50 protein-coding genes and 1 pseudogene (1 of these 51 running past the window's edge) are annotated in these 57,671 nt (G+C 56.9%); 26 read left to right on the forward strand and 25 right to left on the reverse strand.

Annotation, left to right across the window (positions count from 1 at the left end):
- The first annotated feature begins 791 nt into the window (after window positions 1–791).
- Window positions 792–2,768, forward strand: a complete 1,977-nt coding sequence (locus tag LA5095_RS09450; RefSeq protein WP_055114377.1) for a M23 family metallopeptidase — start codon at window positions 792–794, stop codon at window positions 2,766–2,768.
- 94 nt (window positions 2,769–2,862) lie between these two features.
- Here LA5095_RS09450 and clpB read toward each other — a convergent pair whose 3' ends face one another.
- The 6 genes from clpB to LA5095_RS09480 form a co-directional block, all read right to left on the reverse strand.
- On the reverse strand, window positions 2,863–5,460 hold the full coding sequence (gene clpB, locus LA5095_RS09455) for an ATP-dependent chaperone ClpB (protein WP_055114379.1): 2,598 nt from the start codon (window positions 5,458–5,460) through the stop codon (window positions 2,863–2,865).
- 214 nt (window positions 5,461–5,674) lie between these two features.
- A complete protein-coding gene (locus LA5095_RS09460) occupies window positions 5,675–6,451 on the reverse strand; it encodes a DUF4167 domain-containing protein (protein WP_408008792.1) in 777 nt (258 codons plus the stop codon).
- Between the two features lie 312 nt (window positions 6,452–6,763).
- The gene (gene prmC, locus LA5095_RS09465) at window positions 6,764–7,618 is read right to left on the reverse strand and encodes a peptide chain release factor N(5)-glutamine methyltransferase (RefSeq protein WP_055114380.1); all 855 of its coding nucleotides are present in this window, start codon (window positions 7,616–7,618) and stop codon (window positions 6,764–6,766) included.
- A gap of 2 nt (window positions 7,619–7,620) precedes the next feature.
- Window positions 7,621–8,694 (reverse strand): peptide chain release factor 1, encoded by a 1,074-nt coding sequence (prfA, locus tag LA5095_RS09470; protein WP_055114382.1) that lies wholly within the window; start codon window positions 8,692–8,694, stop codon window positions 7,621–7,623.
- A gap of 253 nt (window positions 8,695–8,947) precedes the next feature.
- Window positions 8,948–11,215, reverse strand: a complete 2,268-nt coding sequence (ptsP, locus tag LA5095_RS09475; RefSeq protein ID WP_055114384.1) for a phosphoenolpyruvate--protein phosphotransferase — start codon at window positions 11,213–11,215, stop codon at window positions 8,948–8,950.
- A 70-nt stretch (window positions 11,216–11,285) separates the two neighbouring features.
- On the reverse strand, window positions 11,286–12,536 hold the full coding sequence (locus LA5095_RS09480; RefSeq protein ID WP_029062445.1) for an aspartate kinase: 1,251 nt from the start codon (window positions 12,534–12,536) through the stop codon (window positions 11,286–11,288).
- A gap of 202 nt (window positions 12,537–12,738) precedes the next feature.
- On the opposite strand from LA5095_RS09480, the gene ubiG reads away from it, so the two are divergent.
- The 3 genes from ubiG to LA5095_RS09495 all read left to right on the forward strand — a co-directional run bounded on the left by ubiG (window position 12,739) and on the right by LA5095_RS09495 (window position 14,919).
- Window positions 12,739–13,500, forward strand: coding sequence for a bifunctional 2-polyprenyl-6-hydroxyphenol methylase/3-demethylubiquinol 3-O-methyltransferase UbiG (ubiG, locus tag LA5095_RS09485; protein WP_055114386.1), 762 nt, complete (start codon window positions 12,739–12,741; stop codon window positions 13,498–13,500).
- A complete protein-coding gene (locus tag LA5095_RS09490; protein WP_055114388.1) occupies window positions 13,500–14,195 on the forward strand; it encodes an alpha/beta fold hydrolase in 696 nt (231 codons plus the stop codon). Before ubiG ends, LA5095_RS09490 begins: the two co-directional genes overlap by 1 nt.
- 214 nt (window positions 14,196–14,409) lie before the next feature.
- On the forward strand, window positions 14,410–14,919 hold the full coding sequence (locus LA5095_RS09495; RefSeq protein ID WP_055114390.1) for a hypothetical protein: 510 nt from the start codon (window positions 14,410–14,412) through the stop codon (window positions 14,917–14,919).
- 72 nt (window positions 14,920–14,991) lie between these two features.
- Here LA5095_RS09495 and LA5095_RS09500 read toward each other — a convergent pair whose 3' ends face one another.
- The 4 genes from LA5095_RS09500 to LA5095_RS09515 all read right to left on the reverse strand — a co-directional run bounded on the left by LA5095_RS09500 (window position 14,992) and on the right by LA5095_RS09515 (window position 17,554).
- Complete coding sequence (locus LA5095_RS09500) at window positions 14,992–15,522, reverse strand: DUF1178 family protein (RefSeq protein ID WP_055114392.1); 531 nt, start codon at window positions 15,520–15,522, stop codon at window positions 14,992–14,994.
- Window positions 15,519–16,373 carry a carbon-nitrogen hydrolase family protein gene (locus LA5095_RS09505; protein ID WP_055114394.1) on the reverse strand — a complete coding sequence of 285 codons (855 nt, stop codon included), beginning with the start codon at window positions 16,371–16,373 and terminating at the stop codon, window positions 15,519–15,521. Before LA5095_RS09505 ends, LA5095_RS09500 begins: the two co-directional genes overlap by 4 nt.
- A 49-nt stretch (window positions 16,374–16,422) precedes the next feature.
- On the reverse strand, window positions 16,423–16,680 hold the full coding sequence (gene grxC / locus LA5095_RS09510) for a glutaredoxin 3 (RefSeq protein ID WP_029062451.1): 258 nt from the start codon (window positions 16,678–16,680) through the stop codon (window positions 16,423–16,425).
- A gap of 109 nt (window positions 16,681–16,789) precedes the next feature.
- On the reverse strand, window positions 16,790–17,554 hold the full coding sequence (locus LA5095_RS09515) for a ComF family protein (RefSeq protein WP_408008797.1): 765 nt from the start codon (window positions 17,552–17,554) through the stop codon (window positions 16,790–16,792).
- A 173-nt stretch (window positions 17,555–17,727) separates the two neighbouring features.
- Between LA5095_RS09515 and LA5095_RS09520 the strand changes: the two genes are divergently transcribed.
- A complete protein-coding gene (locus LA5095_RS09520; RefSeq protein ID WP_055114398.1) occupies window positions 17,728–18,615 on the forward strand; it encodes a class I SAM-dependent methyltransferase in 888 nt (295 codons plus the stop codon).
- Between the two features lie 51 nt (window positions 18,616–18,666).
- On the opposite strand, the gene LA5095_RS09525 is transcribed toward LA5095_RS09520, so the two are convergent.
- The 4 genes from LA5095_RS09525 to LA5095_RS09540 form a co-directional block, all read right to left on the reverse strand.
- The gene (locus tag LA5095_RS09525) at window positions 18,667–18,870 is read right to left on the reverse strand and encodes a Flp family type IVb pilin (RefSeq protein WP_055114400.1); all 204 of its coding nucleotides are present in this window, start codon (window positions 18,868–18,870) and stop codon (window positions 18,667–18,669) included.
- A gap of 55 nt (window positions 18,871–18,925) precedes the next feature.
- On the reverse strand, window positions 18,926–19,327 hold the full coding sequence (locus LA5095_RS09530) for a (deoxy)nucleoside triphosphate pyrophosphohydrolase (RefSeq protein ID WP_055114402.1): 402 nt from the start codon (window positions 19,325–19,327) through the stop codon (window positions 18,926–18,928).
- Between the two features lie 83 nt (window positions 19,328–19,410).
- Window positions 19,411–20,652, reverse strand: a complete 1,242-nt coding sequence (argJ, locus tag LA5095_RS09535; protein WP_055114404.1) for a bifunctional glutamate N-acetyltransferase/amino-acid acetyltransferase ArgJ — start codon at window positions 20,650–20,652, stop codon at window positions 19,411–19,413.
- A gap of 150 nt (window positions 20,653–20,802) precedes the next feature.
- Window positions 20,803–21,666 (reverse strand): peptidylprolyl isomerase, encoded by an 864-nt coding sequence (locus tag LA5095_RS09540; protein WP_055114406.1) that lies wholly within the window; start codon window positions 21,664–21,666, stop codon window positions 20,803–20,805.
- Between the two features lie 267 nt (window positions 21,667–21,933).
- On the opposite strand from LA5095_RS09540, the gene secA reads away from it, so the two are divergent.
- The 6 genes from secA (at window position 21,934) to LA5095_RS09575 (ending at window position 30,234) form a co-directional block, all read left to right on the forward strand.
- Window positions 21,934–24,708 carry a preprotein translocase subunit SecA gene (secA, locus tag LA5095_RS09545; RefSeq protein ID WP_055114408.1) on the forward strand — a complete coding sequence of 925 codons (2,775 nt, stop codon included), beginning with the start codon at window positions 21,934–21,936 and terminating at the stop codon, window positions 24,706–24,708.
- Between the two features lie 406 nt (window positions 24,709–25,114).
- A complete protein-coding gene (locus tag LA5095_RS09555; protein ID WP_055114412.1) occupies window positions 25,115–26,158 on the forward strand; it encodes a glycosyltransferase family 2 protein in 1,044 nt (347 codons plus the stop codon).
- A complete protein-coding gene (locus tag LA5095_RS09560; RefSeq protein ID WP_055115494.1) occupies window positions 26,136–26,567 on the forward strand; it encodes a GtrA family protein in 432 nt (143 codons plus the stop codon). Before LA5095_RS09555 ends, LA5095_RS09560 begins: the two co-directional genes overlap by 23 nt.
- A 40-nt stretch (window positions 26,568–26,607) precedes the next feature.
- Window positions 26,608–28,113: a glycosyltransferase family 39 protein gene (locus LA5095_RS09565; protein ID WP_055114414.1), complete on the forward strand. Its 1,506-nt coding sequence runs from the start codon at window positions 26,608–26,610 to the stop codon at window positions 28,111–28,113.
- 66 nt (window positions 28,114–28,179) lie between these two features.
- Window positions 28,180–29,361 carry an adenylate/guanylate cyclase domain-containing protein gene (locus tag LA5095_RS09570; protein ID WP_208992633.1) on the forward strand — a complete coding sequence of 394 codons (1,182 nt, stop codon included), beginning with the start codon at window positions 28,180–28,182 and terminating at the stop codon, window positions 29,359–29,361.
- A 75-nt stretch (window positions 29,362–29,436) separates the two neighbouring features.
- Window positions 29,437–30,234, forward strand: coding sequence for an alpha/beta fold hydrolase (locus tag LA5095_RS09575; protein WP_055114417.1), 798 nt, complete (start codon window positions 29,437–29,439; stop codon window positions 30,232–30,234).
- Between the two features lie 102 nt (window positions 30,235–30,336).
- Here LA5095_RS09575 and LA5095_RS09580 read toward each other — a convergent pair whose 3' ends face one another.
- Together LA5095_RS09580 and LA5095_RS09585 are read right to left on the reverse strand one after the other, a co-directional pair.
- Window positions 30,337–31,521, reverse strand: a complete 1,185-nt coding sequence (locus LA5095_RS09580; protein WP_055114419.1) for an NAD(P)/FAD-dependent oxidoreductase — start codon at window positions 31,519–31,521, stop codon at window positions 30,337–30,339.
- A 114-nt stretch (window positions 31,522–31,635) separates the two neighbouring features.
- The gene (locus LA5095_RS09585) at window positions 31,636–33,600 is read right to left on the reverse strand and encodes a methyl-accepting chemotaxis protein (protein WP_208992634.1); all 1,965 of its coding nucleotides are present in this window, start codon (window positions 33,598–33,600) and stop codon (window positions 31,636–31,638) included.
- A gap of 178 nt (window positions 33,601–33,778) precedes the next feature.
- Between LA5095_RS09585 and LA5095_RS09590 the strand changes: the two genes are divergently transcribed.
- Complete coding sequence (locus LA5095_RS09590; RefSeq protein ID WP_186009624.1) at window positions 33,779–34,654, forward strand: DMT family transporter; 876 nt, start codon at window positions 33,779–33,781, stop codon at window positions 34,652–34,654.
- Between the two features lie 16 nt (window positions 34,655–34,670).
- Here the strand turns inward: LA5095_RS09590 and LA5095_RS09595 are convergent, their stop codons facing one another.
- Entirely contained in the window at window positions 34,671–35,573 is a 903-nt protein-coding gene (locus LA5095_RS09595; RefSeq protein ID WP_055114422.1) for a YihY/virulence factor BrkB family protein, read from the reverse strand.
- A gap of 163 nt (window positions 35,574–35,736) precedes the next feature.
- Here LA5095_RS09595 and LA5095_RS09600 point away from each other — a divergent pair, with 163 nt between their 5' ends.
- Complete coding sequence (locus LA5095_RS09600) at window positions 35,737–37,425, forward strand: acyl-CoA dehydrogenase family protein (protein WP_055114423.1); 1,689 nt, start codon at window positions 35,737–35,739, stop codon at window positions 37,423–37,425.
- Between the two features lie 158 nt (window positions 37,426–37,583).
- Window positions 37,584–37,964: a YkvA family protein gene (locus LA5095_RS09605; RefSeq protein WP_055114425.1), complete on the forward strand. Its 381-nt coding sequence runs from the start codon at window positions 37,584–37,586 to the stop codon at window positions 37,962–37,964.
- 3 nt (window positions 37,965–37,967) lie between these two features.
- Here the strand turns inward: LA5095_RS09605 and LA5095_RS09610 are convergent, their stop codons facing one another.
- Window positions 37,968–38,426 carry a translation initiation factor IF-3 gene (locus tag LA5095_RS09610; RefSeq protein WP_235808766.1) on the reverse strand — a complete coding sequence of 153 codons (459 nt, stop codon included), beginning with the start codon at window positions 38,424–38,426 and terminating at the stop codon, window positions 37,968–37,970.
- A gap of 293 nt (window positions 38,427–38,719) precedes the next feature.
- Here LA5095_RS09610 and infC point away from each other — a divergent pair, with 293 nt between their 5' ends.
- On the forward strand, window positions 38,720–39,259 hold the full coding sequence (gene infC / locus LA5095_RS09615; RefSeq protein ID WP_082442468.1) for a translation initiation factor IF-3: 540 nt from the start codon (window positions 38,720–38,722) through the stop codon (window positions 39,257–39,259).
- A 120-nt stretch (window positions 39,260–39,379) separates the two neighbouring features.
- On the opposite strand, the gene LA5095_RS32660 is transcribed toward infC, so the two are convergent.
- Window positions 39,380–39,733, reverse strand: a complete 354-nt coding sequence (locus LA5095_RS32660; RefSeq protein WP_158510360.1) for a VPLPA-CTERM sorting domain-containing protein — start codon at window positions 39,731–39,733, stop codon at window positions 39,380–39,382.
- On the opposite strand from LA5095_RS32660, the gene LA5095_RS32665 reads away from it, so the two are divergent.
- Both LA5095_RS32665 and LA5095_RS09625 read left to right on the forward strand, forming a co-directional pair.
- Window positions 39,720–40,109: a hypothetical protein gene (locus LA5095_RS32665; RefSeq protein ID WP_158510361.1), complete on the forward strand. Its 390-nt coding sequence runs from the start codon at window positions 39,720–39,722 to the stop codon at window positions 40,107–40,109. The genes LA5095_RS32660 and LA5095_RS32665 overlap by 14 nt on opposite strands.
- 276 nt (window positions 40,110–40,385) lie before the next feature.
- Window positions 40,386–40,928 carry an AAA family ATPase gene (locus LA5095_RS09625; RefSeq protein WP_055114428.1) on the forward strand — a complete coding sequence of 181 codons (543 nt, stop codon included), beginning with the start codon at window positions 40,386–40,388 and terminating at the stop codon, window positions 40,926–40,928.
- Between the two features lie 65 nt (window positions 40,929–40,993).
- Here LA5095_RS09625 and LA5095_RS09630 read toward each other — a convergent pair whose 3' ends face one another.
- The 4 genes from LA5095_RS09630 to LA5095_RS09645 all read right to left on the reverse strand — a co-directional run bounded on the left by LA5095_RS09630 (window position 40,994) and on the right by LA5095_RS09645 (window position 45,975).
- Window positions 40,994–41,359, reverse strand: coding sequence for a DUF1304 family protein (locus LA5095_RS09630; RefSeq protein WP_055114430.1), 366 nt, complete (start codon window positions 41,357–41,359; stop codon window positions 40,994–40,996).
- A gap of 47 nt (window positions 41,360–41,406) precedes the next feature.
- Window positions 41,407–42,558, reverse strand: a complete 1,152-nt coding sequence (locus LA5095_RS09635; protein ID WP_055114432.1) for a helix-turn-helix transcriptional regulator — start codon at window positions 42,556–42,558, stop codon at window positions 41,407–41,409.
- A 113-nt stretch (window positions 42,559–42,671) separates the two neighbouring features.
- Window positions 42,672–44,303, reverse strand: coding sequence for an amidohydrolase (locus LA5095_RS09640; RefSeq protein ID WP_055114434.1), 1,632 nt, complete (start codon window positions 44,301–44,303; stop codon window positions 42,672–42,674).
- Window positions 44,304–44,382: 79 nt separating this feature from the next.
- Window positions 44,383–45,975, reverse strand: coding sequence for an ABC transporter substrate-binding protein (locus tag LA5095_RS09645; protein ID WP_173937300.1), 1,593 nt, complete (start codon window positions 45,973–45,975; stop codon window positions 44,383–44,385).
- A 147-nt stretch (window positions 45,976–46,122) separates the two neighbouring features.
- Here LA5095_RS09645 and LA5095_RS09650 point away from each other — a divergent pair, with 147 nt between their 5' ends.
- Entirely contained in the window at window positions 46,123–46,926 is an 804-nt protein-coding gene (locus tag LA5095_RS09650; RefSeq protein WP_055114436.1) for a helix-turn-helix transcriptional regulator, read from the forward strand.
- 67 nt (window positions 46,927–46,993) lie between these two features.
- Here LA5095_RS09650 and LA5095_RS09655 read toward each other — a convergent pair whose 3' ends face one another.
- Together LA5095_RS09655 and ppk2 are read right to left on the reverse strand one after the other, a co-directional pair.
- Window positions 46,994–48,001: a Gfo/Idh/MocA family protein gene (locus LA5095_RS09655; protein ID WP_055114437.1), complete on the reverse strand. Its 1,008-nt coding sequence runs from the start codon at window positions 47,999–48,001 to the stop codon at window positions 46,994–46,996.
- A gap of 105 nt (window positions 48,002–48,106) precedes the next feature.
- The gene (ppk2, locus tag LA5095_RS09660) at window positions 48,107–49,015 is read right to left on the reverse strand and encodes a polyphosphate kinase 2 (RefSeq protein ID WP_055114439.1); all 909 of its coding nucleotides are present in this window, start codon (window positions 49,013–49,015) and stop codon (window positions 48,107–48,109) included.
- A 191-nt stretch (window positions 49,016–49,206) separates the two neighbouring features.
- Here ppk2 and LA5095_RS09665 point away from each other — a divergent pair, with 191 nt between their 5' ends.
- From LA5095_RS09665 to LA5095_RS09700, 8 genes and pseudogenes are all read left to right on the forward strand, one after another.
- Window positions 49,207–49,836 (forward strand): TetR/AcrR family transcriptional regulator, encoded by a 630-nt coding sequence (locus LA5095_RS09665; RefSeq protein ID WP_055115509.1) that lies wholly within the window; start codon window positions 49,207–49,209, stop codon window positions 49,834–49,836.
- A gap of 1 nt (window position 49,837) precedes the next feature.
- Window positions 49,838–51,445 (forward strand): carboxyl transferase domain-containing protein, encoded by a 1,608-nt coding sequence (locus LA5095_RS09670; protein WP_055114441.1) that lies wholly within the window; start codon window positions 49,838–49,840, stop codon window positions 51,443–51,445.
- Between the two features lie 5 nt (window positions 51,446–51,450).
- A pseudogene (locus LA5095_RS09675) lies at window positions 51,451–51,837 on the forward strand (ASCH domain-containing protein); the annotation flags it as partial.
- 45 nt (window positions 51,838–51,882) lie between these two features.
- Complete coding sequence (locus LA5095_RS09680) at window positions 51,883–52,398, forward strand: O-acetyl-ADP-ribose deacetylase (RefSeq protein WP_055115511.1); 516 nt, start codon at window positions 51,883–51,885, stop codon at window positions 52,396–52,398.
- The gene (locus LA5095_RS09685; RefSeq protein WP_055114444.1) at window positions 52,398–54,389 is read left to right on the forward strand and encodes an acetyl-CoA carboxylase biotin carboxylase subunit; all 1,992 of its coding nucleotides are present in this window, start codon (window positions 52,398–52,400) and stop codon (window positions 54,387–54,389) included. The genes LA5095_RS09680 and LA5095_RS09685 overlap by 1 nt, the downstream gene beginning before the upstream one ends.
- Complete coding sequence (locus tag LA5095_RS09690; protein ID WP_055114446.1) at window positions 54,379–56,007, forward strand: acyl-CoA synthetase; 1,629 nt, start codon at window positions 54,379–54,381, stop codon at window positions 56,005–56,007. Before LA5095_RS09685 ends, LA5095_RS09690 begins: the two co-directional genes overlap by 11 nt.
- Window positions 56,008–56,197: 190 nt before the next feature.
- A complete protein-coding gene (locus tag LA5095_RS09695) occupies window positions 56,198–57,058 on the forward strand; it encodes a hydroxymethylglutaryl-CoA lyase (RefSeq protein ID WP_055114448.1) in 861 nt (286 codons plus the stop codon).
- Window positions 57,055–57,671, forward strand: partial view of a crotonase/enoyl-CoA hydratase family protein gene (locus LA5095_RS09700; RefSeq protein ID WP_055114450.1) — the 5' portion only. 172 nt of this gene lie beyond the right edge of the window; 617 of the gene's 789 nt are visible here — the first part of the coding sequence; its start codon is at window positions 57,055–57,057; the stop codon falls past the right edge of the window. Before LA5095_RS09695 ends, LA5095_RS09700 begins: the two co-directional genes overlap by 4 nt.

Raw genomic sequence — 57,671 nt, forward strand, 5'->3', positions numbered from 1 at the left:
CAAGGCCAACGCCGCCTACGCTTCCCTTCCTTCATTACCAAATTGTCAAAGAACCATTCGTCAAACACGAATGTTGCCACTTGGGCCTAACCTAAAGACGCCTAGTCTAGAACCTGTCTCCAGGTTTCTTCGACTGTGATGTCCGGTAAGATCAACAGCGAGAGGCGCCATGCGGCGGCGCTGCCGTCGATGGAGGCGGTTATACGCATGGCCCGAACATGAGTCAACAGGCTTTGTCAAAAAAGATTCACAGAACGAAAACTCTCGTATTTATCGTATGAATTTCAGATACTTATTTCACAACACGCCCTCCCGCGAAAGGTACTCGGGCACCGCTGCCGGCCAACAAGATTTCGGCGACCGGAAGCGGCCGACCCAACGGGTTCAACACGCTCAGCCTGCACCTGAAACAATGCGTTGCAGCATTCCATATTGGGAAATCGAGACAAGGTCGCACCCGGCACCCTGCGGCAATGAAAGCGTGTACATGCATTGCGGTGCCTGTTTGGCCTGAAAGATGTTCGCCACTCTCCCGTGCCGGCGGGCTCGCAATCATGACACAAAACCCTAAACAGGCCGAACGATCACAGAACCGTCAAAATCTCGAATTAGGCAATGTCTTTCGGGCATTCGGTGTCGTAAATCCCAATGCATAAACATTTGACGTTTTAGATCAAACACTGCATGAAGCAGGATCTGGCAAGCTGCGACGTCCGGACAGGCTACTGACGGCTTGTATCAGACGGGTTTGATCTTGAAACAGAGCTTTACGAAGGACCGGACAGGTATCTATGCATTTTGGCCCTTTCCATAGTGCACAGCCCGCCCGCATCGAATTGGGTGACGAGCCACCATTGCGCGGCTATGAAGGCCGCAGCGGTATGTCTGACAAACGCCAGGTATCCCTGCGCTGGCTTGCTGGATCGGTCCTGACCGGCGTGACCTCGCTGGTCCTGATGGGTGGCGCCTTGATGGCGGCCCTCGATGGCCAGTACAGTGTTGAGGCGGCGGCCTCCACCGATGCCTATCTTGCGGGACTTTCAGCTTCGCCAGGCGGCAGCAGCAAGGGCGACCGTGTTCTCAAGACCGCAGCGGAATATTCCAGCAAGAACACGATCGACGTCAATGTCGTCGCCCGGGTCGGCGACAAGGATCATGTCCGGGTGCAACCGCACGTCTTTGTCAGCGCCTCCCTGGCAACGCGCAAGGACCCGGAGCTTGCCGATCTGATACCGGCGTTCAACCCGCTGAGCATGTTTTCCGATAATCAGGACGACGCATCTGGTGGCACCCTGATCGACACAGCGACCTCGCAGATTGCCGATTCCATATACGGGGCAAAACTGGAAAGCGAAGTCAGCATCAGTCTTGCGCCGTTTCCCGCGTCGAGCCCCAGCATAGACATGGACGAGACACCCTCGGAAAGCGAGGTTGAGCTGATCGTACGCGAATCTGCGCGAGCGCTTGCGATCAATTCCGTGGAGACCGCGGCCAAAACTCTTGTTGACCCCGGCCGGTTCGATTTCAATCTGGCGCTTCAGCCCGATCTGGAACGATATGCCGTCCGCATCACACCGGAGAACGTTTCCTTCGTGTCGAAACGGGATGAGGAAATCCGGTTTACGGGAATGGAAGAAAACATCGTGCCGATCACCGAGGGTCAGAACCTTGTTGATCTGCTCCTCGACTATGACGCCAACGACGTGGAAGCTGGCAACATCGCCTCCTCTTTCGCAAGCCTCTTTGGGATATCCGAACTTGAAGACGGTCAACGGCTGCGCATCGCTTATGCACGATCGCCCGAGGACCTGGAACGGATGCGTCCGGAACGGGTGTCGCTCTACACCGACACCGAACATCAGGCGACGGTTGCTCGTTCGGACAGCGGCAGATATGTCCGGGCAGAAGAACCGAGCACGTTTCTTGCCGATGCCTTCGCCGAAGCCGACCGCGTTTCCTATGGCGGTCCGACACCTGCCATCTACGACAGCCTCTACCAGACGGCTCTTGAACAGGAGATGCCGGAGGAAATCATTGATGACCTCGTGCGCATGTTCTCGTTTGATGTCGACTTCAATTCACGGGTCCAGCCGGGTGATGCCCTGGAGCTGTTTTTCACACCCGGCGACGAAGACGCCGCACCCAAGATCCTCTATGCCGCCCTCAATACCGGGAACACCAAACGCGAGTTTTATCGCTACAGGACATCTGATGACGGGGTCACTGATTTCTACGACGCGTCCGGACAGAGTGCAAAGAAGTTTCTCGTCCGTAAACCGGTCAACGGCGGCAAATTCCGGTCCGGTTTCGGCATGCGACGCCACCCCATTCTCAAATACACCAGGATGCACCGCGGCGTCGACTGGTCGGCTTCGCGCGGCACACCGATCATAGCCGCCGGAAACGGCAGCGTGATAAAAGCAGGTTGGGCCTCCGGCTACGGCCGCCGTGTCGAACTGCGTCACACCAACGGCTATGTAACCACCTACAGTCACATGACGAGCTTCGGCAAGGGCATCCGGGAAGGAACGCGTGTCACCCAGGGCCAGATCATCGGCTATGTCGGGTCTACGGGCCTGTCAACAGGACCGCATCTTCACTACGAGGTCCTGGTCAATGGCAGATATGTTGACCCCATGCGGATCAAGCTGCCAAAGGGACGGACGCTTGACGGCGAAATGCGGACCAGCTTCGAAACAGAGCGCTACCGCGTAGACACTCTCCTGGAACGGGCACGCAAGCCGTCCCGTGTAGCAGCGGTCAACTGAGACGCAGTCGACAAACTCTCAATACGGCGACAGAAAACCCGCGGGACAAGAAGTCCCGCGGGTTCTGATTTCCGAGCACGACGAAATGCGTCTCTTAGGCTGCTGCGCTTTCCGAGCCGGCAACCTGAAATACGAGCCGGTCGGCTCCGGCGGAGACATCGACTGTCTGCCCGTCCAGAATGTCGCCGGCCAGCAGTTTCTCCGCAAGCGGATCCTGGACATCCTTCTGGATGACCCGCTTCAGGGGCCGAGCGCCATAGGCAGGATCATAACCTTTCTGGGCTAACCAGCCGAGCGCGCCGTCATCCAGGTTCAGCGTGATTTTCCGGTCCACCAGAAGCTTTCGCAACCGCGCAAGCTGGATCTTGACGATCGCCCCCATCTGCGAACGCTGCAGACGGTGGAACAGGACAATTTCGTCCAGACGGTTCAGGAACTCAGGTCGGAAATGTCCACGGACTGCCGACATGACATCATCCCTGACAGCATCACTGTCCTGACCTTCGGGCTGGCTGACCAGAAATTCGGAACCAAGATTGGACGTCATGATGATCAGCGTGTTGCGAAAATCCACGGTGCGACCCTGACCATCGGTCAGTCGGCCATCGTCGAGGACCTGCAACAGCACGTTGAAGACATCTCCATGCGCCTTTTCGATCTCGTCGAAAAGAACCACCTGATAGGGCCGCCGGCGGACGGCTTCCGTCAGGGCGCCCCCTTCCTCGTAGCCGACATATCCGGGAGGAGCACCGATCAGCCGGGCAACGGAATGCTTTTCCATGTATTCCGACATATCGATCCGTACCATGGCGCTGTCGTCATCAAACAGGAAGCTCGCCAGTGCCTTCGTCAGCTCTGTCTTGCCCACACCGGTCGGGCCGAGGAACATGAAGGAACCGATCGGCCGGTTTGGATCCTGAAGACCCGCACGCGCCCGGCGCACCGCCGTTGAAACCGCGTGAATGGCTTCCGACTGACCGACCACGCGATCCGCAAGGACATCCTCCATGCGCAGCAGCTTTTCACGCTCGCCTTCCAGCATCTTGTCGACCGGAATGCCGGTCCACTTCGATACGACATGGGCAATATGCGCGGGTGAAACGGCCTCGTCCACCATCGAATCCTTGTCCTCGGAGGCTTCCGCGTCTGACAGCTTGCGCTCCAGGTCCGGTACAACGCCATAGGCCAGTTCACCCGCCTTTGCCAGATCCCCCTGGCGCTGAGCGATTTCCAGATCGGTCCGAGCCTGCTCGAGTTGCTCCTTGATCTTCTGTTCAAGATTGAGCTTTTCCTTTTCGCCGAGCCAGCGGTTCGTCAGGGCCTGCGACTGCTCTTCCAGATTGGTGAGTTCCTGCTCGAGCCTTTCAAGCCGGTCGCGCGATGCCTCGTCACTTTCCACCTTCAACGCTTCACGCTCTATCTTCAGCTGAATGATCCTGCGATCCAGTTCGTCCAGCTCTTCCGGTTTGGAATCGACCTGCATACGCAAGCGGCTTGCCGCCTCGTCGACAAGATCGATCGCCTTGTCAGGAAGAAACCGGTCGGTGATGTAGCGGTTGGAAAGGTTCGCCGCCGAGACTATCGCAGAGTCGGTAATGCGCACACCGTGGTGGAGCTCGTATTTTTCCTTGATACCACGCAGGATCGACACCGTGTCCTCAACGGTCGGCTCCGAAACGAAAACCGGCTGGAAACGACGCGCCAGCGCGGCATCCTTTTCCACGTGCTTGCGGTATTCATCCAGCGTCGTTGCACCGACGCAATGAAGTTCTCCGCGCGCAAGGGCGGGTTTCAGAAGGTTGGACGCATCCATCGCACCGTCCGCCTTGCCTGCGCCGACCAGCGTATGCATTTCATCGATGAACAGGATGATGCCGCCTGCAGCCGCTTCGACTTCCGAAAGAACTGCCTTCAGGCGTTCCTCGAATTCGCCGCGATATTTGGCACCGGCAATCAACGAACCCATGTCCAGCGCAAGCAACTGCTTGTCCTGCAAGGATTCGGGAACATCACCATTGACGATCCTCAGCGCCAGGCCTTCGGCAATCGCGGTCTTGCCGACCCCTGGCTCGCCGATCAGAACCGGATTGTTCTTGGTTCTGCGGGACAGCACCTGGATGGTTCGCCGGATTTCCTCGTCACGGCCGATAACCGGGTCGAGTTTGCCGTCACGGGCGACCTCTGTCAGGTCCCGGGCATATTTTTTCAAGGCTTCATACTGGTTTTCTGCAGTCGCGCTGTCGGCTGTCCGGCCCTGGCGCAACTGGCTGATCGCATCGTTTAACCCGTTCGGCGTAATGCCGTGCCGCTTCAGAAGCTTGCCGGCTTCACTGCCACTATCCATGGCAAGGGCCAGCAACAGGCGCTCGACGGTCACAAAACTGTCTCCGGCCTTTTCAGCGATCTTCTCGGCCTGTTCAAACAGGCGTGCCGTTCCCTGGGCCATATAGAGCTGGCCGGAACCACCCGAAACCTTGGGCATTTTGTCGAGAACGCCTTCCAGATCCCCCTTCAGGGCCTTGGCCTGGCCGCCAGCTCGTTCGATCAGTCCGGTAGCCATGCCTTCCTGATCGTCCAGAAGAACCTTCAGAACATGTTCAGGCGCAAATTGCTGATGGCCCCGCCCAAGAGCAAATGTCTGGGCGGATTGAATGAATCCCCGGGCACGTTCAGTGTATTTTTCAAAGTTCATTATCTACCTCCTACCCGTTCGCACCACCCGAAGCGTGGGGAACGTTGTTGGATACGGACCCCTTGGAGGGCATCCGTACAGCCTCATCGAGCACTGCCCCCTTTATATAGTGTTGCATTTTCATCACAAAACCCCCTTTGGGTCGAAATTCGCACAACAAAAAACGGCGCCCGTTGGGACGCCGTTTTTCACCGAAAAACCATATTCGAAGCGGTTATTCGGATGTCGCTGTCGCTTCTGCGGGAGCTTCTTCAGCGGTTTTGGCCCGCCGTGTCCGCGTCGTGCGCCGGCGTGGTTTCGTCTGCTCGTCCTCTGCAGTCGCTGCAGGCGTTTCTGCAGTTTCCGCAGTTGCTTCGGGAGCCGCTTCCGCACTTGCTTCGGTCGCCGCACGCCGCGGTGTCCGCGCTCTGGGCGTCCGTGTCCGACGGCGCGGCTTGTCTTCACCACCGGTGTCGTCGGCCTCTGCGTTCTGTCCGGCGCCGTTGACCTGGCCTTCCTGGTCGATCACCGGCATGTCCTCAATGAAAGGCTGCGGGCTGTTTGCGTCAACCACATCCCCATCGGGGGTCGCGCGCTGTTCCTGCGCTGGCCGCTCTGAGCCATTGACGGGAGGTGACGCAGCACCGTTCGCGGCAGCCGGTTCGCCTCCCTCTTCAGCCTCATTGCGTGCATGTTGCTGAGTAGCAGGCTGTTGTTGCGGCTGTGCGGCAGCGACTATGCGGAGATAGTGTTCCGCATGCTGGTTGTAGCTCTCGAACATCACCCGGTCGCCTGAGGCTTGCGCGTCTCTGGCTAGCTGCTGATACTTTTCCGCAACATGCATCGCCGTGCCGCGGATTTTCACATCAGGACCGTTTGATTCGTAAGTCCGGGTTAGCGGGTTAGGTCCTTTGCGGCCCCGACCTCGCATACGCTTATTGCTTTGATTTCCTGGTCTCATCCTGCCGTTTTCTCTTGCGGAACGGCGGCCAGACAACTGCTGACCCAACATCGGAATTTTCTCAAACCGATACGAAATACCTACCGAAACCAACAATGCTGGTTAGCGGCTGTCTTTGAAAACACACGCAAAGCATAAAAGGCCGACGGCCCGCGCTTTCGTCTTTCTCTTCGACAGTCCGAAACACCGGAAAGCCCGATTTGCAGCTGGCTCCATCGCGCTGAAAGTGCGCCTGTCACCATTCTGCCGGATGCGTATGCCCCGCTGAACGCTGATAACATCTCCGGTCTCGGCGAGTCGCAACCTAACCGTTTCCGTCGGGATTTCCAAGTGCTTTTTCGTGAATGGATCAAAACGGACAAATTATGCCCTGCGGGCCAGCACAACACGATCGTTTCCGGAAAGATCCTTAATGATTTCAATTGCTCCAAAGCCATGATGACGCAGCTGTTTTTCCACATCAGCAGCTTGATCAAACCCTATTTCAAAGGCGATTCCGGTGCCTTGTTTCATGAGCTTCGCCGCATCCGTAATAATACAGACATAGGCCTCAAGTCCGCTATTGCCGCCGTCGAGAGCAAGAAGCGGATCGAAGTGAATCACTTCCGGGTCAAGAGTCGAAAGAACGTCCGTTTGGATATAGGGCGGGTTGCTGATGATCCAATCCGGTCCGTCAGAACAACATGTGTCAATGGAAGACAGAAAATCGGCGCAGACCGCCTGGAACCGTGTGTCGACGTCATGCAATCGTGCATTCCCCGCGGCACATGCCAGCGCGTCTTCAGACAAGTCGAATGCAATTGCCTGGCACAATGGCAGTTCTGCCAGAAGAGTGACAGCAATCGCACCGGACCCGGTGCCGATGTCCCAGATCACGATGGGCCTGTCCGACATCGTCCGGTGTAGAACCGCATCGATCAGAACCTCTGTGTCCGGTCTCGGTTCAAGCGCAGCCGAATTTAAAAGAAAACGCCTGCCATAGAATTCCCGTTCACCGAGAATGCGGCCAACCGGCATGCCCGCAAGGCGCAGTTTCGCCTTTTGACCGATTTCAGCAACGGTTGAGGCCGCGATTTCCCTACGTTCATCGAGAATCAGGTCAGAAATACTCAAGTCCAGCAATGTACTGACAAGTATCCTGGCATCCAGGTCGGCGGCCGGCAAACCCGCCGCACGAAACCGGTCCCGCACCTGTCTGTAGAGCTGGCCCAACTGCATGATCAGGCATCTTCGGATGCGAGCAGATTGGCCTGATGATCCACGATCAGGGCTTCAATGACCTCTCCGAGCCCTTCGCCGGCAATGATCTGCTCGAGTTTATAGAGTGTCAGCCCGATCCGGTGATCTGTTACGCGGCCTTGAGGAAAATTATAGGTGCGAATTCGTTCGGACCGGTCGCCTGACCCGACCTGCAGACGGCGCGCTTCCGTTCGCTCGCTCGCAGCCCGTTCGCGTTCTTCGTCATAAATGCGTGCGCGCAAGAGCTGCAGCGCCCTTGCCTTGTTCTTGTGCTGAGATCTCTCGTCCTGCACCGCAACCACAATCCCTGTCGGCAGGTGGGTGATCCGGACGGCGGAATCGGTCGTGTTAACGTGCTGGCCACCAGCTCCCGACGCACGGAAAGTATCAATACGCAGATCGCTTTCCTGAACATCGACATCGACGTCCTCAGCCTGCGGCAGAACCGCAACCGTCGCAGCAGACGTATGAATCCGGCCACCTGATTCGGTCGCCGGCACCCTTTGAACCCTGTGCACCCCGGATTCGAACTTCAATCGAGCAAAAACGTTTTCACCTGAAACCGATGCGATCACCTCTTTGTATCCGCCGACTTCTCCCTCGCTTGCCGAAAGCACTTCCACTTTCCAGCCCTGCAGTTCGGCAAAACGCTGATACATGCGAAACAGGTCACCGGCGAAAAGAGCTGCTTCGTCGCCGCCTGTTCCCGCACGGACTTCTAGGATCGCATCGTTGGCATCGGCTTCATCCTTCGGCAGGAGACCGATACGTACTTCCTGCGAAAGATGCTCCACACTGCCGTTCAATTCGTCGCGTTCCATCTCCGCGAGTTCGCGCATTTCTGCATCGATGTCGGGATCGGACAGCAGGGCTTCTGCGCCGGCCAGATCCTCCTCCGCCTTGATGAGAGCCCGGATTCTTGTGACCAGCGGTTCCAGCCCAGCATATTCACGGGAAAGTTTCACATAGGCGGCAGCATCGGGTCCGGTCGACATCAGATGTTCGATTTCGGCGAACCGATCCAGCAGATTATCAAGTTTGTGACGCGCCAGCATGAGCGCATTTACTCCTTGGTTCGGTCCGGGCAACTAATATTACCCGAACCAAGTGCAGATTTCGAAAATGAGCGACGCTCGAGAAAGCAATTCCCATTTTGTGTATTCACCACACCAGTTCAGCCGCCTCCGGACCGGCCGGTTTCGGTCCGACTTTCCAGTTCCTTGAAGTGCGGGCCAGACGGCGTCTTGCCCCAAATCGTGGCGTTCTTGTTAAGGGCGCGGTTTCATCGATGTGACGCATCCGCCGGTGCTAAAGGGCAACGTCGGTTTCGGAAGCAAATCTCCTCAAGACATCGCGAATATTGCTATCATCGTGTCCAGGTTCAAGTCTTGGAAGAAGCCTTGCCGAAAGACGCCCGACATCAAGCGTTCGAAGCATGGCCTTTACGGGGCCAAGCGAGGCAGGCGACATCGACAGGTCCCTGTATCCAAGCCCCACAAGAGCCATTGCCTCCAGTGGCCGCCCCGCCAGTTCGCCACACAGCGTTACGGGAACATGAGACTTGTTTGCCGCGTCAACAATTGATTTCAAGGCTCTGAGGAAGGCGACATTCAACGTATCGAAGCGCTCGGCCACCCTTGTGTTGCCGCGATCAACAGCGCAAAGAAACTGAAACAGGTCGTTCGAGCCGACAGATACAAAATCTACGTAAGTCATCAATTCGTCGAGCTGAAACAACAAGGACGGCACTTCAATCATCACGCCCAGCTTGATATGTTCAGGGGTCGCGTGCCCGTGCCTGCGAAGATGCTTGACCTCCTTGTCGACCAGCGCCTTTGCTTTCAGAAATTCATCGACCTCCACGACCATCGGAAACATGAACTTCAATTCGCGGCCGGCAGCGGCATGCAGGAGTGCACGGATTTGCGTTCTTAGCAGGCCCGGCCTGTCGAGCCCGAGTCGCAGTGCTCTCCAGCCCATGGCCGGATTTTCTTCCTGGATCGAACGCAGATAAGGCAGGACCTTGTCACCGCCGATGTCAAGCGACCGGAAGGTCACCGGCTTTCCATCGGCAACATCCAGCACCTGAGTGTACTGAGCCTGCTGTTCGCGCATCCGTGGGAAGGAGGAAGCGACCATGAATTGCAGTTCAGTGCGGAACAGGCCTACTCCGGCTGCACCAGATTCGGCAAGGTGAGGCAGATCGATCAAAAGACCGGCATTCATCTGCAGGGAAAATTCCACACCGTCCTTCGTCACCGATGGTTTGCCACGCAACCGCCTGTATTGGGCCTGACGTCTCGCCCTGAACCTGACTTTCTCGGCATAGGCATTTTCAAGGTCAGCGGCGGGACGAAGATGAACTTCCCCCGTGTCCCCGTCGACAATGATCGCGTCGCCGCCATCTGCCATGCTCACGATGTCTTCAACCAGACCCACAGTCGGAATGCCGAGGGCGCGGGCAACGATGGTCACGTGGCTTGTCGGCCCTCCTTCTTCCAGGACCAGGCCGCGAATCCTGTCGCGGCCGTAGTCAAGGAGCTCCGCAGCGCCCATGTTTCGTCCGACAATGATCGCGTCTTGCGGTAACTCGCCCAGGCCCGGTCCGTGCTCACGGCCCATCAACTCTCTGATCAGCCGGTGCGCAAGATCGTCGAGATCATGCAGACGCTCTCGCAGGTATGGATCCGTCTGGCGGAGCATGCGGGCCCGTGTGTCGCTTTGAACCTTTTCGACAGCGGCTTCCGCGGTAAGGCCGTTTTTGATCGCGTCTTCGATCTTGCGGATCCAGCCACGGTCATAGGCAAACATGCGATAGGCTTCCAGAACCTCTCGATGTTCCCCGGATGCCGCGATCTCGCCACTTGCCAGAAGGTCGTCGATCGACAGCCGAAGCCTGTTGATGGCGCCTTCAAGGCGGCCTGTCTCCTGATCGGTATCTTCTGCGATCAGGTTTGTGACGACGACACGCGGTTCATGCAGCACGACATGGCCCAGGCCGACACCTTCCGACAGACCGGCGCCGGTCGCGGTGATCGGCCTCGACAGGTCAAGCCCGGTCGCCTCCTGCGCGATTGCTTCCAGTTCTCCGGCGGCAACCATTTCGGCAATCACCATTGCCGTTGTCTGCAGCGCCTCGACTTCGTCTTCCAGATAAGTCCGGTGGGACTGGTTTTGTACAACGAGCACGCCCAGAGTCCGGCCGGCGCGCAGAATGGGTACCCCGAGAAATGAATTATAGGCTTCTTCACCTGTTTCCGGCAGATAGGCGAAACCGGGATGGGCGCTGGCATTGGGAAGATTCAGCGGTCGCGCCTCAGCCGCAATCAGGCCCACGAGGCCCTGGCCGACACGCAACGATGCATTATGAACCGCTTCCCGGTTCAAGCCTTCGGTCGCATAGAGTTCGAGAACGCCATCCGCGCGCAGAATATAGACCGAACACACCTCGGCAACGACATTCGATGCAATCAGCACGACGATCTTGTCGAGTCGCTCCTGCGCCGTAATCGGTTCCGCCATGACTTCGCGGAGCCTGCGGAGCAATAGGCGCGGTCCGGCTAGGTTGCTGCGCATCGCGCCCCCGTCTTGTTCCGCTTCAGGCAAACTTCGGTTCCGTTGAGGTCGGAGTCGCCCGCCGGTTAAACTATCCGTCTAACCCGTATAGCGAATGGAGAGTCCGCACTGCAAGTTCTGCGTAAGCAGAATCAATCAGGACAGAGATTTTGATTTCAGATGTCGTGATCGCGCGGATGTTGATTCCCTTGGAAGCGAGCCCCCTGAAACACTGCGCAGCAACACCGGCATGGGAACGCATTCCGATGCCGATTACGGAAACCTTTACAACGTCGGTGGCACCTTCGACATTCTGGAAACCGATATCCTCGCGGTTGTCATGCAGTACCTTCTTCGCCCGCTCGAAATCACCTTCAGGTACCGTGAACGTGATGTCCGTGGTTTTGCCGTCCGGGGAGATGTTCTGAACAATCATGTCCACGTTGATGTGCGAATCGGCGAGCGGACCGAACACGGATTCGGCAACGCCCGGTTTGTCCGCAACGTCACGGAGAGAAATCTGGGCTTCGTCCTTGGCATAGGCGATGCCCGTGACTACCTGCTGTTCCACGAGTTCTTCCTCGTCGCAAATTAAAGTACCAATCGGAAGGCCGTCTTCGCCGGCCTGCGGAGCATCGGGATCGTCGAAACTGGATCTCACGAATGTCCTGACATTGTGCACCATCGCCATTTCGACGGAACGAACCTGAAGAACTTTCGCTCCAAGCGACGCCATTTCCAGCATTTCCTCGAAAGAAACGCGCTCAAGTCGCTGCGCTCGCGGCACGATGCGCGGATCTGTCGTATAGACCCCGTCCACGTCTGTATAGATATCACAGCGGTCCGCCTTGACTGCAGCGGCAATGGCAACCGCGCTCGTATCGGAACCGCCCCGGCCCAACGTGGCAATCCGGTTGTCCGGGGATATGCCCTGGAAACCGGCCAGCACCGCGACCTGCCCCTGCTCGAGCCTTTCGGTCAGGAAACTTCCATCGATTTCGCGAATGCGCGCTGCACCATGGTTTTCATCCGTCTTGATCGGGACCTGCCAACCTTGCCAGGACCGGGCGTTTACGCCCATTTCCTGCAGCACGATTGCCAGAAGACCGGACGTGACCTGCTCACCCGACGCAACGACTGCATCATATTCGCGCGCATCATGGAGCGGCGCGGCTTCGCGGCAGAATTCCACCAGCTTGTTGGTCTGTCCGGCCATGGCTGAAACCACCACCGCGACCTGGTGTCCGGCTTCCACTTCCCTTTTGACATGGCGGGCGACATTCCGGATGCGATCCAGATCAGCAACCGAAGTTCCCCCAAATTTTAAAACCAGTCGGGCCATACCACTCGTATTCTGTCTATCGTGTCGTGAAGCGCCGGGCGCTCCGGGTGGATCGGCGCACATGCATACAGGCGTTGATGCGTTGCTGCAACACCGCTTGTGCTGCGCTCACTTGACATATGGTCAAAGACACTGAACGACAGCTAAACAGTGACACACCGCAGGAGAAGCAGCAGGCTTCACCCGAAAAGAGGATCCTCCGATGACAGGCAAGGCGCATCAGACGGCAGGTACGATCGACGAAGACGAGGTCGCCCGGTTTTCCGCAATGGCCAGCGAATGGTGGGATCCGACTGGAAAATTCAAGCCACTCCACAAGTTTAACCCGGTTCGCCTCGCCTATATCAAGCAGGAAGTCTGCAAGAAGTTCGGACGGGATCCGAAGGCGTCTGACGCCTTCAAGGGATTGCGATTTCTTGACATAGGCTGCGGCGGCGGTCTTTTGAGCGAGCCCATGGCGCGCCTGGGTGCTGAGGTTGTCGGCGCCGATCCATCCGAAACCAACATCAAAATCGCAACCCTGCATATGCGGGAGTCCGGTCTAAAGATCGACTACCGCGCGGAAACAGCCGAAGACCTTGCTGCCGCTGGCGAAACGTTCGACGTCGTCCTCAACATGGAAGTAGTCGAACATGTCGCGGACGTTCCGCTGTTTCTTGAATCAACCGGCAACATGGTTCGCCCCGGTGGCTTGATGTTCGTTGCGACCATCAACCGCACACTCAAGGCTTATGCTCTGGCCATTGTGGGCGCGGAATATGTCCTTCGCTGGCTGCCGAAAGGCACGCACTCCTATGAAAAGCTGGTGAAACCGTCGGAAATCGAAGGCCCGCTTAATGCGGCTGGCCTCAGGATTATCGACCGATCGGGCGTGAGCTACAACCCGGTGACCGATACCTGGGCCCGGTCCAGGGACATGGACGTCAACTATATGCTGCTGTCGGAAAAACCGGACGCAGCCTGATGAACGACCCGATCGTTTTCGTGCCGGGGCTCTTGTGCACGGAAGCGCTTTATGCACCCCAGATCGCCGCTTTCGCCGATCGTCCGATCCTGGTTGCGAACACCCGCGAAGATGACAGTATCGCAGCGATTGCCGCGCGTCTTCTGGAGGAGGCTCCGAACCGTTTTTCCCTGATCGGCCTATCGATGGGCGGATATGTTGCGATGGAAATCCTGCGGACTGCACCGGGGCGGGTCAGCAGGGTCGCCTTGTTGAATACCTCCGCACATGCCGACAGCGAAGATCAAAAAAAGCGCCGTAGCGTGTCGATAAAGCTGGCAAGACAAAGGAGCTTTGCGAAGGTTCCGGATCTCTTTTACGCCGGTTTCGTCCATGAGAAGAACGACGACAATGAGCATCTGAAGTCGATCGTGACCGAGATGGCCCTTGAAACGGGACCGGAGGCTTTCGTCCACCAACAGACCGCGATCGCGAACAGGATCGATTCACGACCGTCTCTGTCTGCAATCCCCTGTCCTGCGCTGGTTCTTTCCGGCGATGGCGACCGGCTGATCCCGCCTGCGCTGTCCGTTGAAATACACCACCTCATACCGGGAAGTGAGTTGGCTATCGTCAATGACTGCGGTCATTTGTCCACCCTTGAAGAACCCGGCACCGTGACTGCAAAACTGAGGAATTTCCTGAACCGTCCGTGACTTGCGCCGGGCCCTGTGCACGAACCGGAAAATCATTCGGAATTTCTTGATCCCTGTCAAAGATCTGCATTGCAGCAGGGCTAGAGTTACGGCAGGCTAGGTTGAAAAGCCCGGCAAGGACCGGGTGAAACCCTTGACGATGCCGCACCAACCCCGGCCTGGCGCTCACAGCCGGCCGAAAATGCATGACAGACGAACAAGCGGAGGATCTCTCATGCCGACCAAACGCAATCCAAGTGCCTTCGAATTTCCGGCATTTCAGGTCGATTGGCCAATGCCGACTTTCTCCAACTGGGCATTCGCCCAACCCGAGGACCGGGTCGAGGACAAGACGGTTACCAGTCTCCAGAAAATGGGTACCACCATGTGGTCACATGCCGAGAAGGCATTCGACGATCACATGGAATTTGTCAGCCATCGCCTCCATGAAGACTTCGAATGCGCCAAGTCCCTGAGCCAATGTGTTGCACCTGAACAGACAGTGGAAACCCTGCAGGCGTTTTACTCGAAAATGGCGACTGAGTATCAGGAGCATTTCGAAAAGCAGGCAGCACTTTTCCGGAACAGTTATTCGGAAAACGCAGCCGCGGTCGAAGAACTCAATGAAACGGCGATGGAAAACGTCAGCGAGATGACAAGAGCTGCCGAAGAGAGTCTTCAGGCTACGAACTCGCCAGCCCCCAAAAAACGGCCCGGCAGGTCCGCCGCCAAAAAGGCTGAATGAGAACACGGTGACATCCGCTAACGTTCTCGCATCCCGGCTCTCAAACCTGAAGTGGCCGGGATGCGCTGCCGATCAGTTCTTGTCTTCGGGAAGCTCCGGCAACGGCAATACGGATATGCCTTCGTCAAGAAGCTCTGCAGCGTCCTTCGGAGTGGTTTGACCGTAAATGCTCCGTTCTTCCGCCTCACCGTAGTGCATCTTTCGGGCTTCGGACGCGAATTTCGCGCCGACATTCTCCGAATTCTCGATTATCTGGGTACGTACCTGACGCAGAGCCTCCAGGACTTCCTTCTGGCGCACGTCTCCAGGAAGCAATGCCGAAGGCTGCAATGCGGTATCGGCTGGTGCCGCCGCAACAGATTTTACCGGTTTGGTAGCCTCGGAAGCCGCTGAGACGCTTTCTGCATCGCGAACCGGAAGCCGCGCTTCCTTTTTGCGGGAAGTTGACACCGCAGGAGCCATGAGCCCCTTTTCGACATTCACCGACCCGCAGACCGGACACGCAACGAGCTTGCGGCCGCGCTGGGATTCAAAATCGTCGGAATTCCGGAACCAGCCCTCAAAACCATGTTTGGCTTCGCAAACAAGCGTGTATTTGATCAAGCCGGTTCCTCCTTCAGGCTCTCGGTGACATGACAGACAAATTCGCGTTCGTTTGCGATAGCCGGAATGCGGGCGCGTGCCTTTTCAACGGCAGTCGTATCGATCTCGGCAAGAACAAATCCCGGTTCGTCACTATCCAGTTCCGCGATCACGTTTCCCCAGGGATCGACAACGATACTGTGCCCGAATGTCTCGCGCCCGTCTTCATGAAGGCCGCCCTGTGCCGCCGACACGACAAAAGCACCGTTTTCGATCGCTCGGGCGCGCTGTAGCACATGCCAATGGGCCTTGCCAGTCTGCCGGGTAAACGCAGCCGGAGCTGTCAGGATTTCAGCGCCGGCGCGCGATTGCGAGCGGAAAATCGCCGGAAAGCGGATATCATAGCATATCGCCAGCCCAAGCCTGGCAAAGGGCAGGTCTGCAACAATTGCCTGATTTCCGGCTTCGTAAGTCGACGATTCACGCCAACTCTCGCCGTTGTCCAGATCCACGTCGAACATATGGATCTTGTCGTAGGTCGCAAGGATGCCGCCGTCCGGGGCAATCAGAAAGCCGCGATTGGCAGCCTTGCCGGATTCGGTCAGAACCGCAAGAGATCCGACATGCACGAACAGACCGAGTTCAAGCGCCAACCGGCAAGCGGTCTGCAGGAAAAAATCCTGCTCGGGAACGGAGATCCGCTCCAGCAGCTCTTCACGCCGCTTCACCAGCAGGTTGGACATCTCGGGAGTCTGTACGTAGGTAGCGCCTTCTCTGGCCGCCGCCCGGATCAGTTGCTCCGCCTGATCGGTGTTGTCCGTCAGGCTCTTTGAGCTACGAAGCTGAATGCATGCTGCAGTGAAGGTGGCCATTCGATCGCCTTGTGCTCCGGCACAATTAAGGTGTTTGGCGCCTACTTAATCAGGATGCCAGCAAGGCGTCCAGTTTACCCGCGCGTTCCAGATCGTGCAGATCGTCGCAACCGCCGACATGTGTCTGTCCGACAAAAATCTGCGGGAAGGTTGAATGCCCATTGGCCTTTTGAACCATTTGCTTGCGCAGCCCGCCGTCAAAGGTCGCATCGTATTCCTTGTAGGCAACGCCCTTCTTGTCGAGAAGGCGTTTCGCGGCAGTGCAAAAGCCGCATAACTGCCTTGTGTAGATTTCCACCGTGGCCATGTTTTCGTTCCTTTCACCCGACCTTTTCGCCGTCTGTTACAGCGGCAACTTTCAAAGTCGGGCGTTATATGCGTTCAGCTGAACGAAACACAAGGCGGAAAAGAGCCGCTCATGGCACCACCATCCCGTCCCCATTGTTTCGGGAAGGGTCTGCCAACGCAAATGTGAGCACGTCGACAGATGATGCGCCTGCTGCCAGCAAGGTTTTTGTACATGCGGCAATCGTCGATCCCGTCGTGATCACATCGTCAATCAAAACAACGTGACGGCCGTTGAACTGACCGGCGCGGTTCTTGTCGAATGTGAAGGCAGACCGAACGTTCTTGTGACGCTCTTTGGCCGACAACCCGACTTGCCTTCGTGTCCGCTTCGAACGCCGTAGCAGATCAGGTTCGTAGTCCCCACCACACTCTTTCGCAATGACTTGCGCCAGTGCGGCAGACTGGTTGAACCGCCGGGACAGCAGTCGGCTCCAATGCAGGGGGACTGGTACAATAACGCTGTCGGTTCTCAGAAATTCTCGTCCCGCGCCGTTCATCCATCTTCCCATCGGCCTGGCGAGTTCCCGCCGGCCTGCGAACTTGAATGCCAGTATGAGATTTTGAGCAGACCCTTCATAAAAGGCAACTGATCTCAGGCGTTCGAAGTCAGGCGGCGACGCAATGGCACGCGGGCTCCAGGCCTGCTCGCCCAGATCGAAGGAAAAGGGAGTGCCCAACCGATAGCAGACCGGTTTCTCGATAAACGGCATGCCGTGCCAGCAAACAGGGCACAATCCGTCTTCAGATCCGACCCTGGTATCACAACACAAACAGCGAAGCGGCAGCAGGGCATTCAATGTAACCCTTTGAACACCATGAGAAAAGCTTGTCAATTTTTCGCGTATCGGAATCAAGTGCTTAATCTCTGAATGCAAAACTGCGCAAACAGCAACCTATAAGTGTTGCGCAGTGATTTAAACCCCGAATCGCAATTGAAATGGCTTTGACCTGCCTTGGCGGATATCTTATGTGAGCGCCCAACGCATGATTACCGTCAGGAATTCACGTGACCACGCAGCATGACCTGTTTGACCGCAACCTCTACGCAACCAGGCGCCACCGGGCATTGCGGGTGGGCAGCGCGGAAGCGGACTTTCTGCTGGCCGAGGTCGCGAATGACCTGGAAGACAGGCTCCACATTGTAAACCGGTCATTCTCCACGGCGCTCGACCTCGGCGGCCACACAGGCCTCGTGTCCCGGGCAATCGGCAATACCGGCAAGGCGGAAAGAACTCTCAGGGCCGATCTTTTTGTCGCCGACCCGCGGTTGCCGGCGCCGGACTTTATTTTGGACGACGCCCTGCTTCCCCTGAAGGATCAGTCAATCGACCTCATCGTCTCGGCACTGAACCTTCATACCGTCAACGACCTTCCGGGGAGTCTGGTTCAAATCCGCCGCGCGCTCGTTCCGGACGGACTGTTCCTGGCGGTTCTGCCGGGAGCAGGAACTTTGACGGAACTGCGCGACAGCCTGACAAGAGCTGAACTCGAAGTCACGGGTGGAGCAGCCGCCCGTGTCCTTCCTTTTGCGGACACTCGCGATCTGGGCAGTCTGCTGCAGAGAGCAGGCTTTGCATTGCCGGTGACTGACAACGACAACGTCACTGTGCGATACGACAACATGTTTGGGCTGTTGCGTGACTTGCGCAGCATGGGAGCCACTTCCGTATTGAAAGAAAGCGCCAGGGTCCCCTTGTCCCGCAAGACTGTTTACCGCGCAGCTGAATTATATGCGCAAAACCATGCCGACAACGACGGCAGGATTCGTGCAACATTTTCACTGGTAACCCTGTCCGCATGGGCCCCACACGACAGTCAGCAAAAACCGCTGCGTCCTGGATCGGCTAAAACGAGACTGGCCTCTGCATTAGGAGTGCGGGAGCAAAAGATTTGAAGCTCGAAAAAACACGAGTTGAAAATACTGATTGATAATACCGGGCACCGACTACGGCGTCGTTTTTGTCGAATTGTTCAGCGTCGTTGCAATGGTGCCGAAAACATCATCGCGCATCGTTGTTCCGATCGGCCCCAGACCGAGAATGAAAATCGTCCCCAGAAGCGCGACAATCATTCCATATTCGATCGAGGTAGCCCCGCTCTCGTCAGCCAAGAACCGGGTCGCCAGTTTTTTGACTGAATTCTTTCTCATCAAATAATTTTCCAATTCAATCACTCCCGCCCGACTGGGACTTTGCCTTGCTGCCTTAAACCGCGTCGATCAGGTGCGGAATGAGAGGTTCGTCTGCCGCCGGCATCGGATAGTCTCTCAATCTGACTGCGCGTACCCACTTCAGAGACTGGTTTTCCTTACCCTGAGGAACTCCATCCCATCTGCGGCTAATGTAAAGTGGCATGAGCAAATGAAAATCTTCATAAGTGTGACTTGCGAATGTCAGAGGTGCCAAACACGCTTCGTTAACCTCGATACCGAGTTCTTCACCAAGTTCCCGAATCAGCGTTTCTTCAGGCCGCTCACCCGCTTCGACCTTGCCACCGGGAAATTCCCACAATCCGGCCATGGATTTGCCTTCAGGACGCTGCGCCAGCAATATCCGCCCATCCACGTCGACAAGCGCGCAGGCTGCAACAAGCACTATTTTTGTCATTAAATTCGTTCCAGTTTCGAACCGGCGGAAAAGGGCTTGTTAATCATCTTCGCCATTGCGCTGTAACAAATACCTATTTTCAATCAGCTGCGGTAATCGCCATTGATCGCGACGTATTCCTTTGTCAGGTCACACGTCCAGACAGTCGAATGGCCATCTCCAAGTCCAAGGTCCACGCGAATGATGATGTTTTCTTCTTTCATGACGGCTGACGCGGCATCTTCGCTGTAATCCGGATCCCGCTCACCCTCCACGGCAACCCGCACGTCGCCGAACCAGATGGCAAGCCGGTCCCGGTCAGCCGGTTCTCCGGCCTTGCCGACAGCCATGACAATTCGTCCCCAGTTAGCGTCTTCACCTGCGACGGCGGTTTTGACGAGCGGCGAATTGGCGATTGAGAGGGCTATCTTTCTGGCTGATTCATCGCTTTCGGCGCGTTCGACGCTGATTTCAACGAACTTCCGCGCGCCTTCACCATCACGCACGATCTGGTGAGCAAGGTCCTGCATGACGTCGCGAAGCGCTGCACGCAGCACTTCGGTCCTGGGATCATCCAGCGACGAGACCGGCTCAACGCCACGCCCGCGCGCGCTGCCAGTTGCGAACAACAGAACCGTATCCGATGTGGAGGTGTCGCTGTCGACCGTTATCGCATTGAAACTGCTGCCGGTTTCAACACTCAGAATGTCCTGCAGTACGTTGTTCGAAATTGCCGCATCGGTAAAGATGAAGGACAGCATGGTCGCCATGTCGGGAGCAATCATTCCTGCCCCCTTGGCAATCCCGTTGATGGTGACGGTTTCGCCATCCAGGTCGATACTGCTAGTGGCCAGTTTGGGGTAGGTATCGGTCGTCATGATGGCCTTGGCTGCGTCAAGCCAGGCCTGGCCATCTTGCCCAAACGTCAGGTCATCCACCACATGCGCGAATTTTTCTGCCGGAAGCGGCTCTCCTATCACGCCGGTCGACGCAAGAAATATCCCGTCTGTCGGACAGTCCAAAGCCCGGGATACAATATCGGCCGAAAGCTCCACAGCCGCCTTGCCTTTCTTTCCGGTAAAGGCATTCGCATTCCCGGAATTCACAAGAAGGGCGCATGCGTTTCCGCCATCGAGCCGATCCCTGCACCAGTCTACAGGCGCTGAAGTGCATCTGGACTTTGTGAACACACCCGCAACGGTCGTTCCTGCAGCAAGGGTTGCGAGCAAAACATCGGTTCGGTCCGCATATTTGAGACCGGCTGCGGCTGTTGCGAATTGCACGCCCTGAATCTCAGGCATGTCGGGATAGGATTTTGGCGCAAGTGGCGAAACGGTCGTCGACATGACAGCTGTCCTGATGAATTGTACTTTTCCGCTGTGATTAGAGAGCACCATTGGCAAGCGCAAGTTTTTTCGGACATGCAATACAGAAGCTCTGCCATCAAAAAACCCGGCGGAAACATCCGCCGGGTCCAAGGCACTCCATCGGAAGCACTATTCGGCTTTCTCACCCTGCTTGCTTGGAAGTTCCAATGAATCATCGAGAACTTCAACCGCAATGGCATCCTTGAGTTCAGCCATCTTGGCTTCGTACTGTTCGCGGATAAGACGCTGACGCAAGTCACCTGCAACAGTTTCGAACGCCGGTTTTTCCTGGCGGCGCTTGTTTTCAAGCTTGATAACATGCCACCCGAATTGCGTTTCGACCGGCTCTTTTGTGTATTCGCCGGGTTCCAGGGTAAAGACCACGTCCTCGAACGGCTTGACCATTTGCCCTTTGCCGAAATAGCCGAGGTCGCCTCCGTTGGGACCTGATGGCCCGGTTGATTTTTCCTTGGCGAGTTCAACAAAATCGGCGCCACCGTCAAGTTCCTTGATCAGCGCTTCGGCTTCCGCCTTGTCGCTCACCAGAATGTGACGCGCATTGACCTCTTCAGGCCCCTCGAAATCCTTGAATTCTGCCTCATAGGCAGCCTTGAGAGCCTCGTCGGTGATGAGGCTGTCGATCTTCTGGGAGATATAGGCATTGCGCAGGGCCTGCAGTTCCAGGAACTCCAGCTGATTCTTGAAGTCGGGATCCTGATCAAGGCCATCCTGCCGCGCAGCCTGCGCGAGAAGCTCCATGTCGACGACGACGTCGAGAAGGATTGCCCTCCACTGGTTCGGCGGGAAACGTTGCAATTGCTGGCCAAGGTCTTGTGCGGCAAATGCAATATCGGCTTCCGTTATTTCCGCATCCCCCACTCTTGCAACCACATCTCCAGGCTCGGCGGCACTGAGTGAGGCGGATCCGAGCGTCATGGCCAGAAGGGAAACGGCAACAGCCTGAACCGGCCTGCGCATCGAAATTCGGAACATGAGAAGTCCTTTACGTATAGGAATAGTAACTTTCGTCCCCTCAATCCGGAGGGCGCGGGTACTTTGCCTATTCCAGCGGCGTTGACAAGCATAGAGCCCCCTCTTATCTGTCGGGCGTCCCTGCTTTCAGGCTGGGATAGCATCTTTTCGGCCGCGTTCACCGGCCAGCGCGTTGCGCTTGGCGGCAACGTGGACAGCAATTGAGACGATTTCATGGGTGGGCGCCAAATTGCCAGTTGGTGCCGCCTGGTAGGGAAGGACCGCCACATGGCTGGCCTTGGCGCTTTAGCACGTAAGCTTTTCGGTTCGGCAAACGACCGGAAGATCAAGACATTTCGGGCAACGGTCGATCAGATCAATGCCCTCGAACCGGAAGTCCAGGCATTGTCGGACGAGGCCCTGAGGGCACGGACCGATGCGTTTCGCGACCAGTTGAAAAACGGCGCGAGCATGGAAGACATTCTGGTTCCGGCCTTTGCGACTGTCCGCGAAGCCGCGCAGCGAGCGCTCGGGCAGCGTCATTATGACGTGCAATTGATCGGCGGTATGGTGCTGAATTCCGGTCAGATCTCGGAAATGCGCACGGGTGAGGGCAAAACCCTCGTTGCCACGGCGCCGGTTTATCTGAACGCGCTCACCGGTAACGGCGTTCATGTCGTTACGGTGAACGACTACCTCGCACAGCGCGACAGCGAATGGATGGGCCAGGTCTACAGGTTCCTTGGCCTGACCGTCGGCTGCATCACGCACGGCCTCTCCGACGAGGAACGCCGCGCCGCCTATGACGCCGACGTGACCTACGGAACCAACAACGAATTCGGTTTCGACTACCTGCGCGACAACATGAAGCACGACCGGGCGTCAATGGTGCAGCGGGATCACTCCTTTGCCATCGTCGATGAGGTCGACTCGATCCTGGTCGACGAAGCCCGGACACCACTGATCATTTCCGGCCCGCTCGAAGACAGGTCAGAATTCTACAACACGGTGGATGCCTTCATTCCCAGCTTGACGGAAGAAGACTACGAGCTGGATGAAAAGCAGCGCTCGGCAACCTTCACCGAAGCGGGCAACGAGAAACTCGAGAGTTTGCTGGCAGAAGCGGAACTCCTCAAGGGCGACTCTCTTTATGATGTTGAAAACGTCTCGATCGTCCATCACCTTCAGCAAGCTCTGAAGGCGCACAAGCTGTTCCAGCGCGACAAGGATTACATTGTCCGCAACGATGAAGTGGTCATCATCGACGAGTTTACTGGCCGCATGATGCCGGGTCGCCGTTTCTCCGAAGGCCTGCACCAGGCACTGGAGGCACGCGAGAAGGTTCGCATTCAACCGGAGAACCAGACACTCGCGTCGATCACGTTCCAGAACTATTTCCGCATGTATGACAAACTTGCCGGAATGACTGGCACGGCGTCGACGGAAGCCGACGAATTTGCCGATATCTACAAGCTCGAAGTTGTGGAGATCCCGACCAACCTGCCAGTCACGCGCGTGGACGATGACGACGAGGTCTACAGGACTTTCCAGGAAAAATTCAATGCGATCGTGAAGCTGATCGATGACTGCAAGGTTCGGGGCCAGCCGATCCTTGTCGGAACGACATCGATCGAAAAATCAGAACTTCTGGCTGAAATGCTGAAGAAGCACGGTTACAAGCAGATCGACCTGAGCGATCCGGCCGCTTTTGCGGCCGCACAGAAAAAAGACGACGGCAAGTCGAAGGTATTTGCAGTCCTGAATGCCCGTTACCACGAACAGGAAGCCTTCATCGTTGCGCAGGCCGGCTTGCCCGGCGCCGTTACGATTGCAACCAACATGGCCGGCCGCGGCACCGACATTCAGCTCGGTGGCAATGCCGACATGCAGATTGCCATGGAACTCGGCGACATGCCCGAGGGCGATGATCGCACATCCAAAGAAACCGAAATCCGTGCGGAAGTCGAGCGCCTCAAGGAAAAGGCGCTGGCAGCGGGCGGCCTCTACGTAATCGGCACGGAGCGGCACGAAAGCCGCCGTATCGACAATCAGCTGCGCGGCCGGTCGGGCCGTCAGGGCGATCCGGGTCATTCCAAGTTCTTCCTCTCGCTTCAGGACGACCTGATGCGCATCTTCGGGTCCGAGCGCATGGATTCCATGCTCCAGAAACTCGGACTGGAGGAAGGCGAGGCAATTATCCATCCGTGGATCAACAAGGCGCTTGAGAAGGCCCAGCAGAAGGTCGAAGCCCGAAACTTCGACATCCGCAAGAACCTCCTGAAGTTCGACGACGTGATGAATGACCAGCGCAAGGTGGTGTTCGACCAGCGTATTGAACTTATGGACAGTGAAGCGATCCAGGATGCCGTCACCGACATGCGTCACGACGTCATCGACGGCCTTGTCGCAGCCCACATTCCCGAAAAGGCATACCCGGAACAGTGGGACACCGAAGGCCTGCAGGAAGAAGTCAAGAAATACCTGAACCAGGACCTTCCGGTAAAAGACTGGGCAGCCGAAGAAGGTATTGCCGAGGAAGAGGTTAAGGACCGCCTGCGCCGCACCGCTGACGAGGCCATGGCGCAGAAGGTTGCCAAGTACACGCCGGACATCATGCGCCAGGTTGAAAAGGCGATCCTGCTGCAGACCCTCGACAACCTGTGGCGCGAACACCTTGCCAATCTGGACCACCTGCGATCGGTTGTCGGATTCCGCGGATACGCCCAGCGCGATCCGCTTCAGGAATACAAGACCGAAGCCTTCACCTTGTTCGAATCCATGCTGGCACAGCTGCGTCAGATGACGACCGCACAGCTGCTGCGCGTCGAACTGGTCACGGAACAGCCGCCACAGATGCCGGCTGAACCGGAAATGCACGCCCATCACATCGACCCGCTCACCGGCGAAGACGAGATGGCAATTGCCGACGCCCAGTTGAGGCCGGTCGCGGTAACCGAACGCGATCCTGAAGATCCCTCTACCTGGGGCAAGGTTGGGCGGAACGAAGCCTGCCCCTGCGGATCGGGCAAAAAATACAAGCATTGCCACGGTGCGCTCGTCTGACGCCCGCTAATAGTTCCGAAGTCTCCATAGGGGCTGTACCTGATAGGTGCAGCCCTTTTTTGCGTCACGCGATCGACAGGCAATATTTGAAAATGCGGATCCAGATGGACCCGAAAAGTGCGGGGTACAGCGATTTTGCGTTTCAGCCGGTGTCAGAAGCCGAAGGCGAGGATCCGGGAAAATTCAACTTGAACGGCGCAGTCAGGGACACCGTCGAAAGGGCAAATTCGCAAAGGGAAATTCCTGGCAAGGCGCAGCAGAATGAAAGGAAGGCGCCGGCACGGATTTCAACTCGCAAACGCAGATCAGGGGCTTGTGCAACAAACAAAGCTTGGGCTGGCCTTTTTGCCGAAATTGCGGCAGGTTGCGGCAACTCCCGTTGCCGCAATTCAGGCCTGAAACTTTCATGAACAAGACGGCTGCTTCGAAAATCTACGTCTCCCGCCGGGAAACTGCTCGCCCTGCAGAGCCAATGCTCAGTGTGATTGTTCCTGTCTTCAATGAAGAGGACGTCATCGAGCATTTTCTGGACGCGACATTGCCGGTCCTTGAAAAAACCGGCCTGGCTTTCGAATATGTTTTCATCGACGACGGAAGCCGGGACAAGACCGCCGACATTCTTTCCGAAAAACTCAAAACAGGCCTTCCTGGAAAACTGCTTGGCCTCTCGCGCAACTTCGGCAAGGAGGCAGCGTTGTCGGCCGGTCTCGAAGCGGTGTCTGGAGACATCGCCGTCATCATGGATGCCGATCTGCAGGATCCACCGGAACTCATTCTGCAGATGCTTGACGGATGGCGCGCCGGTTATGACGTCATCTATGGCCTTAGAGTGGACAGGTCGTCGGATTCGCTGATGAAGCGTTCGACGGCCAACATGTTCTACAAGCTGTTCAACAAGCTTGCGAACATCGACATGCCGGCCAATGCGGGTGACTTTCGCCTGATCGACCGAACGGTTGTCAACGCGCTGCTTGAGTTGCCGGAACGAAATCGCTTCATGAAGGGGTTGTTTGCCTGGGTCGGATTTCCGGCGATGGCAATACCTTATGAGCGCCCGCCACGCAGGGCCGGAAGTGGAAAATTCGACTATTGGAAACTCTGGAACTTTGCGCTGGACGGGTTGACCGGCTTTACGACACTGCCCTTGCGGGTGTGGTTTTACGGTGGTGCGGCAATATCCTTTGCTGCGTTTACCTACGCCATTGTCCTGACGATTCGCACGTCGATATTCGGCGTGGATCTGCCAGGTTACGCATCCTTGATGGTCGCCCTTTTGTTTTTTTCCGGCGTCCAGCTGTTATCGATCGGAATGATCGGCGAATATATCGCGCGTCTCTTCAACGAGGCCAAACAACGTCCGGTTTACATCCTGCAGGACGTCATCGAAGGTGAGCCTCAAGAGTGCGACAAAGCGAGCAAGGATGCCGATGCTGGCCAAAGTAAATCTTGAAAAGCTCAAGGCGGAAAGCGCTGCCGTCGGGAAATTTGCCGTTATTGGCGTCATAGCCACCCTGACGCATGCCATTGTCGCGTCGACCCTTTTCGAGGCTGGAATTCTATCGGTTGTTCCTTCGAATGTGTGCGGCTTCCTGACAGCATTCGCAGTTTCCTTCAGCGGACATTATTTCTGGAGTTTCAGTCACCTGCGCCAGACCGGAACCGCATTGAAAAGCATGACGAGGTTTCTGGTTGTCTCCATTGCCGGCTTCGCACTCAACTCTACCATCCTGACCCTGTGGTTGACCTTCACCTCGTGGCCGGAACTCTACGGCCTCTGGCTCGCGATCTTGATTGTTCCGGCATTTTCGTTCGTTGGTGCAAGGCTCTGGGCTTTCGCTCATCCTTCGGCGAAATTCTGACTTGGACATTTTTACAAGCGACTGCACGAGGTAACGCCGAATGACCGCATTGCGCGCCGCTCTTGTTTATGCGTCATGCCTCTGCCTGCTTTATGCGCTTGTACCGACACTGGCATTTCCCGGTCCGCCACTTGATGTTGTTGAAGGCTTTGCCTGGGGCCGCGAGCTGCAATTGGGATACACAAAGCACCCGCCATTGCAGGCCTGGTTGCTTGAGGCCACTTACCGCCTGACCGCAGGGCACTATTTCGGCGGCTATTGGCTCAGCGCCATGTCCCTTGCCTTGGGATATCTTTTTATCTGGAAAATCAGCCTTCATCTCGGACTGTCTACCTGGCAGGCATTCTGGGCGATCGTGCTCACCAGCGTGACATTCTATTTCACCCTGCCCATGCCGGAGTTCAATCCGAACATCCTGCAGATCCCCGTCTGGAGCGGCATGATTCTGCTTTTCCTGCGTGCCCAGGCGAACAGCAGGCTCACCGACTGGCTACTGCTGGGTGCGCTTGCCGCCATCGGGCTCTACACGAAGTATTTCGTTGTCCTGCTCATTGGCACCATTGGGCTTTATGGGCTTGTGTTTTCAGATGCGCGGCGCCTCATTTTCACTGCCGGTCCCTGGCTTTGCGCGCTGGTTTGCGCCCTTCTGCTCGTTCCTCATATCCTTTGGCTGCTGGAAACCGATTTCCTGACGCTTCAATACGCGGCCAGCCGCAGCAAGCCGGCGGAATCCTTTCTGGATCGTGTCCTCAATCCGTTGAATTTCCTGTTTGCACAGGTAGGCAATCACGCCGGGCTGTTTCTGGTGATCCTTGCCGGGCTTGGTTGGCGCGGTCTCAAGAACTATCGCTTGCAGCGCCGCAAGTCGGAGGTGTTGCTGGCAGCACCCGGTGACCGTTTTCTGCTCTGGTTCGCCTTCGTCCCGCTGACTGTTGTTGTTATCGCCTCCGCAATCACCGGAAATGAATTCGAACACATGTGGGGTACGCCGATGTTCGTGCTTTCCGGCGTCGTTGCAGTTCGATATGCCGCGCTTCCTGACATGTGGCCTTTCCCCGGGCGTGCCCTGATCGGAGCGGTGACGATCCAGGCAATCTTTTTGATCGTCATTTTCGGACAGGGGCAGCTGGAGCCTTACTGGAAAAAGAAGCAGACTCGCATTCATTATCCGGCCGGGGTCGTCGCAAACGAACTTGCGAGCATCTGGAAGACCGAAATGGGCACGGACATTGCCTATGTTGCCGGTGACATGTGGTCGGCAGCAAATGTCACGCTGCATGCACCTGGACGTCCATCGATGTTTTATCTGCACGACCGCAGACTAAGTCCCTGGATCGACATCAAGGACGTGCAGAACAAAGGCCTCATGATTGTCTGGCGCGGCGATCGGGAAGCACCGCTTAACGAACTTCTTGCCTATTACCCGGATGCCGCGCGGCAAGGCAGCAGAACCTTCCCCTTCCGGGCAGGAGGCGATATCCCAGACGTCACCGTCAACTGGCTGATCATTCCTCCGGGAAAAGTCGCCGAAGAACCTGCAAACTAGTGCCCTGATGGAACTGTCCGTCTGGAAACCTCGACAAAAGGACATTAACTTGACCGCATGATCAGCATGGCGAAAATCGACGACATCGAGGACTGGCTCATTGGCCAGGCACTTGGATCGCCCGACATGGCAAAAATGTTTGCGGAAATGTGCGAACGGCTTCGCAAATGTGAAGTCCCGATCGATCGCGCGATGATGGCATGGTCGACATTGCATCCCCTGATAGAAGCCGAAGTCGTCGTCTGGGAAAGCGGCAGCGAACTCCAGCACGAACTGATTTCCCACTCTGACGAGGAGACCGATGACTGGCTCAACAGTCCGGTTCGTGCGGTTCTGGTCAATCAGGAGCCCAGGTTCAGGCGCCGCCTCACCAGTTCAAACGCCCCTCAGGAATTTCCGCTGCTGACCCGCCTGAGCAATGCCGGTTATACGGACTATCTGGTGCTACCCACCCAGTTCGCCTTGCCTGTAACAAACGATGATTATCCGACCAGCGGTATCATCGTCAGCTGGGCGACCTGTGACGAAAACGGCTTTTCAGATGACGCCCTGTCGGCCATTGAATACATTCAAAAACGCCTGGCGCTGGCGGCCCGTGCGACTATCGAAAGCCAGATCAGCAAAACGATCGCGATAACCTATCTGGGCAAGAACGCGGGTAACAAGGTACTGAATGGCCAGATCAGGCATGGTGACGGTGAAAATGTCGATGCGGTGATCTATTTCTGCGACATGAGAAAATCCACGGCGATCGCAGAAGCCCTTGGTCCGGATGCCTACCTGAACTGGCTGAATACCTATTTCGAGGCAACGGCCGGCTCGGTGCTGGACAACAATGGTGAAGTCCTTGATTTTATTGGCGATGCAGTGCTCGGTGTTTTTCCACTCGACGAGCAAAGCCTTGAGGCGGCCGTCTCCAATGCAATCAGCGCGGCAGATGAGACCCGCAGGCGGCTCAAGATCATCAATGATGATGCTTCAGGGGTCCTGCCAATGAAGGTGGGTGTCGCGCTTTCGGTCGGTTCGGTCATGTTCGGCAACATTGGTGTTCCCAGCCGGCTGACATTTTCGGTAATCGGTCAAACCGTACACGCGGCAGCCCGAATAGAAAGCCTTACAAAAACAGCGGGATCGGATGTCCTTGTAACGGAGGACATCGCCAGGCACAGCAGGTCGAGAGTCCGTCCTGTCGGATCATTTGACCTTAGCGGCTTTACGGACCCACAACCCTTGTTCGCGCTTGAATAATTGCCGCCAATCCAAACAACGTCACCCCGCAACGCTTCTGCCGCCTCACTTCTGGCTTGCCAATTTACCGAGACCATGACCGATCTTCGTCCCGATTTCCCGAACCATCTTCCATTTCATGATCAGAACACGGTTGACCCGGGCGAGAACGCACCGGTCATCCTGCTCCACGGTTTTGGTGGAGACAGGCAAACCTGGCAGAATACGCAGACTGCCCTGTCGTCAAAAGTCCGGTCCCTGGCATTCGATCTGCCTGGACATGGCCAAGCCCTCGACTGGCCCAGGATCGGCAATGCAGGTATCGCTGCCAAAGCGGTTGCGCAGTCACTCGAACACCTGGCTTTGGCCAAAGTCCATCTGGTCGGCCATTCCATGGGAGGTGCGGTCGCGGCTCTGGTTGCCCTGAATGATCCGGAACGGGTGGCCAGCCTGACGCTTTTGGCTCCAGGTGGCTTCGGTCCCGAAATCAATCACCGCCTGTTGCGCCGCTATGCGACAACGAGCGACGTCGAAGGCATGGAGGTTCTGCTCGAGCAGTTTTTCGGTTGGGAATTCAGGCTCCCGAAGTTTCTCGCAAAGACCGCGGCAGACAGCCGCGCCAGACCCGGTGCAACGGCGACACTGGAAGCCATCGTGGAAGAAATTATCGACGGCACGGTGCAAAAGACCTTGCCGCGGGACGAACTTGCTGCCCTCAAGATACCCATCAAGGTGATCTGGGGAACCCAGGACAGGGTTCTGCCGACCCGCCAGGCACACAAGCTCCCCGGCATCGTCGCAACGCATATTTTCGAACGTGTCGGCCACATGCCGCACCTCGAAATCCCGAAGGAAGTTACCAGGCTCATCCTGCAGAACGCCGGAGTGAACTGAAGAAGGTCACACGGTAGGTCTCGTCCTCAAACTTGCAACCAGTCGCCATGTTCGAACGCAAGCGCGCCAGCCCGGGGCGTCATCGCAGGGCCTGAACCTGATCTATGCGTCCGGCAGCAAACCCTCACGCCAGGTTTCACCGATCACCCGGCGGGCGAGCATGTGCGAGCGGGGGAAGTTGATGCTGTCGACGGCGATGAGTTTCCGTTTGTTCAGATAGGCCACATAGAACTTGTGATCCGCCGGTGACCCGACGACGATCGTCTCGTCATACCCTTCTGAAAGACCTGCAATCTGCAGCTTGATGTCGTATTGATCGGACCAGAACCACGGCACCGGATCATAGTCGATATCCTCACCGAGCAATGACTGTGCAGCGGCTTTCGCCTGGTCGATCGCGTTCTGGACACTTTCCATGCGCACGGATCGCTGATAGCGGTTCGAATAGAAGCGGGTGCAATCACCGACAGCGTAGATATTCGGGTCGCTGGTCTGCCCTGAACCATCCACGAGAACACCGTTGTCGACTTCAAGACCGGTTTCGGCCGCCAGATGATCGTTGGGTTCCGCGCCAACGGCAATCAGAACCAATTCGGCACTTATGACGTCACCATTGCTGAGTTTCACACCGGTGACGGTCTCATCACCTTCGATCGACTCTATGCCCGTTTCTAGACGCAGGTCGATACCCTTGTCTCGATGCAATCGGGTGAAGTAGTCCGAAACCGCCTGGCTGACGACACGTTTCATCGGCCGGTCCTGCGCCTCGATCACGCTGACAGACTTGCCCATTGCCTTCGCGACCGCGGCAACCTCTAGACCGATATAGCCGGCACCGATGATCGCTATTCCGCTGCTTGAGCTCAAACCATCGCGAATTGCGTCGACGTCGGCAATCGACCTCAGGGTTACAACACCGGTCTTGTCGGCACCCTTAAGCGGCAATGTGCGCGCGTTCGTGCCCGTTGCAAGCACAAGCTTGCCATAGGCAAGCGTGTCGCCGTTTTCCAGATGCACTCTTTTTGCAGCGCGATCGATGGAGACGGCCTTTGTATTCGGAATATGGTCGATCTGGTTGGTTTCGAAAAATGCCGGAGGGCGCAGCCAGAGGCCTTCCGCGCCCACATCTCCCGAAAGGTATTTTTTCGAAAGAGGCGGTCTTTGATACGGCGGATGCGGCTCGTCACCAATCAGGCGCAAGGGGCCTTCAAATCCGCCCTGCCGGAGCGAATGGGCAAGCTGGGCGCCAGCTTGCCCGGCACCAATGATGACGATTTCTTCCTGCATTCCGTTTCGCCTTCTTCACGCTAAGTCTTCCGTCACTAGCACGAAGATTGGCGGTCCGCCAGAAGGCGAAACGCCGCGACGGTTTCGTCGCGGCGCAGCACTGATTTAGCAGGTTCAGGCTTCGCGGACACCCGTCAGGAAATCTGCAACTTCCTGTCGAATCAAGGTGCCCTGATTGTTGAGTGATTCAGCCAGTTGCTCGACTTCGGTTCCGTTGGACCGGGCCAGTTCCGCGGCCGATCCGACCGCTTCCATCCGGGACACGCCTTCTTCCGATCTGTTTGATGCATTTGAAACGTTTTCCGAAATCGCCTGCACGGCTTCGTCTTGCTGCTGAACGGCTGCTGCGACAGCCGATGCAAGACCTTCCATGTCGGAAATGATCTTGCTGACATCCTCGATCGCGTCAACCGCCTGGCTCGACGACCCCTGGATCGCTTCGATCTGCGTAGCAATGTCCTCCGTCGCCCGGGACGTCTGATCCGCAAGCTGCTTGACTTCGGCGGCCACGACCGCAAACCCCTTCCCGGCTTCACCGGCCCTGGCTGCCTCGATCGTGGCATTGAGGGCAAGCAGGTTCGTCTGGTTGGCAATGTCCCGGATGAGGCCCATGACTTCGCCGATACGATCGGCAGCTCCTGAAAGTTCCTGCATGGTTTCCACCGTGGTTGATGCGCTTTTGACCGCCTTGTGGGCGACCTCGGTCGACTGGTTTGCCTGGTCGGCGATCTCGGAAATCGAGGCGGCGAGCTCTTCGGCAGAATGTGCGGCAGACGTCACGTTTTCGGCGGCATTTCGAACCGCGACGGCTGCCTCGTCAGACTGGTTGGCCACGTCGTCGGCGGCCTGCTCCATGGATTGCGACGTCTGACCCAATTCTCCGTTCGCGCGATCAAGTTTATCCAGCGCGTCGGAGACGGTGCTTTCGAAACCGGAAATGAGATTGTCGAGACGGGCAACACGCTCTTCTCGCAGGTGGTTTTCCTGGTCCTTTGCAGCCGCAAGTTCCACACGCTCGATCGCATTTTCCTGAAACACCCGGACGGTACGGGTCATTGATGCCAGTTCGGTATTGCCCGGCAACTCGGGAAGATCAAGCTCGGTCTGACCACCGGCAAGCGCTTCCATTGCCGCATGCAGACGACCGAGCGGTCCTGAAATCGACTGACCGATACCGAATGCCAGCGCGGGAAGCAGCACGAGAAGCAGAAGAATGGTGCCACCGATTGCAAAGAGCGCGATTGTTCTTGCGGTATCGAGCTGACCAGAGGCTTCCGTCTGAATCCCGGCGGCGGCTTCGTTCAGCGAGGCGATGCGTGGCGGGACAAGTTCGAACAGGCTTTCCAGCAGCGCGACACTTTCGAGCTTGTCCGCGGATGTAACCTTGTATTCGTCAAACGTTGCCTTGTAGGCGGTCATGTTGTCCGCCAACTCTTTTTTGATCGAGTCGGAGATATAGACTTTTTTCAGCAGTTTCTCGAATGCGGCGAACTGTGCATCGAACACGTCGACAGCGTCCGTGGTGTTGTTCAAGGTGTATTCTTTTTCCGCGAGTTGTACCGCCAGGATTGCTCTGGCCAGCTTCTCGAAATCCGGTCCACCCCCGAATTTCATTTCTTCCTGCAGACGGTTTTTTACGGCACCGGTCTTTTCGTTGAGCACGGCCAGATAACCTTGCCTATTGTCGTATCCGATGCGCTGCTGGAGAGCATCCAGCGTCTCGAATGCCTCGTTGGCACCCGCCAGAGTGCCCCTGACATCCGAGATCTCGGTCTGATATGTCCCGGCGGACGGATTTTCCTGGATTTTCGTGAGCAGGATTGTCGCAGATTGAAGCGTCGCAAGAAACGACTGATAGCTCTCCGAGGACGGTGATCCCAGATACTGCTTTTCTACAACCTGCAGTCCTGATGCCATTTGCGAAAGGCTGGCCACTTCCTCAGTCAGGCGCGAACTCTCTCCCATCCGGGAAAACGCTGTGTTCAGTTCATTCTGGCTCCAGAAATAGACACCGCCGACCGCCAGCAATCCAGCGATCGTAAAAAGACTTAGCGCGAGTATCCTGACCTTGACCGACAATTTCGACAAGATCCAAAAAGGTGATTGCGATACGAAAGGCACCGGCGTATGTCCCCTATGGCTCCGACTGTTTCCTAAAAGTTGGCCAAAAATGCCAAATTACGGTTAACGACTGCGTAATTTGCCAAGTTTCAACGGTGCACGATCCGCGTCGGCTCCCTTCCTATTGAGGCTGCTCTTGAATTTCCTGACCAAAGCCGCTCCGATCATCTTCGTATTGCTGTGGTCGACCGGTTTCATCGGCTCGAAACTCGGAGCGCCGTATATCGACCCCTTGGTGTTTCTCACCGTCCGTTTTGCCCTCGTCCTGCCGATTCTCTTTGTGCTGGCTCTGCTGTTGACCAGGACCTGGCCGAAGTCGCCGACGGCGATACTGCATTGCCTCGTGACCGGAATGCTGGTGCATGGCGTTTATCTGGGCGGTGTTTTCTGGGCCATCAAGCAGGGCATGCCAGCTGGAGCGTCGTCCATCATCGTCGGGCTTCAGCCGGTTCTGACGGCCTTGATTGCCGTGATGCTGCTCAGCGAAACCGTATCCAGAAAGCACTGGATCAGCATGGCGATTGGCGCCTGTGGTCTGGTTCTTGTCCTTGGGCCGAAATTCGACATCAGTGGAACCGGAATAACGGTGATAACGATTTCCGCAGTCCTCGTTTCCGTTGCCGCCATAAGCCTGGGCACGGTCTACCAGAAGCGTTTTGCTGCCAAAACGGATCTCTTGGCAGCAACCATCTGGCAATATGTCGGTGCCCTGATGTTCACCACGCCCCTCACGCTGTTCGAAACCTGGCAGATCACCTGGTCGGGCGAACTCATCTTTGCGATGGGCTGGCTCGTGCTGGTCCTGTCCGTCGGAGCAATCCTGCTGCTGATGCTCCTCATTCGCGAAGGCGCGGTCTCACAGGTTGCCAGCCTTTTCTATCTCGTCCCGGTGGCAACGGCGGTTGAAAGCTATTTCCTGTTCGACGAAACGCTGACCCTGATCCAGATTGCAGGAATGGCGCTCATCATCGGCGCAGTGCTGGTGATCCGGAAATCACCGCAAAAATCCTGAAGCGATCGCCGATCAATCAGGTGATTGCCTTGGCCGGAGCCGTCTCGCTCACCGCAGCCCGTTCCTTCAGGCGCACCTTGAGCTTGCGCTGTCGGGAGATGGCTGCATTGAGCTCACCCCCCAGAATGAACACCAGTGCGCAGATATAGAGAAAGATCAGCGCGGTCATGATGCCGGCAAGACCGCCATAGGTGGAGACGTAATTTGCGAAACTTGCCAGGTAGGTTCCGAAGGCAGCACCGGCAATGATCCACATGACAAGGGTTGCCAGGACACCCGGCCACAGATCACTGAAACTCCGTTTGCCGGCCGGTAGCAGCCAGTGCGTCACGAACAGTCCGATGATCAGCAGAGATCCTGCCACAGAGTAACGCGCCACATTGATGGATAGAAGAAAACCCTCGATTTTCGGCGCATAGGCCAGAAGCCCGGCCAGCGCCAGTGGTGCAAGTACGACCAGGAACGTGTAGGCGAGCAGGATCGCAGCGCCCAGCAGAACGAGCCCCAGGGATTGCAGGCGCAAAACCACGAACGACCGGCGCTCCTGCTGCCTGTAGGCTCGATTGAGTGCGGTACGCAATGCTTCCACGCCGTTGGAGGCGAACCAGAACGCGGCAATGGCACCGAATGTCAGCAAATCGCCACGCCGGACCGTCAGCACATTGTGTATCTCCCGCACGACCGGGGCCGCCACCGTTTCCGGCCAGGCATCAAATACCAGGTCCGATACCGTGTCGGCTGCACCCGTCATGCCGAAAAACGCGGCCAGGGACGCGATGAAGATCAAAAGCGGGAAGATTGCCAAAAGGCCGGAAAGAGCCACGTGACTGGCCATTGCAAAGCCGTCATCGCGCGCAAAATGCCCGATCGCGTCCTTGAGGACCGAATAAGTTTCCAGAAATGTCTTTCGTACACCCATATCCTGATCTGGCCTTTGGCATCCCCGGCAGTCAAGTGCTGCCGCCAGAAAACTGCCCCCTGCGAAAGATGAACAAATTCCGGCTCGACAAATGAGTGTGTGCGACGCAACATAGCTTCAACAAAAAGCGCCACGGCGCAACAAATGAAAACGGAGATCGCCCATGTCCACTGCAGTCCTGACGGCGGCAGAATCGCCAGAGAGCCTGACTGAACAAACCGCAGCTGCTGTCGGCGCGCTTGACGACCTGCTTGATCTTGCAGCGCAACGTGTCCGGGCGCTTGTGTCGGAAGACGGCCGCGTGTCCTCAAAGCTTATGGAACAGGAACAACGCGCAACTCATGGCCTTGCCTGGTTCGCAACCTATGTCGAATCGCTTCGCCAGCTCGACGCCTATGCACGACGACTGAGCGAAGAGGGCAGGTATGGCACGCTGGAGGAACGGATCGTTCAGCTCGGCTTTGCCGAATACCTGGCACAGATCTTCGGTGGTATTCCGATGAACCAGGGCGAAATCGTCCGCCTGTCGGATCTCGCCATTTCAGCGGATGAGGCGCGCGCCCATCGTGTCCGCGAAATCGACGTCCTGATCGAAGCCGGGAACAGGCCTGCGATCCGCGGTGAAATCACGTCGCTCATCCGGGATCAGGCCGGTCACTCGACCTTCGGTGATCCGGGTCTCGATGACACGATGGAGCAGATCCGCAACGAAATGCGCCGTTTCGCGGAGGACACCGTTGTTCCCAATGCTCATGAATGGCACCTCAAGAACGAATACATCCCCCTTGATGTCGTCAACCAGATGTCCGAACTCGGCGTCTTCGGCCTCACTATTCCGGAAGAATTCGGCGGGCTTGGGCTCGGCAAGGAAGCCATGTGCGTGGTATCCGAAGAATTGTCACGCGCCTATATCGGCGTCGGTTCCCTGGGAACCCGGTCCGAAATCGCGGCGGAGTTGATCCTTTGCGGCGGAACGGATGCACAGAAACAGCATTGGCTTCCGAAGATCGCTTCCGGGGAAGTCCTGCCCACGGCTGTCTTTACAGAACCGAACACCGGATCCGACCTCGCATCGCTCAGGACACGAGCGGTCAAGGATGGCGACACCTGGAAGATCTCCGGCAACAAGACCTGGATCACGCATCCCGTGCGCGCGGACATCATGACGCTTCTCGCCCGCACAAACCCGGACGAAGCCGGTTACAAGGGTCTGTCCATGTTTATCGCCGAAAAACCGCGGGGAACGGACGAAGTCCCGTTTCCGGCAGACGGCATGAGCGGTGGCGAAATCGAAGTGCTCGGTTATCGCGGCATGAAGGAATACGAAATTGCCTTTGACGATTTCGAGGTAGATGCCGAAAATCTTCTGGGACAGGTTGAAGGCGAAGGCTTCAAGCAGCTCATGCAGACATTCGAAGGCGCGCGCATTCAAACGGCGGCCCGAGCGCTCGGTGTCGCCCAGTCCGCGCTCGATCTCGGTTTGCGCTATGCCGAAGAACGCATCCAGTTCGGCAAGGCACTGGTCCACTTCCCGCGTGTGTCCGACAAGCTCGCGATGATGACCGCCGAACTTATGATAGCCCGGCAGCTGACCTACTTCTCGTCCTGGCAAAAGGATTCCGGCAAACGCTGCGACCTGGAAGCCGGTATGGCCAAGTTGCTCGGCGCGCGCGTTGCATGGGCCGCAGCCGACAACGCTCTGCAGATCCATGGTGGGAATGGCTTTGCGCTGGAATATGCCGTTTCCCGCGTCCTGTGCGACGCGCGCATTCTCAATATCTTTGAGGGAGCTGCGGAAATTCAGGCACAGGTGATTGCCCGGCGCCTGCTTGAAACCCGCGGGATCCAGTAGGGCAGACAAGGAAACAACCGGTCGTGCCGCCTCTTGTCTTCCATTGCGCAAGAACGGTGGTGATAGCACCAGCCTGTTCGCCAGAAACGGGCGCCATCGTTGAATTCTTGTATTAATCCCCCACATGATATGGTGGCAGGAAACGGGAGACCACAACGATGACCTCCTCTTTTTCATTTGAAGACTTGGGTTTCGAAGCCGAATACCTTGGTCCGGAAGAAGAACAGAAAAAGACGGTTCGGCAGAAACTGCTCGCAACGGCCAGGAAGGCTGCTCGGCAGATCCCGTTCATGGAAGATGTAGTCGCCGGATACTATTGCGCCCTTGATCCGGCAACACCTGCCAAGGTACGCGTGTCTGTGCTCGCCGCGCTCGCCTACTTCGTCCTGCCTATCGATACGATTCCCGATTTCCTGATCGGCGTCGGCTTTGGCGACGACGCAACCATTCTGATGGCCGCGATCGCGATGATCCGCGGACATATGCACGACGATCACTACGACGCCGCACGCGAAGCGCTGAAGGATGGTGATTTGTAGCCATCAACTGCCGGACATCGGCTCTTTGGGCCTTTCCGGCTGCCAGCAACCGGATGTGCGGCCGGCAATGGTCCAATAGACAAGACCTGCCAGGAACCCGGCTGCCAGGACGACCACGCTTCCAGGCCTCAGATCACCGGTTTCCCCATCAAACCCCACGGTCCAGAGCAGAAACGCAATGCTGCCGCTTGCGACCAGGTGAAAAACAATCCCCCTGAGACGGGCGAGTTCGGCAATCGCAATCAAAATGCCCGCCGGCACGAAGGCTGCCGCCCCGACGACACTTGCTCCGACCAGGCCGGTGCCGACCATCGCCCCGAATGCAATCGGGTTTTCATCGGGATGCGCGGCCTGGAAAAAACCCCATGCCAGAAAGAGACCGCAGGCAACAAGGCCGAGGATAAAGCCAAGGACAATTTTAAGGAGTTGAACCAGAAATTTTCCGCCGTCCAATTCAAGCACCTCCTTTAAATTGCCCGCTAAGTCCTTACTTGAGATGTAATCCTTCACAATGCAACAGCTGGGCAAGAAAACCTGGCACCTGACAGCCAACATACCGGCTACACGCACACACAAAATCAGTGAGAGGCAGAATCGGCGATTTCGGTTGACTTTTTGCCGGTTTCGCAGGAATTTACCGAGTGGTGCTAGGACATATGCAACGGAAACCTTGGAGCATGAGTTCCGAGGGTTTTTTTGTACCTTGCAGAGCCAGGTTCTGGCACCAAGTTTAAACGATAGAGGAGTTAGCGACCATTCGCCGTCCGTTCCGCGCCCCGCCCCCTACGAAGGAAGGCCCGCGCACTAACCAAGAAATTCGCGTTCGCGAAGTCCAGTTGATTGATCATGAAGGCGCCAACCGCGGCGTCATATCGACCGAAGAAGCGATGGAAATCGCGATGGATGCAGGTCTGGACCTTGTTGAAATCCAGCCGAACGCCAATCCCCCGGTCTGCAAGATTCTGGACTATGGCCGGTACAAGTATCAGGCTCAGAAAAAAGCTGCAGAAACCCGAAAGAAGCAGAAGACCGTCGAGATCAAGGAGATCAAGATGCGTCCGAACATCGACACGCACGACTACGAAGTGAAGATGAGGAACATGCTGCGATTTTTCAACGACGGCGACAAGGTGAAGGTCACGCTCCGTTTTCGCGGACGTGAAATGGCGCACCAGGACCTCGGCATGAACCTTCTGAACAAGGTTCGTGAAGAGACCTCCGAGATTGCAAAGGTGGAATCTTCTCCAAAACTGGAAGGCCGCCAGATGGTGATGGTTCTGGCTCCCATCAAATAACCGCTCCATCGGTAGAGACAAACAAAAACCCCGCTTTTGCGGGGTTTTTTAATTTACAGCCCAGGCTGCACAAATCCTGAAGCGCCATCGGTTTTGCGACGTCAAATCGTCATCTGCAAATCAAACGGGTTGCCTTTTGTTGCGGCGTCGAGCCGCCAGTCCCAAACCGGCAAGACCCGTGATCAACAGCAGGGCACCTGCAGGCAGTGGAACAATCGTTGGTGTTCCGTTGTAATAGATCGACGCGTGCGACAGACCTTTTGTTGAGGCCCAGGTTCCGGACAGAGGATCGGGAGTCGTGAGATCGAGCAGGAACGCACCAAATCCGTTCCCGGCCTTCAGCGTGATGACAACCTTGGTCAGTCCCGCAAGCGTGTCGATCGACCAGCCTCCGCTCTTCGTGCCGTTAGTCGGCCCAGTGACGAAATCGATCGTTCCGTCTCCGTCAGGGCCATCGTTTTTGTCTGAAAGCACCCATCCGGTCATTCCAAACAACAAGAAAGAGTTATCAATCTGGTTGGTATCATTTCCAGTGAAACAAGCGGCGGCAGTTGCGTCTGACAGCGTCAAAGTTGCGCCCGAACCACCAGCAGATGTTGTGCAGCTCATCGGTGCCGCTTGTGCAGTGAAAATCGACGACCCAAACATGGCAAAAGCAAGCGCAAACATGCTTGCCATGGAGCTTTTGAAAATATGCATAACTCACTACTCCAGAAAAATACTTAGGTTGAATAAAGTCCTAAATTCAAACAGAGTCAAATTAATTCGGGTTAATTTTCAGGACGTTACGGTAAAACACAACCAAAAACAATCTCTTAGGTTGATTCTCTTTTCCAATCCGAGGCGATGAATTGCCCATATTCAGGCACTCATCCCGGAAAATACTGTCGTTTCAACGGTCTTTGACTTGGTGCCGTCTTGAGTAGATATCACGGCATTCGAGAAAATCGGCAGTATCAGGCAAACAAAAACAGATACACGAACGACCTCAGCATGGATTGCTCGCATTGAGCATTGATTTGATACCGAAGGAGAAATCGGAACCCGAATATCAGTTGACCCTGGTTCGGTTGTTCAGCAAGGTCAGTGATCGTCAGCCCAAACACGCAGTAATTGGGAAAATCGCGTGATCATCCTACTGAACGGTTACCCTGGTGTCGGCAAACTGGCCATCGGCAGGGAACTGGCCACCAGGCTGAATGGCAAGCTGCTCGATATCCATTCAGTCTACAACGTCGCCTTCGCCCTGACGGAGTTCAAGTCACCGGAATTCCGTGACACGGTGGAGAAGATCGAAAAAATTGCCCATGACCTGATCCGGAAACTCCCGTCCGGACAACCCGTTGTCCTGACGACCGTGCTTGCCGGTCAAGGCGACTGGGGCGATGCCGAATGGCAGCGGATCGAACAATTGGGCAAGACACGCGCGCCGTTCTGCGTCGTTCACGTCAAATGCGATCTGGACGAAAATATTCGCCGCATCCAGGATGAAGAGCGCGGTCTGAAACGCAAGCCTCGCGATCCGGAATACGCCTTGCGAAACCATATAGAGGCAAAGCCGCTTTACGGAGCGGATGCCAGGTATCTGCTGGAGCTTGATACAACCCGTATGACCGCGACCGAAGCGTCGTCTGCAATCGCTAACTGGGCGCTCGAACTGAACCGGTGAGCGCGCGGAACATGGATCCGCACAAAACGCACGGATCTCATTTTGGTCCGAATTGCTTCAGGGGACTACGTCCCGGACAGTATCAGGAACACCAGTGCCAGGGCGGCAGGTACCAGACGCATTACAAGAATTGAATTTCCTTTGGTCCCCTGGGCACCAATTGCCGCGGTAAAGACAATCAGCGCAAGTACCACGCCCTGCACCCAGGCTTGGGCAGGCACCGGTAGCCAGAAGCTCAGGCAAAGCCCGACACCTACGGACGCGTTGTAAGACGAAAAGCTTCGGCCGAGGAACGCCGTTTTCTCAACCTCTTCACCTGTCAGATCGGTCAGCTTTTCGCAAAGATCCGGCCATTTGAACCATTGCCCATACGCAAAGAACAAGTGCCCGCCGATAACGGCCAGCATCAGAAGCCAGTAAATGTAAGTCATGTTTCAAATCCTTTTGATCTTAAGTTCGCGCCTTTCAATTGCCTGGGTCACCTCGGCGTCAGAAAACTGGCACCGAACCGCATCATCATTCTTACGAACTGCGTGCGGTTGGCGCAGTTCGATTTCGCAAGGATGGACTTTGTCTGAGCATTGACCGTTGAGACAGACCGGTTGCGACGGTCTGCAATCTCGGGATTGGTCAGGCCTTCCCCGATCGCATCAACCAGCGAAGCTTCGGCGGACGTCAGTCCGAAGGCCTGCCGAATTCGGGTCTTGTCGCACATGACCGGCAGGCTCGTGTCCGTACTGCACAGGACAAATCCGCCAAAGAGACCGTTGCCGATCTCATCCGACTTCTGCAGCGGTGTGATTTCGATGCACAAAGGAGTGTCCGTGTGGCTGAGGATACTTTCCTTGCGGGGACGGCCCCCGAACCTGCCATGTTCGCGCCAGTCCGACATGAGACGGTCAAGCTGGCTCTGACCCGACCGGTCCGCAATCCGCAATTGACCGCCCTGGCCGACGCGAAACAGCCGATAGGTTTCCTGCTGGCGCCTGAACTCCTCGTTGCGCGCAACTATCATGGCACGGCTGTCTAGGACGCAGACACCGATCGCAAGTTCATCAATGGCCGAAAGAACCCGCTGATACCGGCTTTGAAGTTGACGAATGGGAATGCTGAGATCCAGCGCTTTGGCGACATGCGGCAGGACTTGCGACAGAAAATGCCGCTCTTTTGCATCCAGTGGATTTCTCGCGGCATTCAACTGCACCGAGAAGAGCGAAAGCCAGCGATTGTCCTTGTTCATCACTCCGGCGGCGCGGTGAAATATTCCAAGGCGCATCAGCTTCTGGACGTGTTCCTGCTGTTTGAGCTCGTCGACGGAAGACGCAAGCAGCGTATCGTCAAGCAGTGCAATCTCGTCGTCATCATGGGTGTGTTGGCGAATGATCGCCTGATCCCGGGCTTCCATGTCCTGGCACTTCGAGAGATAGACCGAGATCGCATCGGAGGAATAATACCCCGAATGAATCGGTGCGGTCAGTCGGCGGTCACCTTCGCTGTCCTCCCATTCAAATATGATGCTTCCCTGCGCTCCCACGCGGTCTACAAGCTGATCGAGCGCGGCGCCCCAACGACCCGGGTCTGCAACGGCATCGTATATCTTGAGCGTCAGGTCCTGGATCTCGTCAGACAATTCGGTTCAAATCCACTGATTGCAAAACGGCGTCTTGCAACAGCTTATTCGGTTTGATGACCGGTGTCATAGCCCATCTGGAGGATGAATTTCGGGCGAGACAAGGCGGGCAGTCAACTGCTCGCCTCTTCAAACACGGATTGGCCCCGCCGTATGGTCTGAACGACTGAACAGGCATCCAGGTTATCCGAATGCTCAAGCGGATTTCCGCTCAAGACTGCAAAGTCGGCCAGCTTGCCGGCCGATATGGATCCCCGTTCGTCTTCCTGAAAGACCTGCCAGGCGGCATCGATCGTATGTGCCTTGAGCGCCGATCTGACTGAAATCCTTTCTTCTTCACCCAGGGTCCGTCCCGAAGCGGTGCGTCTGTTGACAGCGCACTGTATCAAGTGAAGAGGTCGGGTCGGCGTCACCGAAGCATCATTGTGGATCGTAAAACGCACACCGTGACGCTCGGCCGAGGCGGCCGGAGAAATGCGCGCCGCACGATCCGGCCCAAGGAACGTGTCGTGATGCCGGTCCCCCCAATAGTGAATGTGGGCCGTGAAAAAACTGACGGATACTCCGAGCCGCGCCATGCGTGCCATTTGGTCTTCCCGAAGAACCTGTCCATGGATGACGGTATGGCGATGGTCTTGACGCGGAAAGTCTTCCAGCGCGGCCTCAATCGCATCCAGAAGATTGTCTGTGCCCGCATCGCCGTTGCAATGACAATGGATCTGGAACCCCATCCGGTGCAGTTTCCGCACCTGGTTGAACAGCTCCTCGCGCTCCGTATAGGTCATGCCGTACGGAGAATCGGGATTGAACGGCTTGTAATAGGGTTCGCTGAGATAAGCTGTCTGCAGCTGAAAGGCTCCATCTGTGAACAGCTTGCGCGGGCCAAGCGTAAAGTACCGGTTGTTGCGCCATTGCAGCGCCTCCGGGCCGCTGGAAAGATCCGGCTCTAGCTCCCCGATCGGAAGCAGAAGAATGTCGATCCCCGGATCTTCACCTTCGGCAAGACTGTTGAAATGCTCAAGCATCTTGCGCGTTGACCAGGCATTTTGTGCAAGGGTCACGCCTTGGGAAAGATATTCGTCCCGACAGGCGTTGAAGCCGGGCCAGAAGCGTTCGCGATCGATCAGAAAATCGGTATCGCTCATGACGCCCATGGCCGACAGGCCCTCGATCAGACCGTTGGGTTCACCGGTTTGCAGATCACGTCCGAATCGGCCCCCGGCCGGATCAGGCGTTTCCTTGCAGACGCCGAGCATATTCAGGACAACGGAATTGGCAGCACCATTATGCCCCGACGCATGGATCACCCAGACAGGGTGTTCGATTGAGACGTCGTCAAGTTCCGCCCGGGTTGGCATTCTTCTCTCGGCAACGGCTGTGTTGTCGAAGAGCACGCCCATGACCCACTCGCCCTTCGGCGTTGCCGCTGCCCGCTTTGCAAGTCTTTTCAATGCTGTCTGGATGTCGAGACAGTCGCCCCGAGGTGGCGGAGCAAGATCGACCCTGAAGAGCTGAATAAAACCGGGATCAGGGAAATGCCCGTGTGGATCGATGAAGGCCGGGATCATCGTCCGCCCCTTGAGATCCACTTCTTCCGCATCCGGTTTCAGTGCTGCTCGCAGTGCCGCCTCCTCTCCAACTGCCAGAATGCGCTCACCGTCGGTGACGACAGCAGAAGCGATCGGCAGGTCGTCGTCCATCGTCAGGACTGTGCCGTTGAAGTAAAGCGCCTGTGGACTGCTCATGCACGTTTCCGTAAATCAGATTTGCTTTCGAGCACCGCCGTTTTCACTTTCTTGAACGGCGGTGCTGCACAGCAGCCGGTTACGTCATCCACCAGCGATCCAGGATCCGCCGGCCGTCGAAGCCGCGCACCCAGGATAGCTCGCCATGGGCGATCTTTTCGGTGCGGGCATGCACTTCATTGGCGAACATCGGTACGATGTTTCCACCCTCGTCCCGAAGAATGACCTGCAAGTCGCGATACATTTCCGCGCGCAGATCTTCGTTCAGTTCGGCTCTTGCCTGCACCATCAGTTCGTTGAAACGCGGATGATCCCATTGCGTATCATTCCAGGCCGCACCGGGTGCGAAACCGGTTGTCAGCATCGTGTCTTCGATCGAATACCCGCCCCAGTAGCTGGCGCTCCAGGGTTTCTTCATCCAAACGTCAGACCAGTATCCGTCATTCGGCTCGCGAACAACATTGATGTTGATGCCTGCGGGTTTCGCGGAGGACTGGAACAACACAGCTGCGTCCAGGGCACCGCTATAGGCGGCGTCCGATGCACTCAGGTCGATGGTGATGTTTCCGAGACCGGATTTCTCCATATGATGTTTTGCACGATCGGGATCGTAGCTGAGCTGCTCGATATCCGTTGCGTGATACCGGTAGGACGGTCCAATCGGGTGATCATTGCCGACCACGCCGTGGCCAAACAGGATCTTGTCGACCGTTTCCTGCCGATTGATGGCGTATTTGAGAGCCTTGCGCAGTTCCAGGTTGTCGAATGGTGCACGTTTGGTCAGCATCGGGAAGGTGTAGTGCAAGGGCCCGGTGCCTTCTTCGACAATGATACCCGGCTTGCGGGCCATCAGCGCGAGGGTCTTGAACTCCACACGATCGATACAGTCCACTTCGCCTGTGATCAGTGCGTTCTGGCGGGCAACCGGATCTGTGATGGAATGAATTTCAACCGAATCCGCATGTGCCGCGCCGTCCTTCCAGTAGTTGGGATTGCGTTCGAATTTGTACGTCCGGCCGGGTTGTTCGGACGTCAGGACATAGCCGCCCGTTCCGCCTGCTTTCCAGTCGATGCTTCCGTCCTTGGCAGGGTAAATCCCGAAGGTTGCCTCGTTGAAATTATAAGGGAAATCCGCGCTGCCGGAGGACAGCGTGACGACAACCGTATCGCCGTCCGCACTGATATCCGTCACCGAAGCCATGACCGGTTTGCCGACAGACTTTGAATCCTCACCTCTGTGATAATTCAGGGAAGCCACGACGTCTTCGGCGGTCATGGTCTTGCCGTTGTGAAATTCGACCCCGTTCCTCAGCTTGAACGTCCAGACAGTGGCATCAGGAGAAGGACTCCATTCCGTTGCCAGCGAACCGACGAGGTTTCCCTGCGCATCAAGTTCGGTCAGCGTGTTGGCAACTCCGTATGCGATCACCCATTGAAGGCCGTTGGTAAGTGTTGCCGGGTCAAGTGAATCGGACGTCGCTCCATGCCCCATGGCCAGCCGCATGTGGCCGCCTTTCTTGGCGGTAGCGGCAAGCGCTCCACCTGACAGGCTCGTACCCAGGCTCAGCGCCGCTCCGACAGCCGCACTGCGTCCCAGAAACTCACGCCGTGTCATCCGGCCACTTTCCATTTCACTCAGCAGCCACTTTGCATGTTGGTCTCGTGAATTCATGTCTCAATCCTCCCGCGGATCACCCGGTCAATTCCCTATTCGACCGGGAGACTCGACCGAAAAAACAAAAATGAAAACTTCGCGAAGATATGCTTTTATTAGCTAATTGCATCAAAGTAGCTTCTAACTGCGAAGGATTTGAATCGAGTGACGGCTGATTTTTCCAGAAATTTGCGCAGCATATGTGCCGAGCACGGGTCAATCGCCCGTGTCTGTCGTGAAATCGGCATCAACAGACAACAGTTCAACAGATATCTGAATGGCACCGGTCTGCCTTCAGCCCACAACATGCGCCGCATCGCCAGGCACTTCGATCTGACCGAAGCCGATCTGTTTTCAAGCCATGAGGAGTTCAATCTCCGCTGTCTGATCGGCAGGCCGAAACAGAGTTCAGGTCCGGCCGACCTCATGACGGCGGCATTCAGGGATCAGGCAGCAACCCTGCGCCCCTATCTGGGCTTCTACCACGCTCATTTCTGGACACCGACCTGGGACGGAATGATTTTGAAAAGCCTCGTCTGGCTTCGCGAGATAGACGGCTTTGTCACGACCAGATCGCTTGAACGGATCAAGTCAACCGAAGCCAGTCATTCGCAAAAGTCCCGCTACGAGGGTCTTGTCACCCGGCGCGGCAACCGGATCTATATCGTTGAACATGAAATGATGCGCGAAGGCAGTATCGTCGAAACGATTTTGACACCCTCATACCGTCAGGAAGTGAAATACCTTCGTGGCACCACGATGGGAATTGCCTGGCAGCCCCACATCATGCCCTATGCGTCGCGGTCGATCTGGAAACGGGTTGAGGACAAGGTCAGCATCCGCGATGCGGTTCGCGCCTGTGGTGCATTTGCTCCGAACAGCAGGCAGATCGAACCTGCAATCAGAGCATTTTTGACGGAAAATCAGGCGCTTGCGAACACTGCAAACGGGATGAACCTTCTGGTCTAGAGCCAGGTAACCGGAAGGCCGCCCCGACCTTCTATTCCCGCCACACGCCGAACAAGGCAGAAGCGTTTCAAGTCACGTCAACCCATCCACCACGCTCGGCAGACGCAAAAATCGCATCAAGGATCTTCATGTTCTGCAGCGCGTCTTCGACACCGTAGGTGAGGGTTGTTTCCCCGCGGATGGCTCGGCCGAAAACATCAGCCAGTTCGGCATACTGGTCACATGGTGCAATCGCTTCCGGCTGAACCGAACCATCGCCAAGCTCCGACCCGTCATCAAGCCGCAATTCGGATGCGTCACCTTGAGGCGAATTGAATGGAATGGGGATTTCAAGGCGCTTCTTCGTCCCGACCAACTGAAGCCGCTGGAATGGTGTCAGCTGCGTCGAAACCGTGAATGTGAGCTGACGTCCCGATCCGAAGTCCATCATGGCGCTTGTAAACCTGTCGGTGCCGAATTCCGGATCGCGGTCGATTAACGAAACCACACGTTGCGGTTCGGCTTCAAAGAAGTAACGGCCCGCAAGCATGGTGTAGCAGCCGATATCCATCAGGGCACCACCGCCCATGTCCGCGCGATTTCGAATGTTGTCCGGGTCGTCGTTGAAAAAGCTGAAGAAGCCCTGGATTGCCTGGAGGTCGCCAAGTTCACCGGAGCGGATGATTTCACGCGCCCGGATCCATTGCGGATGTGCGCGAACCATGAAGCCTTCCGCTATGAGCCTGTCCTTCGGCAGCGAGAGCAGCGTCGATGCATCTTCCGCACTGAGGGCAATCGGCTTCTCGCAAAGCACATGCTTGCCGGCCTCGACTGCCTGGACCGTTACCGGCACATGCATGTGATTGGGCAGCGGATTGTAAATGGCGTCGATGTCAGGATCGGCAAAAAGCTCTTCATAGGACCCGTAGGCCTTTTCGATACCGAGTTCTCCGGCGATTTCACCCGCCTTGTCGCGATTGCGGGAGGCGATCGCCGCGACAACGCCGGTCTTCGAAGCCTGTATCCCCGGTATGACCTTTTCCCGGCCGATCTTTGCTGTAGAAACGATCCCCCAGCGGATTTTACTGCCATCCATTGTCTATTTCTCCCGTTACCGAGGCACAATCGTTAGTTGGCATCAAAAATCCCGGCCTGCAAGACCGGGATCTTCAACACGATGGCCTGAGTCTATCACAGTTCGTCAAAATTTCTGAGGAACATAAAGATGCTCGGGCAGCACCTTGCGTTCGTAGTCCGGATTGAAACGGCGCTCCGGCAGGTTGATCTGCTCGTGTGGTATTTCCTCGTATGGCATCTGCGACAGAAGATGACTGATGCAATTCAGTCGCGCCTGTTTCTTGTCATTACCCTCGACGATAAACCAGGGTGCCTCGGGGATATTGGTACGCTCGAAGGTCTCTTCCTTGGCTTTGGTGTAATCTTCCCAGCGAACACGGGATTCCAGGTCCATCGGCGACAGTTTCCACTGTTTCAGCGGATCGTGAATGCGCATCAGGAAGCGTAGCTGCTGCTCTTCATCCGTGATCGAGAACCAGTATTTGATCAACCGTACTCCGGAGCGGACAATCATGCGTTCAAATTCCGGCACATCGTTGAAGAACTGCTCGACCTCGTCCTCGGACGCAAAGCCCATCACCCGTTCAACACCGGAACGGTTGTACCAGGACCTGTCGAACAGAACCATTTCGCCGGCAGCGGGCAGGTGCGGCACATAACGTTGAAAATACCACTGGCTCTTCTCACGCTCCGTTGGCGCAGGCAAGGCGACGACGCGGGCAACGCGCGGATTGAGGCGCTGGGTGATCCGCTTGATCACACCGCCCTTGCCGGCGGCGTCCCGGCCTTCAAACACAACAACGATCTTCTCGCCGGTGTGCTGAACCCAATCCTGCAGTTTGACCAGTTCCGCCTGAAGCCTGAGCAGTTCGTGAAAGTAAGCGTTCCGGTCGATCGGTGACTTGTGCTTTTTCTCGGAAATGAACTGGAGATCCCTGGCAACCAGAAAGTCATCGATTTCCATTTCCAGTTCTTCGTCGAGAGTATCCGCCCATTCTGCTTCAACCCAGCTCTTTGCACTTTCGTCTGTCATCAATCGATCCCTTTGAACAATCTCAAACCGTTGTCTCTAACCCACACAGAGTGTGAACAACTTAACCATGTAAGTTTTTTGACAGTCATGCCAATTCGACGAGTTCAACGGCCTTTCATCACATTTTCATCGCCGCAAACAACTTGAAAATGAATGAACGTTCATTTATAGAATGGGCAAGGGAGGACGCGATGCATACGATCGCCACCAGATCTGCACCCGGATCAAAGGGCCAGGAAACCGCAAAACGTGTGCGCATGGCGGCACTGAAGCGATTTGCAGGTGCCGGTTACGCTGCGGTTTCCATGCGTGAAATTGCTGCCGATGTCGGGGTTCGGCCAGGCGCCCTCTACAATCATTTCCCGACGAAGCAGGACATTTTGAAGGATCTGATGCTGACCCATATGGCAGATCTGCTGACTGCCTGGGACACCGCACGGTTCCCGGAGGCGATGGACCCTCTTGAACGCTTTGTACGCTTCCATATCCGCTACCATCTGGAGCGGGCTGATGAGGTGTTCATTTCCTATATGGAACTGCGCAATCTTGAACCGGACAACTTCGAGATCATCGAAGCGGAACGCCGCCGTTACGAAGCCATCCTGACATCGATCCTGCACGAAGGATCCGCTGCCGGGAGATACAGCGTGGACGATCCGAAAGTCGCGACCAGAGCCATCATCGCCATGCTGACGGGCATCCCGACCTGGTACCGGGAGGGCGGCCACCTGGGTGAACACGACGTCGAGGACCTCTACCTGACCATGGTGCGCAAGGCCGTTGCATCCGAAACCAGAAATTTCCAAACGGAGACCGGATGACATGAGCATCCTGAAATCGAATCTGTCGCCGAGAAGCAGTGACTTTACAGCCAACAGGACTGCTCACGAAGCAGCCATGGAGTCTGTAAAGGAGGCTGCCCGGACAGCCCTCGACGGCGGCGGCGAGAACGCACGTCAGCGTCACGTTTCCCGCGGAAAGATCCTGCCGCGAGAGCGCGTGTCCCGACTGCTTGATCCGGGCTCTCCGTTCCTCGAAGTCGGCATGCTTGCAGCACACGAAATGTATGACGGGGCCGCCCCGTCCGCCGGCATGATTGCCGGCATCGGTCGCGTGGAAGGTCAGGAAGTCATGATCCTCGCCAACGACGCCACGGTCAAAGGCGGCACCTACTATCCGATGTCGGTGAAAAAACACCTTCGCGCGCAGGAAATTGCCTCGGAAAACAATCTGCCTTGCATCTATCTGGTGGATTCGGGCGGTGCCAATCTGCCCAATCAGGACGAGGTGTTTCCGGACCGGGACCACTTTGGCCGCATCTTCTACAATCAGGCGAACATGTCGGCGAAAGGCATCGCCCAGATCGCCGTTGTCATGGGATCGTGCACGGCAGGCGGTGCATATGTTCCGGCGATGTCCGACGAGACCATCATCGTCAGGAACCAGGGCACCATTTTCCTGGCTGGCCCACCCCTGGTGAAGGCAGCGACCGGCGAGGAAGTCACAGCGGAAGATCTCGGCGGCGGCGATGTGCACACGCGCCTGTCCGGTGTTGCCGACCACCTGGCCCGCGACGATGCGCACGCACTTGCGCTTGCCCGGCGCGCCATCGCCAGCCTGAATCGGACAAAGCCGACGCCGTTGACGCTGCAGACGCCGGAAGATCCGCTATACGACCCGGAGGAGATTTTCGGCGTCGTCCCGGCGGACCTGAAAACGCCCTACGACATTCGCGAAGTGATTGCCCGGGTGGTCGACGGTTCGCGGTTTGACGAATTCAAGGCGCGCTACGGCACCACGATCGTTTGCGGCTTTGCCCATATTCACGGCATGCCGGTGGGCATCATCGCCAACAACGGCGTTCTGTTTTCCGAAAGCGCGGTCAAGGGAGCACATTTTGTCGAGCTGTGCTCGCAGCGGAAAGTCCCGCTTGTGTTCCTGCAGAACATCACCGGCTTCATGGTCGGGCAGAAATATGAAAGCGGCGGTATCGCCAAGGACGGTGCCAAGCTGGTCACGGCGGTCGCCACCACCTCCGTACCGAAAATCACCATGCTCGTCGGTGGTTCGTTCGGCGCTGGCAATTACGGCATGTGTGGCCGGGCCTATTCTCCCCGTTTCTTGTGGACCTGGCCCAATTCGCGCATCTCGGTCATGGGCGGAGAACAGGCCGCCGGTGTTCTGGCAACCGTCCGACGGGATGGCATCGAGCGCAAGGGAGGCAACTGGTCGACGGAAGACGAACAGGCCTTCAGGCAGCCGATCATCGAACAATTCGAAGAGCAGGGACACCCCCTCTACGCCACGGCCCGCCTGTGGGACGACGGCATCGTCGATCCGCGCAAGACCCGCGATATTCTCGGCCTTTCTCTTTCGGCTTCGCTGAACGCTCCGATCGAGGACACCCGGTTTGGTCTCTTCAGGATGTAATGTCGATGGATCTGGAGCACCTTAAGCAAAAATACCCCGGCGCCAAAACATTCAGTTTTGGCGATGGCGAGGAGCTGAGCAGCGATCTGATCGGACTCGTGCGGGCCGGAAAGAAGACGGCAACCTGCGGTGCACTTCGCGACTTTGAATCCGGCGAGGAGGCCATGCCCGTGACCGGCCGCAGGGACATCGCTCTCAACTGGAACGGAACACCGGCGCTTGTTCTGGAAACCCTTGATGTATCGACCACACGGTTTTGCGACGTTACAGAAGATTTCGCCTTGGCCGAGGGTGAAAATGAAGACCTGAAAGGCTGGCGCGCAGATCATCAGGCGTTTTTCGAACGCAACGGCGGCTTTGAACCCACAATGTGGCTGGTCTGCGAACGCTTCAGATTGATTGAAGACCTTCAGGATGCGCAGTGCGAAAGGCAAGCCATGAGCCGGATCACGAGTCTTGTAGGAGACATAACGAAAATTGAGGCGGACGCCATCGTCAACGCCGCAAACTCCTCTCTGCTGGGCGGCGGCGGTGTGGACGGTGCGATCCACCGTGCCGCAGGACAGGAACTCGTCCAGGAATGCCGTCTTCTGCATGGTTGCAAGACCGGTCAGGCGAAAATCACATCCGGATACAGATTGCCGGCAAGACATGTCATTCACACTGTCGGGCCGGTCTGGCGCGGCGGTGAGGAAGGCGAACCCGACCTGCTTGCCAGTTGCTATGAAACCAGCCTTCGGCTTGCCGCGGAGTACAGTTGCAAGACCGTTGCCTTCCCGGCGATCTCTACCGGCATCTACGGTTATCCAGCCGACCTGGCAGCGGGAACCGCAATCAAAGCCATTCGAAGTGCCCTCGGCGATCTGCCTGGTATCGAAAGCGTCATGCTGGTGGCGTTTGATGAACAGGCCCATGCACATCTCGTGAAGGCGCTGAAGAGGAAAGAAGACTGATGTTCAAGAAAATCCTCATAGCCAACCGCGGGGAGATCGCCTGCAGGGTAATGGCAACCGCAAGAAGCCTGGGAATCAGGACCGTCGCCGTTTATTCCGATGCCGATGCAAACGCCAAGCATGTCGCCATGGCGGATGAAGCGTTCCACATCGGGCCGGCACCCGTATCTGAAAGTTATCTGCAGGTAGACAGGATCATTGAGGCCTGCCGGACAAGTGGCGCCGAAGCAGTCCATCCAGGTTACGGTTTCCTGTCCGAAAACCCGCATTTCGTCGAAGCGCTGGACAAGGCCGGGATCACCTTTATCGGCCCGAGCGCCGCTTCCATTCGAGCCATGGGCCTGAAGGACGCGGCCAAGGTCCTGATGGAACAGGCTGGCGTTCCGGTGGTACCCGGCTACCACGGCGACAACCAGGATCCGGCTTATCTGAAGGCGCGGGCAAGCGAAATCGGTTATCCGGTTCTCATCAAGGCGCGTGCCGGCGGTGGCGGCAAGGGCATGAGGCGTGTCGACGATCCTGCAGATTTCCTGGAGGCTCTGTCCGGAGCACAACGCGAAGGCGAGGCCAGTTTCGGAGATGGTCAGGTGCTGATTGAAAAATATCTCACCAGGCCGCGTCATATCGAGATCCAGGTATTTGGCGACACACATGGCAACGCGGTTCATCTGTTTGAGCGGGACTGTTCCCTGCAGAGACGTCATCAGAAGGTGATCGAGGAAGCCCCTGCCCCCGGCATGACGGATGAAATGCGGGCCGCGATGGGCAACGCGGCGGTCAAGGCCGCAAGAGCCATCAACTATTCGGGGGCTGGAACCATAGAGTTCATTGCTGACGTTTCCGAAGGACTCAATCCTGACCGGTTCTATTTCATGGAAATGAACACACGCCTTCAGGTCGAGCATCCGGTCACGGAATTGATCACCGGAGAAGATCTCGTTGAATGGCAACTACGTGTCGCATCCGGCGAGCCCCTGCCGAAACTGCAGCAAGAACTTTCCTTCTCCGGCTGGGCTTTCGAGGCAAGGCTCTACGCTGAAGACGCACCGAAAGGATTTCTTCCGGCAATCGGCACTCTGGAGCACTTGTCCCTGCCTGAAAGGATTGCACGAGTGGACAGTGGTGTTCGCCCCGGCGACGAAATTACACCTTATTACGACCCGATGATTGCCAAGGTGATCGTCAACGGCCCGACCCGGGACGCAGCGCTCGGCAAACTGCTTTCGGCTCTGGAAGCTACGGAAGTTGCCGGCTGCGTGACCAATGCCGGTTTCCTGTCCGCCCTTTGCCGGCACGAGGATTTTGCGGCTGGTGATGTCGATACCGGTCTGATCGACCGGGACCTTGAAGATCTCATTGAAGAACCTGAAGTCCCGGAAGACGCTGTGGCGCTCGCCGCGCTCACGGCCCTCGGCCTGACAAGACCTGCTTGCGGAAACGATCCGTTCGAAACTCTGGCAGGGTGGCGCATCTGGAGCGCATCGCGCCAGTTCGCACTCCTTGAGGTCGGTGGTGAACGCCGCGACACCGAAGTTCGCGCTCTCGGTAATCGGCGGTTCGCGGTACATCTTGAGGGTGGGGTACGCACCTATACGATCATTGATGTCAACGGCGGCACTTTCACCTACGACTGCGAAGGCCATCGTGCCAGTACTGTTGTGGTCGAAAGTACCGATGGTCTTACCGTCTTCTTGAACGGGCACGCATTTGCGATCGGTTTGCCCGATACGCTGAGCGCTGACGAAGAAGCAACCGTTGCCGGCGATCAGCTGATTGCGCCGATGCCAGGTCTGGTTAAGGTCTTGTCGGCAGCGCCCGGCGATACCGTGACCAAAGATCAACCGCTCGTCATCCTTGAAGCCATGAAAATGGAACACACGCTCAAGGCACCGCGGGATGGCGTGATCGCAGAAATATTCGCCACGGAAGGCGAGCAGGTAACCGACGGCACGACGCTTCTTGCACTTGTGGAGGAAACCGATGCTGCCTGACGCTGATAGCTACGACGCGCTGACGGCGAGATTTGCGTGGAACATTCCGGAGCGGTTCAACATCGGAGCCGCGGTCTGTGACGTCTGGGCGGACAGGGAACCAACCCGCGAAGCGCTGATCTATGTTGACGAGGGCGGCGACACCGCCCGTTACACCTACGCCGACCTGAAGCGCCTGTCGAACCAGCTTGCCAATCTGCTCGTCAGCCGCAACGTTGCGCCCGGAGACCGAATTGGTGTCCTGCTGCCACAACGTCCGGAAACCGCATTTGCGCATATCGCCGCGCTGAAACTGGGTGCCGTCACCATACCTCTCTTCACGCTGTTTGGCGAGGAAGCCCTGGAATACAGGTTGCGCGATTCAGGTACGAAGGCGGTAATCACAGATGCCGGCGGGGCTGCGAAGCTGGCAGGGCTTCGAGACCGGCTACCGGAATTGACCACTGTCTTTTGTGTCGATGGCGAAGATGGCAGCGCGGATGACCTTGCCAGTCACATGGCAGGACACGAGGATGTTTTCACGCCTTTCGATACCGCCGCCGACGATCCTGCAATCATCATCTACACTTCCGGCACCACCGGCCAGCCCAAGGGCGCACTGCACGGACACAGGGTCCTGCTCGGCCATCTGCCCGGCGTTGAAATGAGCCACGATTTTCTTGGGCAGCCGGGGGATCGCATCTGGACGCCCGCTGACTGGGCCTGGATCGGCGGTCTGCTCGACGTGCTCATGCCTGCACTCTACCTCGGGGTTCCAGTCGTTGCCTGCCGCTTCCGGAAATTCACCGCAGAAGCAGCTTTCCAGCTTCTGGAGGATCAGAAGGTCCGGAACGCCTTTCTGCCCCCAACAGCGCTCAAGCTGATGCGGCAGATACCGCAACCACGGGAAAGGTGGACTTTCGAGCTTCGCTCCGTCGCATCGGGGGGCGAAACACTCGGGACGGAACTGATCGACTGGGGCCGCAAGACTTTCGGTCTGACGATCAACGAATTCTACGGGCAGACCGAGTGCAACATGATCGTCTCCAGTTGCAGTCGGATCATGGAAACCCGCCCTGGCATCATGGGTCGTGCCGTCCCTGGTCATCATGTCGCGATCGTCGACGACAATGGCCGGGAACTGCCTCCGGAAACGCTCGGCAACATTGCCGTCAAACGGCCGGATCCCGTAATGTTTCTCGAATACTGGAACAACCCCGACGCAACGAAAAGGAAATTCGCAGGCGACTGGCTGCTCACCGGCGATACAGGTGTCCGCGACGCAAGGGGCTGGCTGCGCTTTGTCGGACGCGATGATGACGTCATCACGTCATCCGGCTATCGCATCGGACCGGGTGAAATCGAGGACTGCCTCATCCGTCATCCGGCTGTTGCCATGGCGGGCGTCGTCGGCAAACCGGACCCGCAACGAACGGAAATCGTCAAGGCCTACATCGTTCTGAAACCCGGCATCGAACAAACCGACCGGCTCGCAGCGGAAATTGCCGACTTCGTCAAGACCCGGCTGGCTGCCCACGAATACCCGCGGGAAGTCTCCTTCGTTGAAGCGCTGCCAATGACGACCACGGGCAAGGTCATCCGGCGGGAACTGCGCTCCCGCGCCCAGCAGGAGGCGTGAGACCATTGTTCGCAATGGACCCGATGCCCCCGCGCGTCATCGCTGTAATTTCTTGGGACCAGGTCTCTCCATGCCCGGCAACATTCTCAAACGCATTGGCATACTGGGATCAGGCATGCGCAATGCCTGTCCGTGACAACAATGTACAAGATCTTTCGCCGCTAACCGGTTTTCCGAAATGAGTCAAAAAATGTCCGAATTCGTAACCATCTTCGAAATGGGGCCTCGCGATGGACTGCAGAACGAAAAGCAGTTTGTTCCGACCGAACTGAAAATCCAGCTTGTTGACAGGCTTTCAGACTGCGGCTTCCGGAAAATCGAGGTGACGAGTTTTGTCAGCCCCAAATGGGTGCCGCAGATGGCCGATGCACAAGACGTCATGGATGGAATTTATCGCCATCCGGCCGTCGTCTATTCGGTACTGACACCGAACGTCAAGGGCTACACGGCGGCGCGCAAGGCGTCCGCGGACGAAGTTGCGATTTTCGGGTCGGCATCTGAGGGGTTTTCCAGGAAAAACATCAACTGCTCTGTCGCTGAAAGCATCGAACGGTTCAAGCCGCTTCTTGAAAAGGCGCAGCACGATGACATGCCGGTACGTGGTTATGTCTCCTGCGTAACGGACTGTCCCTATGACGGACCGACACCTCCTGAGAAAGTCGCCGACGTTGCAAGGCAGCTGTTTGAACTCGGCTGTTATGAAATTTCGCTTGGCGACACGATCGGGGCAGGAACGCCCGAAACCATCGGCAAGATGCTGGATGCGGTCCTGGAGCATGTTCCGGCGAGCAGGCTTGCGGGACACTTCCATGACACCAAGGCGCGGGCGCTGGAAAACATCGAGGTTAGTCTTGCAAAGGGACTGCGTATCTTCGACGCGGCGGTCGGTGGCCTCGGCGGTTGCCCGTATGCACCGGGAGCAAAGGGAAACGTGGCAACCGAGTCGGTTGTTGCACTTGTTGAACGCATGGGATTTGAAACCGGCATCAAGTCCGACCGTCTGGCGGAAGTTGTGGAGTTTGCCCGCGGCCTGAGGAGGACCGACGCATGAGTTTCGAGACAATTTCCATCTCTGCGGACGACCGCGGCGTCGCCACCCTGTTGTTGAACCGGCCCGAAAAACACAATTCACTCTCGGCCCGGATGATTACCGAGCTGGCGGAGGCCGCAGAAAATCTCGGAAATGATCCCGATGTGCGGGCCGTGATCCTGACCGGTGCAGGGGCAAGTTTTTGCGCCGGAGGCGATCTCGGCTGGATGCGCGAGCAGTTTGAAGCCGACCGGATGCAGAGGATTGCCGAAGCGCGCAGGCTCGCCATGATGCTGAAAGCTCTCAATGAACTTCCAAAGCCGCTGATTGGACGAGTGCAGGGCCAGGCCTTTGGCGGGGGCATCGGCATGATGAGTGTCTGCGACACCGTCATCGCCGTTGAAGGCGCCAAATTCGGATTGACGGAGGTCCGACTTGGGCTCATTCCGGCAACCATCAGCCCCTACGTTCTCGCGCGCATGGGCGAAGGCAAGGCGAGGCGTGTTTTCATGTCGGCCCGCATCTTCAGCGCGCACGAGGCAAAGGACCTGAACCTTGCCGCCAACGTCGTGTCGGCCGAGGAACTGGATACCGCGGTGGAAAGCGAAATCAGGCCCTATCTCGCAGCCGCACC

This window comes from Roseibium album (assembly GCF_001404515.1).
Lineage (GTDB): Bacteria > Pseudomonadota > Alphaproteobacteria > Rhizobiales > Stappiaceae > Roseibium > Roseibium album.

Excerpts from the sequence above, each read along its gene's own strand:
- LA5095_RS09450 (WP_055114377.1), top strand. The coding sequence starts at position 792 with ATGCATTTTGGCCCTTTCCATAGTGCACAGCCCGCCCGCATCGAATTG.
- clpB (WP_055114379.1), bottom strand. The coding sequence starts at position 5,460 with ATGAACTTTGAAAAATACACTGAACGTGCCCGGGGATTCATTCAATCC.
- LA5095_RS09460 (WP_408008792.1), bottom strand. The coding sequence starts at position 6,451 with ATGTTGGGTCAGCAGTTGTCTGGCCGCCGTTCCGCAAGAGAAAACGGC.
- prmC (WP_055114380.1), bottom strand. The coding sequence starts at position 7,618 with ATGCAGTTGGGCCAGCTCTACAGACAGGTGCGGGACCGGTTTCGTGCG.
- prfA (WP_055114382.1), bottom strand. The coding sequence starts at position 8,694 with ATGCTGGCGCGTCACAAACTTGATAATCTGCTGGATCGGTTCGCCGAA.
- ptsP (WP_055114384.1), bottom strand. The coding sequence starts at position 11,215 with ATGCGCAGCAACCTAGCCGGACCGCGCCTATTGCTCCGCAGGCTCCGC.
- LA5095_RS09480 (WP_029062445.1), bottom strand. The coding sequence starts at position 12,536 with ATGGCCCGACTGGTTTTAAAATTTGGGGGAACTTCGGTTGCTGATCTG.
- ubiG (WP_055114386.1), top strand. The coding sequence starts at position 12,739 with ATGACAGGCAAGGCGCATCAGACGGCAGGTACGATCGACGAAGACGAG.
- LA5095_RS09490 (WP_055114388.1), top strand. The coding sequence starts at position 13,500 with ATGAACGACCCGATCGTTTTCGTGCCGGGGCTCTTGTGCACGGAAGCG.
- LA5095_RS09495 (WP_055114390.1), top strand. The coding sequence starts at position 14,410 with ATGCCGACCAAACGCAATCCAAGTGCCTTCGAATTTCCGGCATTTCAG.
- LA5095_RS09505 (WP_055114394.1), bottom strand. The coding sequence starts at position 16,373 with ATGGCCACCTTCACTGCAGCATGCATTCAGCTTCGTAGCTCAAAGAGC.
- grxC (WP_029062451.1), bottom strand. The coding sequence starts at position 16,680 with ATGGCCACGGTGGAAATCTACACAAGGCAGTTATGCGGCTTTTGCACT.
- LA5095_RS09525 (WP_055114400.1), bottom strand. The coding sequence starts at position 18,870 with ATGAGAAAGAATTCAGTCAAAAAACTGGCGACCCGGTTCTTGGCTGAC.
- LA5095_RS09530 (WP_055114402.1), bottom strand. The coding sequence starts at position 19,327 with ATGACAAAAATAGTGCTTGTTGCAGCCTGCGCGCTTGTCGACGTGGAT.
- argJ (WP_055114404.1), bottom strand. The coding sequence starts at position 20,652 with ATGTCGACGACCGTTTCGCCACTTGCGCCAAAATCCTATCCCGACATG.
- LA5095_RS09540 (WP_055114406.1), bottom strand. The coding sequence starts at position 21,666 with ATGTTCCGAATTTCGATGCGCAGGCCGGTTCAGGCTGTTGCCGTTTCC.
- secA (WP_055114408.1), top strand. The coding sequence starts at position 21,934 with ATGGCTGGCCTTGGCGCTTTAGCACGTAAGCTTTTCGGTTCGGCAAAC.
- LA5095_RS09555 (WP_055114412.1), top strand. The coding sequence starts at position 25,115 with ATGAACAAGACGGCTGCTTCGAAAATCTACGTCTCCCGCCGGGAAACT.
- LA5095_RS09560 (WP_055115494.1), top strand. The coding sequence starts at position 26,136 with ATGCTGGCCAAAGTAAATCTTGAAAAGCTCAAGGCGGAAAGCGCTGCC.
- LA5095_RS09565 (WP_055114414.1), top strand. The coding sequence starts at position 26,608 with ATGACCGCATTGCGCGCCGCTCTTGTTTATGCGTCATGCCTCTGCCTG.
- LA5095_RS09570 (WP_208992633.1), top strand. The coding sequence starts at position 28,180 with ATGGCGAAAATCGACGACATCGAGGACTGGCTCATTGGCCAGGCACTT.
- LA5095_RS09575 (WP_055114417.1), top strand. The coding sequence starts at position 29,437 with ATGACCGATCTTCGTCCCGATTTCCCGAACCATCTTCCATTTCATGAT.
- LA5095_RS09580 (WP_055114419.1), bottom strand. The coding sequence starts at position 31,521 with ATGCAGGAAGAAATCGTCATCATTGGTGCCGGGCAAGCTGGCGCCCAG.
- LA5095_RS09595 (WP_055114422.1), bottom strand. The coding sequence starts at position 35,573 with ATGGGTGTACGAAAGACATTTCTGGAAACTTATTCGGTCCTCAAGGAC.
- LA5095_RS09600 (WP_055114423.1), top strand. The coding sequence starts at position 35,737 with ATGTCCACTGCAGTCCTGACGGCGGCAGAATCGCCAGAGAGCCTGACT.
- LA5095_RS09605 (WP_055114425.1), top strand. The coding sequence starts at position 37,584 with ATGACCTCCTCTTTTTCATTTGAAGACTTGGGTTTCGAAGCCGAATAC.
- LA5095_RS09630 (WP_055114430.1), bottom strand. The coding sequence starts at position 41,359 with ATGACTTACATTTACTGGCTTCTGATGCTGGCCGTTATCGGCGGGCAC.
- LA5095_RS09640 (WP_055114434.1), bottom strand. The coding sequence starts at position 44,303 with ATGAGCAGTCCACAGGCGCTTTACTTCAACGGCACAGTCCTGACGATG.
- LA5095_RS09645 (WP_173937300.1), bottom strand. The coding sequence starts at position 45,975 with ATGAATTCACGAGACCAACATGCAAAGTGGCTGCTGAGTGAAATGGAA.
- LA5095_RS09655 (WP_055114437.1), bottom strand. The coding sequence starts at position 48,001 with ATGGATGGCAGTAAAATCCGCTGGGGGATCGTTTCTACAGCAAAGATC.
- ppk2 (WP_055114439.1), bottom strand. The coding sequence starts at position 49,015 with ATGACAGACGAAAGTGCAAAGAGCTGGGTTGAAGCAGAATGGGCGGAT.
- LA5095_RS09665 (WP_055115509.1), top strand. The coding sequence starts at position 49,207 with ATGCATACGATCGCCACCAGATCTGCACCCGGATCAAAGGGCCAGGAA.
- LA5095_RS09670 (WP_055114441.1), top strand. The coding sequence starts at position 49,838 with ATGAGCATCCTGAAATCGAATCTGTCGCCGAGAAGCAGTGACTTTACA.
- LA5095_RS09680 (WP_055115511.1), top strand. The coding sequence starts at position 51,883 with ATGAGCCGGATCACGAGTCTTGTAGGAGACATAACGAAAATTGAGGCG.
- LA5095_RS09685 (WP_055114444.1), top strand. The coding sequence starts at position 52,398 with ATGTTCAAGAAAATCCTCATAGCCAACCGCGGGGAGATCGCCTGCAGG.
- LA5095_RS09690 (WP_055114446.1), top strand. The coding sequence starts at position 54,379 with ATGCTGCCTGACGCTGATAGCTACGACGCGCTGACGGCGAGATTTGCG.
- LA5095_RS09695 (WP_055114448.1), top strand. The coding sequence starts at position 56,198 with ATGTCCGAATTCGTAACCATCTTCGAAATGGGGCCTCGCGATGGACTG.